General features: G+C 70.0%; 45 protein-coding genes and 13 pseudogenes (1 of these 58 only partly in view). 25 read left to right on the forward strand and 33 right to left on the reverse strand.

What is annotated here, in order from left to right:
* Positions 1-82 precede the first annotated feature (82 nt).
* Positions 83-1,762, reverse strand: a complete 1,680-nt coding sequence (locus F3T56_RS29465; protein WP_149828416.1) for a peroxidase family protein — start codon at positions 1,760-1,762, stop codon at positions 83-85.
* A 249-nt stretch (positions 1,763-2,011) separates the two neighbouring features.
* Positions 2,012-2,413 (reverse strand): winged helix-turn-helix transcriptional regulator, encoded by a 402-nt coding sequence (locus tag F3T56_RS29470; RefSeq protein ID WP_149828417.1) that lies wholly within the window; start codon positions 2,411-2,413, stop codon positions 2,012-2,014.
* A 93-nt stretch (positions 2,414-2,506) separates the two neighbouring features.
* On the opposite strand from F3T56_RS29470, the gene F3T56_RS29475 reads away from it, so the two are divergent.
* The 4 genes and pseudogenes from F3T56_RS29475 to F3T56_RS29490 all read left to right on the forward strand — a co-directional run.
* A complete protein-coding gene (locus F3T56_RS29475; protein WP_149828418.1) occupies positions 2,507-4,027 on the forward strand; it encodes an MFS transporter in 1,521 nt (506 codons plus the stop codon).
* Between the two features lie 110 nt (positions 4,028-4,137).
* Positions 4,138-4,755, forward strand: a complete 618-nt coding sequence (locus tag F3T56_RS29480) for a 3'-5' exonuclease family protein (protein WP_246204001.1) — start codon at positions 4,138-4,140, stop codon at positions 4,753-4,755.
* Between the two features lie 140 nt (positions 4,756-4,895).
* Positions 4,896-7,109, forward strand: a complete 2,214-nt coding sequence (locus F3T56_RS29485) for an alpha-N-acetylglucosaminidase (RefSeq protein WP_149828419.1) — start codon at positions 4,896-4,898, stop codon at positions 7,107-7,109.
* A 97-nt stretch (positions 7,110-7,206) separates the two neighbouring features.
* Positions 7,207-7,636 (forward strand): annotated as a pseudogene (locus tag F3T56_RS29490) (chitosanase); the annotation flags it as partial.
* A gap of 375 nt (positions 7,637-8,011) precedes the next feature.
* On the opposite strand, the gene F3T56_RS29495 reads toward F3T56_RS29490, so the two are convergent.
* From F3T56_RS29495 to F3T56_RS29540, 10 genes and pseudogenes are all read right to left on the reverse strand, one after another.
* Positions 8,012-9,391, reverse strand: coding sequence for an 8-oxoguanine deaminase (locus F3T56_RS29495; RefSeq protein ID WP_149828420.1), 1,380 nt, complete (start codon positions 9,389-9,391; stop codon positions 8,012-8,014).
* A gap of 22 nt (positions 9,392-9,413) precedes the next feature.
* Positions 9,414-10,307: a factor-independent urate hydroxylase gene (pucL, locus tag F3T56_RS29500; protein WP_149828421.1), complete on the reverse strand. Its 894-nt coding sequence runs from the start codon at positions 10,305-10,307 to the stop codon at positions 9,414-9,416.
* 5 nt (positions 10,308-10,312) lie between these two features.
* Positions 10,313-10,663 (reverse strand): hydroxyisourate hydrolase, encoded by a 351-nt coding sequence (uraH, locus tag F3T56_RS29505; protein WP_149828422.1) that lies wholly within the window; start codon positions 10,661-10,663, stop codon positions 10,313-10,315.
* The gene (gene uraD, locus F3T56_RS29510; RefSeq protein ID WP_149828423.1) at positions 10,660-11,178 is read right to left on the reverse strand and encodes a 2-oxo-4-hydroxy-4-carboxy-5-ureidoimidazoline decarboxylase; all 519 of its coding nucleotides are present in this window, start codon (positions 11,176-11,178) and stop codon (positions 10,660-10,662) included. The genes uraH and uraD overlap by 4 nt, the downstream gene beginning before the upstream one ends.
* Positions 11,179-11,274: 96 nt before the next feature.
* Positions 11,275-11,655: a helix-turn-helix domain-containing protein gene (locus tag F3T56_RS29515; RefSeq protein WP_149828424.1), complete on the reverse strand. Its 381-nt coding sequence runs from the start codon at positions 11,653-11,655 to the stop codon at positions 11,275-11,277.
* Positions 11,652-11,903: a YkoF family thiamine-binding protein gene (locus F3T56_RS29520; RefSeq protein ID WP_149828425.1), complete on the reverse strand. Its 252-nt coding sequence runs from the start codon at positions 11,901-11,903 to the stop codon at positions 11,652-11,654. The genes F3T56_RS29515 and F3T56_RS29520 overlap by 4 nt, the downstream gene beginning before the upstream one ends.
* 38 nt (positions 11,904-11,941) lie before the next feature.
* Positions 11,942-12,151: pseudogene (locus tag F3T56_RS29525) on the reverse strand (ATP-binding protein); the annotation flags it as partial.
* Between the two features lies 1 nt (position 12,152).
* Positions 12,153-14,018: pseudogene (locus F3T56_RS29530) on the reverse strand (hypothetical protein); the annotation flags it as partial.
* A gap of 2 nt (positions 14,019-14,020) precedes the next feature.
* Positions 14,021-14,404, reverse strand: a pseudogene (locus tag F3T56_RS29535) (HSP90 family protein); the annotation flags it as partial.
* Positions 14,405-14,610: 206 nt separating this feature from the next.
* Positions 14,611-15,598 (reverse strand): annotated as a pseudogene (locus tag F3T56_RS29540) (hypothetical protein).
* A gap of 211 nt (positions 15,599-15,809) precedes the next feature.
* Here F3T56_RS29540 and F3T56_RS29545 point away from each other — a divergent pair.
* On the forward strand, positions 15,810-16,667 hold the full coding sequence (locus tag F3T56_RS29545; RefSeq protein WP_425473648.1) for a TIM barrel protein: 858 nt from the start codon (positions 15,810-15,812) through the stop codon (positions 16,665-16,667).
* A gap of 70 nt (positions 16,668-16,737) precedes the next feature.
* A complete protein-coding gene (locus F3T56_RS29550) occupies positions 16,738-17,631 on the forward strand; it encodes a 2-hydroxy-3-oxopropionate reductase (protein WP_149828427.1) in 894 nt (297 codons plus the stop codon).
* A gap of 294 nt (positions 17,632-17,925) precedes the next feature.
* Here F3T56_RS29550 and F3T56_RS29555 read toward each other — a convergent pair whose 3' ends face one another.
* Entirely contained in the window at positions 17,926-18,126 is a 201-nt protein-coding gene (locus F3T56_RS29555) for a hypothetical protein (protein WP_149828428.1), read from the reverse strand.
* Between F3T56_RS29555 and F3T56_RS29560 the strand changes: the two are divergent.
* Positions 18,118-18,377: pseudogene (locus F3T56_RS29560) on the forward strand (SAM-dependent methyltransferase); the annotation flags it as partial. The gene F3T56_RS29555 and the pseudogene F3T56_RS29560 overlap by 9 nt on opposite strands.
* Positions 18,378-18,463: 86 nt before the next feature.
* On the opposite strand, the pseudogene F3T56_RS29565 reads toward F3T56_RS29560, so the two are convergent.
* A pseudogene (locus tag F3T56_RS29565) lies at positions 18,464-19,702 on the reverse strand (RNA-guided endonuclease InsQ/TnpB family protein).
* A 300-nt stretch (positions 19,703-20,002) separates the two neighbouring features.
* Complete coding sequence (gene gcl, locus F3T56_RS29570; protein WP_149828429.1) at positions 20,003-21,787, reverse strand: glyoxylate carboligase; 1,785 nt, start codon at positions 21,785-21,787, stop codon at positions 20,003-20,005.
* Between the two features lie 152 nt (positions 21,788-21,939).
* Between gcl and F3T56_RS29575 the strand changes: the two genes are divergently transcribed.
* A complete protein-coding gene (locus F3T56_RS29575; protein ID WP_425473650.1) occupies positions 21,940-22,641 on the forward strand; it encodes a hypothetical protein in 702 nt (233 codons plus the stop codon).
* Between the two features lie 24 nt (positions 22,642-22,665).
* On the opposite strand, the gene F3T56_RS29580 is transcribed toward F3T56_RS29575, so the two are convergent.
* Together F3T56_RS29580 and F3T56_RS29585 are read right to left on the reverse strand one after the other, a co-directional pair.
* Positions 22,666-24,258: an AMP-binding protein gene (locus F3T56_RS29580; protein ID WP_149828471.1), complete on the reverse strand. Its 1,593-nt coding sequence runs from the start codon at positions 24,256-24,258 to the stop codon at positions 22,666-22,668.
* 2 nt (positions 24,259-24,260) lie between these two features.
* Positions 24,261-25,940: an AMP-binding protein gene (locus tag F3T56_RS29585; RefSeq protein WP_149828431.1), complete on the reverse strand. Its 1,680-nt coding sequence runs from the start codon at positions 25,938-25,940 to the stop codon at positions 24,261-24,263.
* Positions 25,941-26,095: 155 nt separating this feature from the next.
* Here F3T56_RS29585 and F3T56_RS29590 point away from each other — a divergent pair, with 155 nt between their 5' ends.
* From F3T56_RS29590 to F3T56_RS29600, 3 genes are all read left to right on the forward strand, one after another.
* Positions 26,096-26,920, forward strand: a complete 825-nt coding sequence (locus F3T56_RS29590; RefSeq protein WP_149828432.1) for a helix-turn-helix transcriptional regulator — start codon at positions 26,096-26,098, stop codon at positions 26,918-26,920.
* Positions 26,921-27,172: 252 nt separating this feature from the next.
* Positions 27,173-30,040 (forward strand): helix-turn-helix transcriptional regulator, encoded by a 2,868-nt coding sequence (locus tag F3T56_RS29595; RefSeq protein ID WP_149828433.1) that lies wholly within the window; start codon positions 27,173-27,175, stop codon positions 30,038-30,040.
* Between the two features lie 329 nt (positions 30,041-30,369).
* On the forward strand, positions 30,370-31,167 hold the full coding sequence (locus F3T56_RS29600) for a S1 family peptidase (RefSeq protein WP_149828434.1): 798 nt from the start codon (positions 30,370-30,372) through the stop codon (positions 31,165-31,167).
* A gap of 82 nt (positions 31,168-31,249) precedes the next feature.
* Here F3T56_RS29600 and F3T56_RS29605 read toward each other — a convergent pair whose 3' ends face one another.
* The gene (locus F3T56_RS29605) at positions 31,250-32,371 is read right to left on the reverse strand and encodes a winged helix DNA-binding domain-containing protein (RefSeq protein ID WP_149828435.1); all 1,122 of its coding nucleotides are present in this window, start codon (positions 32,369-32,371) and stop codon (positions 31,250-31,252) included.
* A gap of 258 nt (positions 32,372-32,629) precedes the next feature.
* Between F3T56_RS29605 and F3T56_RS29610 the strand changes: the two are divergent.
* From F3T56_RS29610 to F3T56_RS29620, 3 pseudogenes are all read left to right on the forward strand, one after another.
* Positions 32,630-33,352 (forward strand): annotated as a pseudogene (locus F3T56_RS29610) (magnesium and cobalt transport protein CorA); the annotation flags it as partial.
* 577 nt (positions 33,353-33,929) lie between these two features.
* Positions 33,930-34,322, forward strand: a pseudogene (locus F3T56_RS29615) (hypothetical protein).
* 5 nt (positions 34,323-34,327) lie between these two features.
* Positions 34,328-34,995 (forward strand): annotated as a pseudogene (locus F3T56_RS29620) (nucleotidyl transferase AbiEii/AbiGii toxin family protein).
* 72 nt (positions 34,996-35,067) lie between these two features.
* Here F3T56_RS29620 and F3T56_RS29625 read toward each other — a convergent pair.
* Both F3T56_RS29625 and F3T56_RS29635 read right to left on the reverse strand, forming a co-directional pair.
* Positions 35,068-35,454 (reverse strand): ATP-binding domain-containing protein, encoded by a 387-nt coding sequence (locus F3T56_RS29625; protein WP_149828436.1) that lies wholly within the window; start codon positions 35,452-35,454, stop codon positions 35,068-35,070.
* Between the two features lie 1,109 nt (positions 35,455-36,563).
* Positions 36,564-37,685 (reverse strand): hypothetical protein, encoded by a 1,122-nt coding sequence (locus tag F3T56_RS29635; RefSeq protein ID WP_246204003.1) that lies wholly within the window; start codon positions 37,683-37,685, stop codon positions 36,564-36,566.
* Positions 37,686-37,723: 38 nt separating this feature from the next.
* Here F3T56_RS29635 and F3T56_RS29640 point away from each other — a divergent pair, with 38 nt between their 5' ends.
* Both F3T56_RS29640 and F3T56_RS29645 read left to right on the forward strand, forming a co-directional pair.
* Positions 37,724-38,092 (forward strand): ANTAR domain-containing protein, encoded by a 369-nt coding sequence (locus tag F3T56_RS29640; RefSeq protein ID WP_425473651.1) that lies wholly within the window; start codon positions 37,724-37,726, stop codon positions 38,090-38,092.
* A gap of 78 nt (positions 38,093-38,170) precedes the next feature.
* Positions 38,171-38,887 carry a GAF and ANTAR domain-containing protein gene (locus tag F3T56_RS29645; protein ID WP_149828437.1) on the forward strand — a complete coding sequence of 239 codons (717 nt, stop codon included), beginning with the start codon at positions 38,171-38,173 and terminating at the stop codon, positions 38,885-38,887.
* Between the two features lie 152 nt (positions 38,888-39,039).
* Here F3T56_RS29645 and F3T56_RS29650 read toward each other — a convergent pair whose 3' ends face one another.
* The 3 genes and pseudogenes from F3T56_RS29650 to F3T56_RS50185 all read right to left on the reverse strand — a co-directional run bounded on the left by F3T56_RS29650 (position 39,040) and on the right by F3T56_RS50185 (position 41,398).
* Positions 39,040-39,903, reverse strand: coding sequence for a YihY/virulence factor BrkB family protein (locus tag F3T56_RS29650; protein ID WP_149828438.1), 864 nt, complete (start codon positions 39,901-39,903; stop codon positions 39,040-39,042).
* Positions 39,904-40,113: 210 nt separating this feature from the next.
* Positions 40,114-40,548 (reverse strand): hypothetical protein, encoded by a 435-nt coding sequence (locus F3T56_RS29655; RefSeq protein WP_149828439.1) that lies wholly within the window; start codon positions 40,546-40,548, stop codon positions 40,114-40,116.
* A 140-nt stretch (positions 40,549-40,688) separates the two neighbouring features.
* A pseudogene (locus F3T56_RS50185) lies at positions 40,689-41,398 on the reverse strand (DUF1206 domain-containing protein).
* A gap of 743 nt (positions 41,399-42,141) precedes the next feature.
* Here F3T56_RS50185 and F3T56_RS29670 point away from each other — a divergent pair.
* Genes F3T56_RS29670 through F3T56_RS29680 form a run of 3 tightly spaced genes read left to right on the forward strand, consistent with a single transcriptional unit; the run spans position 42,142 to position 43,849 of the window.
* On the forward strand, positions 42,142-42,669 hold the full coding sequence (locus F3T56_RS29670; protein WP_149828440.1) for a YceI family protein: 528 nt from the start codon (positions 42,142-42,144) through the stop codon (positions 42,667-42,669).
* Positions 42,666-42,881 carry a hypothetical protein gene (locus F3T56_RS29675; RefSeq protein WP_149828441.1) on the forward strand — a complete coding sequence of 72 codons (216 nt, stop codon included), beginning with the start codon at positions 42,666-42,668 and terminating at the stop codon, positions 42,879-42,881. The genes F3T56_RS29670 and F3T56_RS29675 overlap by 4 nt, the downstream gene beginning before the upstream one ends.
* A gap of 38 nt (positions 42,882-42,919) precedes the next feature.
* Positions 42,920-43,849, forward strand: coding sequence for a UTP--glucose-1-phosphate uridylyltransferase (locus tag F3T56_RS29680; protein WP_149828442.1), 930 nt, complete (start codon positions 42,920-42,922; stop codon positions 43,847-43,849).
* Between the two features lie 26 nt (positions 43,850-43,875).
* Here F3T56_RS29680 and F3T56_RS29685 read toward each other — a convergent pair whose 3' ends face one another.
* The 4 genes and pseudogenes from F3T56_RS29685 to F3T56_RS29700 all read right to left on the reverse strand — a co-directional run bounded on the left by F3T56_RS29685 (position 43,876) and on the right by F3T56_RS29700 (position 46,756).
* Entirely contained in the window at positions 43,876-44,526 is a 651-nt protein-coding gene (locus tag F3T56_RS29685; RefSeq protein ID WP_246204007.1) for a hypothetical protein, read from the reverse strand.
* Entirely contained in the window at positions 44,527-44,739 is a 213-nt protein-coding gene (locus F3T56_RS29690; protein WP_149828443.1) for a hypothetical protein, read from the reverse strand.
* A 181-nt stretch (positions 44,740-44,920) separates the two neighbouring features.
* A pseudogene (locus F3T56_RS29695) lies at positions 44,921-45,175 on the reverse strand (protein kinase domain-containing protein); the annotation flags it as partial.
* 174 nt (positions 45,176-45,349) lie between these two features.
* Positions 45,350-46,756: a pyridoxal phosphate-dependent decarboxylase family protein gene (locus F3T56_RS29700; protein ID WP_149828444.1), complete on the reverse strand. Its 1,407-nt coding sequence runs from the start codon at positions 46,754-46,756 to the stop codon at positions 45,350-45,352.
* A gap of 101 nt (positions 46,757-46,857) precedes the next feature.
* Between F3T56_RS29700 and F3T56_RS29705 the strand changes: the two genes are divergently transcribed.
* The 6 genes from F3T56_RS29705 (at position 46,858) to F3T56_RS29735 (ending at position 50,923) form a co-directional block, all read left to right on the forward strand.
* Positions 46,858-47,328 carry an Lrp/AsnC family transcriptional regulator gene (locus F3T56_RS29705; protein WP_172639201.1) on the forward strand — a complete coding sequence of 157 codons (471 nt, stop codon included), beginning with the start codon at positions 46,858-46,860 and terminating at the stop codon, positions 47,326-47,328.
* 138 nt (positions 47,329-47,466) lie between these two features.
* Positions 47,467-47,961: a MarR family winged helix-turn-helix transcriptional regulator gene (locus F3T56_RS29710; protein WP_149828473.1), complete on the forward strand. Its 495-nt coding sequence runs from the start codon at positions 47,467-47,469 to the stop codon at positions 47,959-47,961.
* Between the two features lie 178 nt (positions 47,962-48,139).
* Positions 48,140-48,754, forward strand: coding sequence for a DsbA family protein (locus tag F3T56_RS29715; protein WP_149828446.1), 615 nt, complete (start codon positions 48,140-48,142; stop codon positions 48,752-48,754).
* A gap of 44 nt (positions 48,755-48,798) precedes the next feature.
* The gene (locus tag F3T56_RS29720) at positions 48,799-49,605 is read left to right on the forward strand and encodes an MBL fold metallo-hydrolase (RefSeq protein WP_149828447.1); all 807 of its coding nucleotides are present in this window, start codon (positions 48,799-48,801) and stop codon (positions 49,603-49,605) included.
* 5 nt (positions 49,606-49,610) lie between these two features.
* The gene (locus F3T56_RS29725) at positions 49,611-50,033 is read left to right on the forward strand and encodes a nuclear transport factor 2 family protein (protein ID WP_149828448.1); all 423 of its coding nucleotides are present in this window, start codon (positions 49,611-49,613) and stop codon (positions 50,031-50,033) included.
* 269 nt (positions 50,034-50,302) lie between these two features.
* Positions 50,303-50,923, forward strand: coding sequence for a dihydrofolate reductase family protein (locus tag F3T56_RS29735; protein ID WP_149828449.1), 621 nt, complete (start codon positions 50,303-50,305; stop codon positions 50,921-50,923).
* 18 nt (positions 50,924-50,941) lie between these two features.
* Here F3T56_RS29735 and F3T56_RS50190 read toward each other — a convergent pair.
* From F3T56_RS50190 to F3T56_RS29760, 6 genes and pseudogenes are all read right to left on the reverse strand, one after another.
* Positions 50,942-51,121 (reverse strand): annotated as a pseudogene (locus F3T56_RS50190) (hypothetical protein); the annotation flags it as partial.
* A 12-nt stretch (positions 51,122-51,133) separates the two neighbouring features.
* Complete coding sequence (locus tag F3T56_RS29740) at positions 51,134-51,895, reverse strand: class I SAM-dependent methyltransferase (protein WP_149828450.1); 762 nt, start codon at positions 51,893-51,895, stop codon at positions 51,134-51,136.
* 99 nt (positions 51,896-51,994) lie between these two features.
* The gene (locus F3T56_RS29745; RefSeq protein ID WP_149828451.1) at positions 51,995-53,188 is read right to left on the reverse strand and encodes an aminotransferase class V-fold PLP-dependent enzyme; all 1,194 of its coding nucleotides are present in this window, start codon (positions 53,186-53,188) and stop codon (positions 51,995-51,997) included.
* A gap of 2 nt (positions 53,189-53,190) precedes the next feature.
* Positions 53,191-54,519 (reverse strand): pyridoxal-phosphate dependent enzyme, encoded by a 1,329-nt coding sequence (locus F3T56_RS29750; protein WP_149828452.1) that lies wholly within the window; start codon positions 54,517-54,519, stop codon positions 53,191-53,193.
* Positions 54,516-56,054, reverse strand: a complete 1,539-nt coding sequence (locus F3T56_RS29755; protein ID WP_149828453.1) for a Y4yA family PLP-dependent enzyme — start codon at positions 56,052-56,054, stop codon at positions 54,516-54,518. The genes F3T56_RS29750 and F3T56_RS29755 overlap by 4 nt, the downstream gene beginning before the upstream one ends.
* Positions 56,055-56,268: 214 nt before the next feature.
* Positions 56,269-56,535, reverse strand: partial view of a hypothetical protein gene (locus F3T56_RS29760; protein ID WP_149828454.1) — the 3' portion only. The gene runs 114 nt beyond the window's last position; only the last 267 of its 381 coding nucleotides appear in the window; the start codon falls outside the window, past its right edge; it ends in the stop codon at positions 56,269-56,271.

Consider the following 56,535-nt stretch of genomic DNA (forward strand, 5'->3'; position numbering starts at 1 on the left):
GGGCTGTGAGCATCAGCTCACAGCCCGAACGACGCGGGGTGACGCTCCGACCGACTTCAGCGGAGGAGGGTGACGCCGTGGACTAACCCAGCGGGTTCAGCAGCTGCGCGTCGTTCTCGAAGGCGAACAGGAGCAGGTCCGTCATCGTGAACTTGCCCTTCTGGTGGGCCGGGAGGCTCGGGTGCCAGCCCGGGTGCTTCACGATCGACCTCCGGCTGCCCTCCATCGCGCGGTGGAAGACCTCGGCGACGAGCGTGCCGCCGACGCCGGTGAGGCTGCCGGGGTGCGCCTCGTTCACCTCGGCCTCGCGCAGGACGTAGAACCACAGCGGGGTGTGCTCCACGAGCTGCGCGCGCTCGGTGTCGGACAGGCCCTCCAGGACGGCGCCGCCGTTGCCCCGGAGGATCTGGTCCTCCGTCAGCGGCTTGAAGCCCATCTGGGCGGCCAGTTGCGGACCGGTGGCCAGCTCGACCATCGCGGCCCGCGTGAGGTTGCGGAACGCGAGGTTGCGCTGGATCGGCGGCGGCTCCGGGAGCCCTCGGCCACCGAAGGTGCCGAGCGGCAGCGTGGCCAGCGGGTCGACGAGCAGGGTGTCGAGCCGCTTGGCGACGTTGAACTCGGCCTCGGGCACGACCAGGTCGTCGCGTCCCGCCTCACCGAAGTCGAACAGCCTGCGGAAGTCGGCGATCCAGTTGCTCGGCAGCCGCAGGCCCACCCCCGAGTTCGGGTCGTCCAGTTCGCCGTCCGGGTTGAGGTTGCCCGCCGTGCCGCTGAACCGGAACAACAGGTCCAGCGAGGCGATCGGGCCGGGTCCGCCCGCGCGGAACACGGTGTTCCACTGGTAGGCCCCGCGGACCATGCTGTGCCCGAGCCGGTAGGCGGCTATGGAGAACTCGATGGGCATCGTCGGCAGGTCGCCGGGACGGCCGTACCCCGGCACCTCGAAGTGCCGGCGCCCGCGGGTGAAGACCCGCTCGACGATGTCCGGGTCGACGATGCGCGGCAGGAAGTCCGTGCGCAGCATCCACTGGTAGTGCTTGACGACGATGTCCCGGGCCGCCTCGAACAGCCGGTGCTCGGGCACTCCCCGCTCGGCGAGCTGGTCGACGACGCGGTTGTGGAAGCGGATGAAGGCCAGGTGGAGCTGGCCGACCGCCAGGTTCTCGTCGTTGCGCGCGTCCGGGATGAGCGGGGCGCGCTTGTCCGCCTGGGTGCCACCGGCCGCCTCGCCGGCCCTCGGCAGGTCGAAGCCCTCCTGGTCGATGTTGGCGGGCGGGAAGTCGGGCGGGAACCCCACGCCGAGCGTCGTGCCCATCTTCAGGCGGCCGTCCGGCTCGTAGAAGCGGGCGCTGCCGGCGTGCTTCGGGCCGAGCCCGTAGAGCGAGTCGAGGTCGAGTGCGGGGCTGCGCCCCTGCACCAGGTCCTCGACCGGGACCGGCTCACCCAGCCCCACCTGGGTGCGGTCCAGTGTCAGATCGTGGTCGACGAACTGCCCGAGGTACGTGAACCCCGCCGGTATCGCCGTCCCGGGCTCCCCCGAGTCGGGGTCGCCGCCGCCGGTGCCCGTGGTCATGGCTTCGGCGAGCTTGCCCCGCAGTGTCTCGTCGAGCTGGACTCCCTTCTCCCCGAACCTGGAGAAGCGGAAGGCCATCTGCTGCTCGGTCGCGCTCGGTACGCGCGCGACCGCGTCCCCCTTCTCGAACTCCAGGATCCGACCCTCGTTGACGACGTAGTAGGTCTCGCGATGGTGTCGATGCACCATGTGTATCCCCGTTCTGTCCCCCGCACCCCACGAACGGTCACAACCGGATTTATCGGTTCCTTCCGGGCCTACCGGCCCCCACCGGACGCAGAGTGATCTTTTCGGATGAACCTCTGATTACCGACAACGTGTCGCGTACGAGGAGGGGTTCCCGACTCCGGACATCTACGCACATCAACGTAGAAAGAGTCGCGCACGACCGGTTGTACCGAGACTGGTCGCACCGGGGCAAGTCGCGCCCAGCCCTCGTCACACGTCGACGAGCTCGGGCCGGTGTTCGTCGTCGTAGGACGCGCGCGACTCGGCGATGTAGACACGGTTGCGCTCCGCCCACTCCGTGAGCGACAGCAAGGTGCAGTGCAACTCCCGGGCGGGCTCCGTGAGTTCGTATTCGACCTTGGGCGGGACCGTCGGATGGACGGTGCGCGTGACGAGGCCGTCGCGTTCGAGGTTGCGCAGAGTCAGAGTGAGCATGCGGCGGCTGATGCCCTCGACGCCGCGCTCCAACTCGGTGAAGCGGATGGGGCCGTGGGCGGCGGCCACGATGATCTGAACGCTCCATTTGCCGGTCACCCTGTCAAGAACTTCCTTGACCGGACAGGCCTCCGCGTTCACGACCTGCGAGGTAACACCAGTGTTCCTCTGGGACATTGAAGTTCCTCCTTATGCCGGACCTCCATCGTTATCCACGATGTCCCCCGTTACAAGTCGTGCACCTTTGGAGAACTCGGAGGCAGTGCAGCCATGTCGTCCTCGACCACGTCACCGGCGTCGGCGCCGGTGCAGAGCCCGGCGCAGCGAACGTACTCCCGTTGGGCGGCCCTCGTCGTGCTGTGCGCGGGGGCCCTGATGACGATCCTGGACGGCAACATCGTCACTGTGGCGATGCCCGCGATCCAGCGTGACCTCGGGTTCTCGGGGCCGGGGCTGGCCTGGGTGGTGAACGCGTATCTCATCCCGTTCGGCGGGCTCCTTCTGCTGGTCGGCCGACTGGGCGATCTGGTCGGCCGGAAGCGGATGTTCACCGCCGGGCTCGCGGTGTTCACAGTGGCGTCGGTGCTGTGCGGGGTGGCCACCAGCCAGGAGGTGCTGGTCGTCGCGCGGGCCCTGCAGGGGGTGGGCGGCGCGATGACCTCCGCGGTGGTCCTCGGCATGCTGGTCGCGCTGTTCCCCGAGCCGCGTGAACAGGCCCGTGCCATCGCGGTGTTCAGCGCGGTCGGTGCGGCGGGCGGCGCGCTCGGCACGTTCCTCGGCGGAGCGCTGACCCAAGCCCTGAACTGGCACTGGATCTTCCTCATCAACCTCCCTGTCGGCGTCGTGGCCCTCGTGGCCGCACTGCGGATCCTCGCCCCCGACCGATCCGCCGACAGCGGCACCGGCCCGGGCGAGGGCGCCGACTACCTCGGCGCGGCGCTCATCACCGGCGCGCTGATGCTCACGGTGTACGTCATCGTCGGCGCCGGCGAACGCGGCACCGGCGGGACGCTCGCCCTGGCCGCCGTGGCGGTGGCCCTCTTCGCCGCCTTCACCGCCCGCCAGGCACGGGCCGCCCGCCCCCTGCTCCGTCTCCGGCTGTTCCGCTCCCGCGTGCTGACCGGCGCGAACGCCGTCCAGATCCTGATGATCGCGGGCATGTACGGCTTCCAGTACATCGGCGCGCTTTACCTGCAACGCGTGCTGGGCTACGGCGAGTTGCTGACCGGCACGGCGTTCCTGCCGGCCCCGGTCGTCATCGGGATCCTGATGCTGGGCCTGTCCGCGCGAACCATCGCCCGCTTCGGCGCGTACCGCGTGCTGCTCGCCGGGCTCGTCCTCATCACCGCCGGGACGGCGCTGCTGACCCGGGCCCCGGCCGACGGCTCCTACGCCGTCGACTTCCTGCCCGCGATGCTCCTGCTGGCCCTCGGTTTCGCCGCCGCGATGCCCGCCGTCACCGGTCTGGCCATGTCGGACGCCCGCGAGGAGGACGCCGGCCTCGCCTCCGGCCTCTTCAACACCACCCAGGTCGTGGGCGGCTCCCTCGGCCTGGCGATCCTGACGACCCTGGCGGCCGCCCGCACGGACGACCTGCTCGCGGGCGGCCGCTCCCTCGTCCCGGCCACCGCGGACGGCTACCGCCTCGCGTTCACCGTGGCCACGGGGGTCACGGCAGCGGCCCTGGTCCTGGCGGCCGGGGTGCTCCGGCCGGGTCGGGTGCGAACGGACGCGAATGGCAGCGGGGCCCGGCCGCGGGCGACTCAGGCCGAGGCGAACGCCCCGCGATGATCCTCCGCCCACTCCCGATACGTCCGGGCCCGCCGCCCAGCCCTGCCAGGCGTTCGCGCGCGTCTGAAATACGGATGCGTCATGCGCACCCCGGAAGCCATCCTCGCGGCATGACACAACGCAGGATCAGGCCGAGCCTGTACATCTCCGTCGACGTCGAGGCCGACGGGCCGATCCCCGGGCCGTATTCCATGCTCAGCTTCGACGCGGCCGTCGCGGGCAGGCAGGATGCGGACGGTTTCACGGCGGCCGATCCGGAGGAGCGCACCTTCTACCGCGAACTGCGGCCGATCAGCGAGGAGTTCGTGCCGGAGGCGCTGGCCGTGAGCGGGCTCGACAGGGCGAAGCTGATGAAGGAGGGTGCCGTACCGGAGGCCGCGCTCAGGGAGTTCGGTCGCTGGGTGCGGCAGGTGAGTGGCGACGCGCAGCCCGTGATGTGCGGGTACCCGGCGTCGTACGACTGGACGTTCCTGTACTGGTATCTGATCCGCTTCACCGGCGAGAGCCCCTTCGGGCACTCCGGGTGTCTGGACATGAAGACGCTGTACGCCACGAAGGCCGGGGTACCGCTGCGGTCGGTCGCCAAGAGGGCCATGCCCCAGCACCTCCTCTCCCGTCGCCGACACACCCTCCCCCATCACCCTCGACGACGCCATCGAGCAGACGGAGCTGCTGGCGAACCTGATGGCCTGGGACGGAAGCGGGGAATGATAGGAACCATGGAATGATCACGCGAGCAGGGAACGGTCGGGCGGAGGACAGTCGTTCACGCCAGGTTCTCCCCCTTGTGACCGCGTGTCTGCGCACGAGTGAGGTTTGGGCGGGTAATCCTCCCAGGGCGTACCCCCACCCTCCCTCCGGAGATACCATGCCGCTCGCCCGCCGTGCCCTGCTCGCCGCCCTCGCCGCCAGTTCGGCGGTCGCCTGCTCCTCGGCCCGCGCGACCCCCACGGACGACGCGCCCCGGGCGGACAAGCCGAGGGCCGGGGCGGCATCGGCGGCGGCGCGGCGGCTGTTGCCGGAGCACTGGCGGCAGATCACGTTCGTCGAAGGGAAGGAGCGGGGCACCTTCCGGGTCGCGGGCCGCGCCGGCCGTATCACCGTGACCGGCGACACACCGGCCACCCAGCTCACCGGGCTCAACTGGTACCTGCGGCACATCGCGTACGCCGAGATCAACTGGGCCGGCGAGCAGACGAACCTCCTCCCGCGCGACCTCCCGGGCCTCGACGGCACCGTCACCCGCCGCGCGAACGTCCCCCACCGCTTCGCCCTCAACGACACCAACGACGGCTACACGGGCGCGTACCTGGACTGGTCGTACTGGGAGCGCGAGCTGGACGTCCTGGCCCTGCACGGCTACAACGAGATCCTCGTCTACACGGGCGCGGACGCGCTCTACCACCGGGTCTTCCAGGAGTTCGGGTACGGGGAGGAGGAGCTGCGGAAGTGGATCCCGGGCCCGGCCCACCAGCCGTGGTGGCTGCTGCAGAACATGTCGGCACATCCGGAGTTCCCCTCCCCCGTCTCCCGGCAGTTGCTGGACGCCCGCGCCGCGCTTGGGCGCCGTATCGCCGATCGGGTGCGCGAGCTGGGCATGACGCCGGTGCTCCCGGGCTATTTCGGTACGGTTCCGCCCGGTTTCACCCAGCGCAATCCGGGGGTGCGTACCGTGCCGCAGGGCGACTGGATGGGCTTCGCGCGCCCCGACTGGCTGGATCCGCGCACGGACCGGTTCGCCCGGGTGGCGGCGGCCTTCTACCGGGTGCAGGACGAGATGTTCGGCGGCGCGTCGACCCTGTACAAGATGGACCTGCTGCACGAGGGCGGCGACCCGGGTGACGTGCCCGTCGCCGACGCGGCGAAGGGCGTCGAGCGGGCGCTCCAGCGGGCCCACCCGGGCGCCACCTGGGTGATCCTCGGCTGGCAGCACAACCCCCCGCGCGCGATCGTCGACGCCGTCGACAAGAAGCACATGCTCGTCGTCGACGGCCTCTCCGACCGCTTCCCCACGGTCACCGACCGCGAGGCCGACTGGAACGACACCCCGTACGCCTTCGGCTCGATCTGGAACTTCGGCGGCCACACCACGCTCGGGGCCAACACCCCCGACTGGGCGGAGCTGTACGAGAAGTGGCGCACCAAGGCCGGCAGCAAGCTGCACGGCATCGCGCTGATGCCGGAGGCCGCCGACAACAACCCGGCAGCCTTCGCCCTATTCTCCGAACTGGCCTGGCGCGAGGGCGAGTTGGACCTCAAGGCGTGGTTCGCCGAGTGGGCGCACGCCCGGTACGGCGCCCGTGACGCGCACGCCGAGGCCGCCTGGGACATCCTGCGCCGCACCGCGTACGGCACCACCCGCGCCGACCGCTGGAGCGAAGGCGCCGACGGCCTCTTCGCCGCCCGGCCCGCACTGGACGTCGTACGGGCGGGACGCTGGTCGCCGAAGCAACTCCGGTACAGCGCTGCGTCTTTCGAGCCCGCGCTCGGTGAACTGCTAGGCGTACGCGCGGAGTTGCGGAAGTCGTCCGCGTATCGCCGGGATCTTCTCGACGTGGCCCGCCAGGCCCTCGCCAACCGCAGCCGTGTACTGCTGCCGCAGCTCAAGAAGGCGTATGACGCCCGCGACACCGCCCGATTCGACGAGCTGACCGGGACCTGGCTGTCCCTGATGGATCTGCTCGACCGGCTGATGGCCACCGACTCCCGTCATCTGCTGGGGCGTTGGGTGGCCGATGCGCGGTCCTGGGGGGCGGGCGCCGCCGAGCGCGAGCGGTTGGCGTACGACAATCTCTCGCTGCTGACCGTGTGGGGGACGCGCGAGGGCACGGACGCGGGGCTGCGGGACTACGCCAACCGGGAGTGGGCGGGGCTGGTGGGCGGGCTGTACCGGCTGCGCTGGTCGACGTACTTCGAGGAGCTGCGCGCCGCGCTGAGCGCGGGCCGGGCGCCCAAGGCCATCGACTGGTTCGCCCTTGAGGACCGCTGGACGCGGAACCCGGGGCAGCTCGCGACCGAGCCGGTCGGGGACACGTACGCGGTCGCCGCACAGGTTCGGGACCGGCTCAAAGCGCTCTCCTGACCTGTCACAGCCCACTGCCACGGCACCCTCACGCCGTTCCAAGTCGATCACGCGACCCTCAACCACCCCCTTCGGATCGCCCACTTGGAGAAGACACGTGCCGCTGCTGCCCGCCAAAGCCGCATCCCGCCGTCTACTGCTGACCACCCTCGGCGCCTCTCTGCTCGCCGTCCCCGCCCTGGTGGACCAGGCGGCGGACACGGCGACCACCACCACCGCGAGCACCGGGCTCGACGACGCGGCGAAGAAGGACATCGCCATGCGGCTGGTGTCCAGCGCGGAGAACTCCTCGCTGAGCTGGGAGGAGCAGTACACCTACATCGAGGACATCGGCGACGGCCGCGGCTACACCGGCGGCATACTCGCACGAGGGGCTGGACCCCGGTTACCCGGCCGCCTGACGCAAGGCCGCCCGTACCGCCTCCTTCCGCAAGGCCCAGCGCGACGAACGGGACCGTGTCCACTTCGACCCGGCGGTCACGCGCGCCAAGAAGGACGACCTCGGCACCCTCGGCCAGTTCGAGTACCCGCGGTGCGGAGCACGACCGCATCACTCCGTAATGGGTCTGGTACCCCCAGCGCACAGTCGGGGGCGACAGCCAAGTCCCCAACAACCCGGGCGAGTCCCGTACTTGCTCCGGCGGCCGGAAGGGTCGTCGTCGGACAGGCATGGCCTGTCAAACTCTCCGGAGCGATCCAGGGGAGAATCTCCCGGGTTCGTCCGGGAGAGAACTTCAATACGACGCGATGGTGATGCACGGCGTCGGCATCGAGTGATCGACCGTTTTCCGGGGCGCACATGAGCGTACGCCCCGGATACGGCCGTCATCGACCCGCTGCTCCGGGCCCACGGCTCCCGACCGAGTACCGCCCCCCTCGGCCGGAGTTCATATGGGCCCCGCTCAGTCACCGGCGGCGATCCGCGCCAGCCGCCGGGCCTCTTCCCGTGTGGAGCGGGCGATCGCGTCCTCGTCGGCGTGCAGCAGGCGGTTGTTCTCGACGATCTGCCGGCCGTTCACGAAGGAGGCGGTGACGGGGGCTGCCGCGCCGAAGACGAGGGCGGTCACCGGGTCGGCGATGGAGGCGTGGGCGAGGGTGTCGAGCTTCCAGAGCACCAGGTCGGCGAGCTTGCCCGGCTCCAGGGAGCCGATCTCGCCTGCCCGGCCCAGGACCTGGGCACCGCCGTAGGTGCCGAGGCGCAGCGCCTGGCAGGCGTTGAGGGCCGCTTCGCGGTGGGCGCCGAGGCGGTTGATGAGGAGCGCGTTGCGCAACTCGGTGTGGAGTTCGCCCGACTCGTTCGACGCGGTGCCGTCGACGCCGAGGCCGACCGGGACGCCGGCCGCCAGCATGTCCGGGACGCGGGCGATACCGGCCGCCAGGCGGGCGTTGGAGGACGGGCAGTGGGCGACCCCCGTCCTCGTACGGGCGAAGGCGTCGATGTCGGAGTCGTTCATGTGGACGCAGTGCGCCATCCACACGTCCTCGCCGAGCCAGCCGGTCGACTCGAAGTAGTCGGTCGGGCCCATGCCGAACAGCTCGTGGCAGAACTTCTCCTCCTCAACCGTCTCCGAGCCGTGGGTGTGCAGACGTACGCCGAGGCGGCGGGCCAACCCAGCGCCCTCACACATGAGTTCGGTGGAGACGGAGAACGGGGAGCAGGGGGCCACGGCCACCTGGGTCATCGCGTCGAAGGAGGCGTCGTGGTGTTCGCGGACGGTCGCCTCGGTGGCGGCGAGCGCGCCGTCGAGGGTCTCGACGGCGAAGTCCGGCGGCAGACCGCCGTCCTTCTCGCTGCGGTCCATGGAGCCGCGGGCGAGGGTGAAGCGGACGCCCATCTCGCGCGCCGCCCGGATGATCGAGCCCGACAGGTCGCCGGAACCCTTCGGGAAGACGTAGTGATGGTCCATGGCGGTCGTCACGCCACCGCGGGCCATCATGCCGAGCGAGCCCTGGGCCGCCGCGTACGTCATGCGCTCGTCGATGCGCGCCCAGGTCGGGTAGAGCGCGACGAGCCAGTTGAAGAGGTTGTGGTCCGTGGCGAGGCCGCGGGTGATCCACTGGTAGAAGTGGTGGTGGGTGTTGACCAGGCCGGGGGTCACCAGGTGACCGGTCGCGTCGATGCGGCGTACGACGTCAGTCAGCCCCTCGGGGGCCTTGCCTTCGCCAACCGACTCGATGATGTTGTCCGCCACGACCACGTGACCCGACGTGTACTCGGTGTCCTTCGCGTCCACGGTCGCGATCGCCGCGTTCTCGATGACGATGCGCTGGGTTGCTGCCATGGGGTTCGTCCTTCAGAGGTCTTCAGAGGTTGGTGAGGTCCGCCGGGATCTTCGCTTCGCACCCGTCCCGCAGGACGGTGGCCTCGATCAGGCCGTAGGGGCGGTCGGCGGCGAAGTACACCTCGTTGTCGTTCTTCAGGCCGAACGGGGTCAGGTCCACCAGGAAGTGATGCTTGTTCGGGAGGGAGAAGCGGACCTCGTCGATCTCGCCGCTGTTGTCGATGATCCGGGCGCCCATGGCGTAGAGGGTCTGCTGGAGCGACAGCGAGTACGTCTCCGCGAACGCGGCGAGCATGTGCTTCTTCACCTGCTCGTAAGACTGGTTCCAGTCGGGCGCCGGCTGCTCTCCGTCCGTCCAGTTGAAGCGCCAGCGGCCGGAGACCTCGGTGGCGAGGATGCGGTCGTACGCCTCGGGGAGGGTCGTGTACTTGTCCTTGACGTAGCCCCAGAACTCGGAGTTGGTCGAGTTCATGACGGTGAGGTCCTTGAGGCCGGAGACGACCTCCCACGACGAGCCGTCGTACGTGATCTGGGTGAGCCGGGTCTCCTGGCCCTTGCGGACGAAGGAGTGCTCGCCCTCGCCGGAGTGCTCGATGCGCTCCCAGGCGTATTCCTCGATGCGGATGCGGGCCCGGTGGATGGGCTCCTGCGAGGTCACGAAGTGGCGGGCGAGATGAATGCCGAACTGTTCGGCGGACTCGATGCCCTTCTCCTTGGCGAAGGCGTACACCGTGTTCTTGGTGGTGTCCGTCGGCAGGACGTTGGCGTTCGAGCCGGAGAGGTGGACCTCGTCCATGTCGCCGCTCAGCGACACGGACACGTTCAGGTCCTTGATGTGGTGGGTGGCGCCGTCCCGCGTGATCTTCACGACTCGGTTCTCGGCCTTGCCGTACTGGTTCTGTCCAAGGATGGGCATGGGTGCTAGCTCCCTCGGTATACGGAGTAGCCGAACGGGTTGAGCAGCAGCGGTACGTGATAGTGCTCGCCCGGTACGACGGCGAAGGTGACCGTCACCTCCGGGAAGAACGCTCCGCTGTCGCGGTGCGCGGAGAGGTACGCCTCGGTGTCGAAGCCGAGCCGTACGTGGGTGGTCCCCTCCGGCGGCGCCGGGAGGTCCTTGCAGCGTCCGTCGGCGTCCGTGGCGGAGGTGCCGAGCTCCGCCCACCCGGCTCCTCCGTGTGCCGACAGCGAGACGGGCACGCCCTGTGCGGGGCGGCCGATGCTGGTGTCCAGGATGTGCGTGGACACGGAGGCGGTGCTGCTGGTGCTCATGCTGGTGCGTCCTGTCCGAGGAGTCGGGTGAGCCGGATGCGGTTGATCTTTCCCAGCTCGATCCGCACGATCTCGCGTTCCCGCTCGGGCGGGTTGCCGATCCGTTCCCTGAGCGCGTCGCGCATCTGCTCGCCGGAGCGGCCGGTGGCGCAGATCAGGAAGACGTGGCCGAACTTCTCCTGGTAGGCCAGGTTGAGTTCAAGCATCTCGGCCCTGAGCTCCTCGGAGGCGTCCGCCATGCCCCGCTGCTCCCGGGCCGACGCCGGATCGCCGGGCTTCGGGCGGCCGATCGGCGGGTGTGCCGCCATGGCCTCCTCCAGGTCGCCCGCGCTCAGCCAGGCCATGGCAGCGTCACTGGCGGCGAGGAGGTCGTCGACCGCGGCGTACGGCCGTCCCATGAGCAGCCTGCGCCCCCACTCCACCGAGGCGCACACCTCGCGGAGCGCCGCGACGCCCGCATGCTCCTCCAGGGCGTTGAACCGGGCAAGGCCCGGCGTCGGGAAACTCGAAGTCACGCGACCAGCTAACGCCCTACGACAACACCACGTCAACAGTTTGTTGAAAAAATCGCGGTTACGGCGACCCGCTCGGCGGCACCGGCCGCTCAGTTGTCAGTTGCCCTTGGCCGCGCTTTCCCTGTTCAGGTAGTTGTAGACGGTGAAGCGGCTGACGCCGAGCGCGCTCGCGACGGTCTCCACACCATGCCGCACCGAGAAGGCGCCGCGCGCCTCCAACATCCGTACTACCTCCTGCTTGGCCTTGCGGTCGAGGTCGGCGAGCGGCTTGCCGTGCTTGCGCTCCAGCGCGACGAGGATGTGGTCCAGCGACTCGGCGAGCTGCGGCAGCCGTACGGCGACGACCTCGGCGCCCTCCCAGGAGAGCACGACGTCGTCCGGGCCGGCCTCGTCCGGCGGCAGCATGACCCCGCCCATGGCGTCGACCAGCGGCTTGACGGCCGCGACGAAGGGGTCGTCGTCGCCGGTGCCGCTCACTCGGCACCCTCCCCGATCACATTGACCTGGAGCGAGATACGGGTGGCGCCCGACTCCAGGGTCTTGCGCAGCAGCGCGTCCACGGCGGTGAGCACGGCGTCGGCACCCCCCTCCACCGTGTTCCCGAACGGCCCGACATCCACCGCGTCCAGCTCGGCCGCCTCGACGACCTCGCGGGCCACGAGCGCGTGCGCCGGGGCCTCGTCGAGGTCGAAGGGCTCGGTCGTGAACTCCACTCTCAATCGCACGACGCGACCCTAACCGACGGAGGCATGGCCACTGACAGTCACGCGAGGATGACTTCGCACCAGACCGTCTTCGTGTACGGGTCGCCGCAGGTCGTTCCCCAGTGGGTGGACAGGGCTTCGACGAGAAGAAGGCCTCGGCCGGAGTCCGGATCGGGGGACGGCGGAGGGAGCGTGCCGGGGGTGGGTGGGCGACGGTCGGGGCGGGCGTCGGTCACTTCGATACGGAGGGCTGGGTCATCCGGGTAGAGAGGCGGGGCCGTGCTCCTTGAGCCGGTCGAGGAGGGCGTCGATCTCGGTGACCGCGGCGGGCAGGTCGCCGGAGACGGCGTGGGTGCTGGCCCGCAGGTGCAGGGCGCCGGAGATCTGGCCGATGACGTCGGGCCGGGTGGCGAACGCGTGCAGCAGGTCCACCTCGGCGAAGACCGGCGCGACGTGCTCCTCGCTGCCCGTGGTCTGCAGGCGCAGGCCGAGCGCGGTCGCCCGCAGCCGCAGCAGGCGGGCCTCCTGGTACGGGGCGAGGCCGGGTGTCTCCTCGTGCAGGCGGACCATGGACGCGTGGGCGGCGGTCAGCGCGGCGGCCTTCGCCTCGGCTCCGTCGGCGCCCTCCGTGGGGATCTCGGCGGCGGCGAGCAGCGCGCAGGCGCGGGCGAGCGCCGCGTCACCCGGCAGTCCGGCGTCCTCGTACAGGGCTGCGGCCTCCTCGTGGAGGGCGGCGGCGTCGGAGTACTCGTCCCTCTGGCCCGCCCGGCTCGCCTCGTCGGCCAGCAGGTTCGCGCGCAGCTGGACGAGCGGGCCGACGGCCGGGTCGTCGGGGTGGGTGTAGTCGCGGACGGCGGCGAGCGTACGCAGCCGCGCCCAGCAGGCCTGTGCGTCCGGGTGCCCCTGCTCTTCCAACGCCCTTGCCTGGAGGATGAGTTCGGGCAGCGCGTCGGGGACGGCGGCTGCCGTACGGGACGCGGGCGCGGTGACCGGGGCGGCCGGGGCGACCTCGTCGAGACTGCGGGTGCGCAGGGTCAGTTCCAGCGCGTCGAGGAGCGGAGCCCGGTCGAGGCGGGCCCTGCGGCGGTCGGTGTGGGCCGTGGTTCCGTTGCGGGCGTCGAAGCGGGCGGCGAGGTCGTCGGCGCGGCCCCCCACCTCGGCGCGCAGGCCGGCCGCCGTCCAGGTGCGGCCCGCGTATCCGGCGGCGGGCAGTTCGCCGTGGCCGAGGAACTCGACCCGCTGGAGGAGGACCTCCACGCCGGTGAGGAAGTCGAGCAGGTCCAGCGGGGAGTCCACCTCGTCGAACAGGTTCCGGTTCTCGGCGAGCAGTTCCAGACCGCGTGCCTCGTTGCCGGTCAGCGCGCAGAACTCCAGGTGGCGGCCGACCTCCCCGGACATCGAGGGGTTGCGGCGGCAGCCGCGGTAGCCGGCGAGGTGCAGTTCGCGTGCCCGGTCGGCGCTGCCGGTGCGCAGCAGGGGCAGCAGCGCGTACGAGAGGGAGCGGGCCGGCTCCTCCTGGCAAAACTCCTTCCCGGCCAGGACGGGTTCCCAGGTGCGCAGCGCCCGCTCGTCGTCGCCCGCCATGAGGTGGTACAGGGCGCGCTCGCAGGTCTCGCAGGCCTCGCAGTCGCTGAGCCGGGTGCGGGTGCGGCCCGCCCACAGCTCGTAGGCGAGGGTGGTGTCCTCGCCCACGTGGGCGGCGAGTTGGTACGACTGCCCGTAATAGGGCTGGAGGCCGAGGCCGGCCTTCTCGTACCGGTCGCGCATCTCCGTCAGCCACTGGCGCATGCTGGCCAGCGGTATCTCGGGCAGCTGGCGCAGGGCGTTGGCCACCCACTTGAACCGCCAGAACAGCATGTGGCGCAGGCGCTCGTCGAAGACGTCGGGCTGCTCGTCGAAGAGGGTGAGCAGGCGGGCGAAGACGACGGGCGACTTCCGGGGTTCGGAGCCGTAGGTGTACGCCTCCTGCAGTTCGAGGAGGGCGTGGACGAGCGGGACGGGCTCCGCGAACTGCTCGGCGGCGTCGACGAGTTCCTCGGCGGTGACGGTGCGGGTGCGGCCGTAGGGACGCTGGTCGTTCTCCTTCAGCGCCTGGTACAGCTCGTCCGTGCTCTGGGGATGGGGTGCGGTGGGCATCGTCAGCTGTCCTTGCGGAGGGCGTGGGCGAGAAGGTCGAGGAAGGAGCGGTTGATGAGGCTCGATTCGGCGGGCCTGAGCGGGCGACGGGACAGCATCGCGGCCTGCCCGTAGAGGGCTTCGGCGCTGGTGCGGGCCAGCTCGGGCTCGTCGATGGTGACGGCGGTGCGGACCAGCGGGTTGAGCTGGTTGAGGATCAGCTGGGCCCGCGGGGCCTCCTGGCGCAGGGCGCCGAGGATGTCGCCCCACAGGCCGCCCTCCTGCTCGCGGGCGAGCTGGGAGCGGGTGCGCTCGTGCCGGGCCTCGCGGCTGTCGACGAGGAGGGCGGGGGCGGAGGCCGGCTGGAAGGTGCGCAGCGCGACATCGCAGTCGAAGACGGCGAGGGCGAGTAGAGGTGGTGGGAGAGGAGATCGACGAGACCGCGCAGATCGACCTGGAAGGTGCGGTCGGCGCCGGCCGGGTTCGCGGCGGCGTCGGTGTCGGTGTCGGTGTCGGGGAGAGTCATCGGCAGTCCGGGGTGGGAGGGGCGACGGGTAACGGGTTACCCGTGACGGGTGACGGGTGGCGATCGGGACCGGAGGGCGGCGTGCGCTCAGGCGCGCCGGTGCCCGCGTGCGAACTGCTTCTCGGGCTCCGCGAAGTACGTCCAGGGCCACTTGGTGTAGGCGCCGTCCAGCGCCTGGAAGACGCGCCGGACCGTGTGGCGCTCACCGGCCAGCGACAGGGCCATGGCGAACATGTTGAAGTCCTGCTGCCAGCCCGGGCGCCGCACGTAGGCGGGGTGGAGGATGCTGTGGTCCGCCGCCTCCCGCAACTGCGCCTGGATCTCGTCGGTTTCGAGGTAGTCCCCGCGCTCCGACTCGACCCACTCCTCGATGTACGCCATGGCGATCACGCAGCCGAGGCGGTGGCCCTCCGGGGCGCGGGCGGCCGCGTCCTGGGCGAACGCCAGGGCCTGCCCCGGCTCGCCGCCCCAACGCGGCTGCAACTGCGACACCCACTCCAGATGGGTCTCCAGGTCCAGCGGGTCGCGGCGCAGGGCGGCGTCGCGTCGGGTCTCGTTGACGGCGGAGCCCAGCGACATACCGCGACCGGAGGTGAGGAGGCGGCGCCACGGCGTGCCCCATTCCGGCCGCAACTCGGCGGCCTCGAACAACTGCTCCTCGGCGATGCGGAGCCGCTCGTGGAAGACCCGCCACTGCTCCGGTGTGACGTTCACGGCACGTTCGGCGGTGCGCGCCTCCCAGCCCCAGTTGATGTAGCGCGTCCCGGATATCAGCAGGGCCGTCGCCCGGTGCTCCTTGTCCTCCTCGACAGCCTGGCCGATCCAGTCCTGCACACCGTCCAGGTCGGCGAGTTCGCCCAGGACCTGGTGGTCGTGGCCGAGGTCGAAGGGTGCCAGCGCCGCCTTGACCGCCTCCCAGTCACCCGCGTCGGCCGCTTCCACCAGCGCGAGTACCCGCGTGTCCCCGAGCGCGCGCAGCGTGTACATCCCGTTCTTCTGCCTGCGCGGGACAGGGAGGGCGTGCGGGTCCGCCACCGGTCTCTCCGCCCCCCCTGTCGAACAGCTTGCCGAACATGCCGCGCCCTCCCCTGGTCCCGCGTGATCGTCCGGTGCAGCTTAAGCGGACCCACCGACAGATCTCCGTTGGGTTTTCCCGGCACGGCTTCGGCGCCTCACCCGCTTCCACTGAGGCCTCTTGACAGCCCCGAGAGACAGCGGCAGTCTTCCATTAAGCAGAAGTAAACTTCCGTAAAGCGGAATTACAGACGGAAGGGAAGCCCGGTCCCATGCCAGGTTCTCAATTGGGCACAGCCGCAGCGCAGCGCTTCACCCTCAACCTGTCGATCCTCTTCACGGAGCTCCCGCTCCTGGAGCGCCCCGCGGCCGCCGCCGCGGCCGGCTTCACCGCGGTCGAGCTGTGGTGGCCCTGGGTCGACTCCCCCACCCCCGAGCCCGCCGAACTCGACGCCCTGAAGCGCGCGATCGAGGACGCCGGTGTCCAGTTGACCGGGCTGAACTTCTACGCCGGGCGGTTGCCGGGCCCCGACCGGGGCGCGCTGTCGATCCCCGGCGCGGAGTCGGAGAGGTTCCGGGCCAACGTCGAGGTGGTCGCGGACTTCGCCGAGTCCCTGGGCTGCAAGGCCCTCAACGCCCTGTACGGCAACCGCGTCGAGGGGGTGGACCCGGCCGAGCAGGACGCGCTCGCGCTGGAGAACCTGGTGTTCGCGGCCCGGGCCGCCGATCGGATCGGCGCGATCCTGCTGATCGAGGCCCTGAACAAGCCGGAGTCCCCGCTGTACCCGCTGGTCTCCGCCCCGGCCGCCGTCGGCATCGTCGACAAGGTCAACCAGGCTGCCGGCCTCGGCAACGCGCGCTTCCTGATGGACCTCTACCACCTGTCCATGAGCGGCGAGGACCTGCCGTCGGTGATCGAGCGGTACACCGACAGGACCGGTCATGTGCAGATCGCCGACAACCCCGGCCGCGGCGCCCCGGGCACCGGCACGCTCCCGCTGGCGGACCTCCTCGACCAGCTGTGGAAGGCCGGTTACGAGGGCTTCGTCGGCCTGGAGTTCAAGCCGGGCGACCGGCCGAGCGAGGAGGCACTGGCGTGGCTGCCGCGTGCGGCACGCGCGGCCCGCTGAGCCCGGCTCATCGACGTACGAGACGTACGAGGCATCCGAGACGTACGAACGCTTTCAGGGAGGCACCCTCATGAGCGGCACTCTTCCCAAGGTCACCTGGATAGGCCTCGGCATCATGGGCTCGCCCATGTCCGAGAACCTGATCAAGGCGGGCTACGACGTCACCGGTTACACCCTGGAGCAGGACAAGCTCGACCGGCTGACGGCCGCCGGCGGCACGGCGGCGGCCTCGATCGCCGAGGCGGTGCGCGACGCCGACGTGATCATCACGATGGTGCCCGCGTCGCCGCAGGTCGAGGCCGTCTCGTACGGCCCCGACGGCATCCTGGAGAACGCGCGGCCCGGCGCCCTGCTGATCGACATGTCCTCCATCACCCCGCAGACCTCGATCGACCTGGCCAGGGCGGCGAAGGAGAAGGGCATCCGCGTCCTGGACGCGCCCGTCTCCGGCGGCGAGGCCGGTGCCGTCGAGGCCGTGCTGTCCATCATGGTCGGCGGCGAGCAGGCCGACTTCGACGCTGCCCAGCCGATCTTCCAGGTACTCGGCAGGACGATCGTGCTGTGCGGACCGCACGGCTCGGGTCAGACCGTGAAGGCGGCCAACCAGCTGATCGTCGCCGTGAACATCCAGGCGTGCGCCGAGGCCGTGGTCTTCCTGGAGAAGTCGGGGGTGGACCTCAAGGCGGCCCTCGACGTACTGGGCGGCGGCCTCGCGGGCTCGACCGTGCTGACCCGCAAGAAGGACAACTTCCTGAACCGGGACTTCAAGCCGGGCTTCCGCATCGATCTGCACCACAAGGACATGGGCATCGTCACGGACGCCGCCCGCACCGTCGGCGCCGCCCTGCCCCTCGGCGCGGTCGTGGCCCAACTGGTCGCCTCCCTGCGCGCCCAGGGCGACGGCGGCCTGGACCACTCGGCGCTGCTGCGGGCCGTGGAGCGCCTCTCCGGATCAAAGGCCTGATCCCTCACCGGACTTCACGAGACTTCCGGGTCGCGGCGGCGCTGACATCTGTCCTGTCGCGCCCAGGCGCCGCTGTAGCTCGGAACCAACGACGTCCCGACCGTCTCGTTCCGTACTCAACTGGGTGTATGCAGCCTACGGAACCCTCAAATCTACCTCTGGAGACGGCTTTGAGGGCTTCAACTCCCCCTGTCCATAGGTGCATTCTGAGCACATGAGGCCCGTCGGCACGGGGGCGGCGGGCCTTATACCGGGGAGACACGGCGGGGGCAGTACGCGCTACCGGAGGGCCATTCATTTGGTGTCGAGCGCAGCATCCATCTCACGGCGGACATCCAGCCCTCTACGCCCGAGGTGAGGTAGGTAGGCCTGCCGTGCGCGGCTGATCACGCCATGCGCATCCATACCATAGACGGCGGATTCCCGGAGCGTCCTCCACACGTGCATGTAGATGAAAATGCTCTCGGAGTCGTCCAGCCAGAGTTCGTGGTCCACGAACGCCTCAACCCCCGTGGCATCTTCGTCTTCTCCCAGCCTTCCGCCATTCCCGGCGCCTACGGTCCCCAAGGCATGCACAAGGGCGGTTCGCGGGGAAGGCCATGTTCACCTACCGCTACAGCTACCGCCCGGCCGTGTGGAAGCGGCTGCTCACCCGGCCCGGTTTCGCCAAGGCCCAGGCGTACGTTGTCGAAGCCCCAACACCTGGTCACATCCGGACGCTGATCGTCCGCGCCGGGGCCGACTGAACCGTCCTCTCCCGATCCCGTTCATCCGCCAACCGACGGTACGTGGACAACGGAACCCTCAAATCAACCTGTCAACTACTCGGCGCTCAAAGCCCCGGGCTTGCACAACGGGCGCCACTGGCTGTGGCGCTGCGTTTGCGTCCTGTCCCACTCGCCCGTTGCGGAGATGGGCCTGGGGCCGTTGACGGGGCCCCGCATCGCCACAACTCTTCCGCGCGAGCACGGATGTTGCGGGAGCCGTTCCGATCCGCGTGATCAACGAATCCGCAGGACCGGCACGCGAACCACGCCTGAGAGACTCGGTTCGCCCTGTCGATGTGGCCGCACTCGGCGCAGGTACGGGAGGTGTATGCCGGATCGACGTATACCACCGGCACCCCGGCCTTACGGGCCTTGTACGCGATGAACTGCCCCAGCTGGGCAAATACCCAGGAATGGAGGGTGGCCCGTTGGGGTTTGCGAAGCCGTACCCGCTCGCGGATTCAGCCCAGGTCCTCCAGGGCGATCCCACGACCGGTGCGTTCTGCCTCGGCCACCAGATGTTTCGCGATCTTGTGGTTGATATCCTTCGCCCGCCGGGCCTCCATGCGCCGCCGCTTCTTCAACCGGCGTTTCCCCGACGGGGTGTTCTTCTTCTGCAGCTTGGTCCGCAGGCCACGTTCGCGCACCCGGACTCGGTTGAGTTCCCGTCCCGCCATGACCTCGCCATCGGAGGTGGTGGCAATGTTCACGATGCCGAGGTCTACGCCGAGGAACCCATCCGGGCTGGTGTTTAGCTCCCCCTCGGGGACCTCGCAGGTGGCGTTCAGAAACCACATGCCATCCCGGTGGAGCAAGTCGGATTCGCCCTTGCGGTGCAATGTCAGGCGGGCCAGTTGCTCGGGCGAGGCGGTGAACGCCACGTCCTTCATCCGCCCCGACACAGTCCAGATTGACACCCGCCGCTCCGGGAGCCGCCACGACAGCATCCGGTCGTCATACGGCTGGGCGCCGTCCGGGCGGAATGCCACCGGCTCCGCGGTCGCCTTCCGGTAGCGCTTGGAGTCGGGGCGTCCCAGGTTTCCGGCCCTCAGATTCGCCTTTAGCACGGCATATGCGTCGCAGGTCTTCTTGATCACATGCTGCGCGGCCTGCGCACCCAGTCCCCAACGCTGCTTCACCTCTCCGTAAACCAACTCGCGCAGAGCGAAGTTCCGCTTCACGTCCCGGCTGAACGCAACTTCACTGGCCCAAGTCGCCGCCTCGTTGCAGGCGCGCAGTGTTGCCTGCAAAGCCGCCGCCTGGTCAGGCGTCGGCAGGAGCTTGACCTGCACCACGAGTTTCACGATCACCGATCGTAGGCAGCCGTTCGAGAAGCCATTACACGTTCGCGATCATTCACTACATCGAGTGATTTCATTGGCGCGATGTCCCGTTGCGTAGCCTCGCTCCAACACAAACAACATCCAGCCGCTCCGTAGCCGACCACATCACGGTTATGCGCCGCGGGGCTCGGCTCGGGATGCGACCTCACGGGCGTGCGTGAACCCCCTGCATTACCCAGGTGTTCGTAATGCACACCGTCCTGTCCCATCCTCAGGTGGGCCGCCCCTCGCCGAAACGTGCCGTGTCGCACGTGCCGCGCGTCAGACCTTCAGCGCCTTGATGGACGTGGGCGCGTGCCCCGGCTCCGTGGCGACCTCCTCGAACTCCTCCACCTTGCTGATGTCGTTCGTCGTCGACATCGAGATGTTGGTGACGCGTTCCAGGATCGCCTCGACGACGACCGGCACCCGGTGTTCGGCGGCCAGCTTCAGGGCATGGTCGAAGGCGGCGCCCAGTTCGCCGGGGTCGGTGACGCGGAGTGCCCGACAGCCCAGTCCCTCGGCGACCTTGACGTGGTCGACGCCGTAGACGCCCAGCTCGGGCGAGTTGATGTTCTCGAACTCCAGGTTGACCTGGAAGTCGATGTCGAAGGCCCGCTGCGCCTGGCGGATGAGGCCCAGGTACGAGTTGTTGACGAGGACATGGACGTACGGGATCTTGTGCTGCGCCCCGACCGCCAGCTCCTCGATCATGAACTGGAAGTCGTAGTCACCGGAGAGCGCGACCACCGACGCCTCCGGGTCGGCCTTCGCCACGCCCAGCGCGGCCGGGACGGTCCAGCCCAACGGGCCCGCCTGGCCGCAGTTGATCCAGTGGCGCGGGCGGTAGACGTGGAGCATCTGGGCGCCGGCGATCTGTGAGAGGCCGATGGCCGAGACGTACCGGGTCTCGGGGCCGAAGGCCTTGTTCATCTCCTCATAGACGCGCTGCGGCTTGATCGGGATGTCGTCGAAGTGCGTACGGCGCTGGAGGCGGGCCTTGCGGTCCTGCGCGGCCGCCGCCCACTCCGCCCGAGAGGGCAGCGCACCCTCCGACTTCAACTCCCGCGCCACCGCGACGAACAGCTCCAGCGCGGCCTTGGCGTCGGACGTGATGCCATAGTCGGGCGCGAAGATCCTGCCGATCTGGGTGGGCTCGATGTCGACGTGGACGAACTTCCGCCCGGCCGTGTAGACGTCCAGTTTCCCGGTGTGCCGGTTGGCCCAGCGGTTGCCGATGCCGAGGACGAAGTCGGACTCCAGGAAGGTCGCGTTGCCGTAGCGGTGCGAGGTCTGCAGGCCGACCATGCCGGCGTTCAGCTCGTGGTCGTCGGGCAGGACGCCCCAGCCCATGAGGGTGGGGACGACCGGGACACCCGTCAACTCGGCGAATTCGACGAGGAGTTCTGAAGCATCCGCGTTGATGATCCCGCCGCCCGCGACGATCAGCGGGCGCTCCGAGGCATTCAGCAGCCCGAACGCCTTCTCGATCTGGGCGCGGGTCGCGGCCGGCTTGTAGACCGGGAGCGGCTCGTACGTGTCCGGGTCGAACTCGATCTCGGTGAGCTGGACGTCGATGGGCAGGTCGATGAGGACGGGTCCGGGGCGGCCGGAGCGCATGAGGTGGAAGGCCTGCTGGAAGACGCCGGGGACCTGCGCGGCCTCCAGCACGGTCACCGCCATCTTGGTGACCGGCCTGGCGATGGCGGCGATGTCGACCGCCTGGAAGTCCTCCTTGTGGATCACCGCGGTGGGGGCCTGGCCGGTGATGCAGAGGATCGGAATGGAGTCACCGGTGGCGGAGTAGAGCCCGGTGATCATGTCGGTCCCGGCGGGGCCGGAGGTGCCGACGCAGACACCGATGTTGCCGGGGCGGGTGCGGGTGTAGCCCTCGGCCATGTGCGAGGCGCCCTCGACGTGCCGGGCGAGGGTGTGCTGGATACCGCCGGAGGCCTTCAGGGCCGCGTAGAAGGGATTGATCGCCGCGCCAGGGACACCGAACGCGTCGCGGACGCCCTCACGCTTGAGGATCTCGACTGCCGCGCGGGCAGCGGTCATACGAGCCATTGCGTACTCCTGCTTCAGCTGCCGAATGCTCCACATCAGCGGTATTCCGCAATACGGAAACTATTTTCTACTATCTGGAATCAACGTAGGGGGTGGGGTGAACAGCGTCAAGTCCCTGCCGGAACAGCCCCTGTTGAAGCACGATGAAAGGCATGAGCGAGAGCATGGCGGTGCGGTGCCCGGACTGCGGGCGGGAACATCAGTACGCCGCCCCGGCCTATCCGTGCGCGTGCGGCACCCCGGTCGCCCCGCGCCTGAACCGTCGCGCCGCCGCCGTCTCCGTCACCCACCGCACCTGGGACGAGGACTGGGTCACCGTCCGGTGCGGGAGCTGCGGCCGTGCCGGCCAGTGGCCGCACCCGGAGCTGGGCTGTTCGTGCGGAACCTTGTTGCGCGTCCCCGTGGCCGGTGCGCTGCGGCCGCTGAGTGAGGACGGCTCGGAGACGGGCGAGCCGCCCTCGAACCCCCGCGCCACCTTCCGGCCCGCCACCATCCGCACCGCCCACGACGCGGTCATCGCCGTCGCCCTCTATCTGCGCTGGCTGGGCTACCGGGACATACGCCGGGCCGACCAACGCCAGCCCAACGGGATCGGGCTGGCCGCGCGGGGCGTCCTGACCCAGGTGGACCCGTCGGTCAGCCCGGCCTCACTGCGCGATGTCGAGTGCCTGTGGCTGACCGCCATGGCGGAGTCCACCGATTGCGTCTACTTCTCCCTCGCCGGATACACGAACGACGCCCGCGACCGCGCCGACGGCCTGGGCGTCTCCCTGTTCGTGCTGGACCTCACGGGCACCCCGCAGCCGGTGAACGGCGCGGCGACCGAGCTCGCCGCGACCGGTTCGGGGGCCTGACACAACCAACACCACCATCGGCGGCTACTGGCCGGCGTACCGCTCCCGCAGCTCGATCTTGCGCACCTTCCCCGACACCGTCATCGGAAAGGCGTCCAGGATCCGCAGCGCGCTCGGGATCTTGTAGTGCGCCAACTGGCCGTCACAGAAGGCGCGCAGCTCCTCCAGCGTGAGCGGATCGGCCGGGTCGCGCGGGATGACGCAGGCGAGGACCTCCTCGCCGTACCGCTCGTGCGGTACGCCCACGACCTGGACGTCGGCGATCTTCGCGTGCTCGTACAGGAACTCCTCGATCTCGCGCGGGTAGATGTTCTCCCCGCCCCGGATGATCATGTCCTTGATGCGGCCGACGATCTCGACGTATCCGTCCTCGCGCATCGTCGCGAGGTCCCCGGTGTGCATCCACCGCCCGGCGTCGACTGCCTCGGCGGTCTTCTCGGGCTCGTTCCAGTAGCCGAGCATCACACTGTAGCCGCGGGTGCACAACTCCCCTGCCGTGCCGCGTGGTTGGGTCACCCCGGTGGCCGGGTCGACGACCTTGACCTCGATGTGCGGCAGGACGCGGCCGACGGTGCCGGTGCGGTGCTCCAGGTCGTCGTCGCGCCGGGTCTGGGTGGAGACGGGCGAGGTCTCCGTCATGCCGTAGCAGATCGAGACCTCGGCCATGTTCATCTCGCTGACCACCCGCTTCATCACCTCCACCGGGCAGGGCGAGCCCGCCATGATGCCGGTGCGCAGGGAGGAGAGGTCGTACGAGGCGAAGTCGGGGAGGTTCAACTCCGCGATGAACATGGTCGGGACGCCGTAGAGGGAGGTGCAGCGCTCCTGCTGGACGGCCTCCAGCGTGGCCTTCGGGTCGAAGGAGGGAGCCGGGATCACCATGCAGGCGCCGTGGGAGGTGGCGGCGAGGTTGCCCATGACCATGCCGAAGCAGTGGTAGAAGGGCACGGGGATGCAGATCCGGTCCTGCTCGCTGTACGCGATCAACTCCCCTACGGAATAACCATTGTTGAGGACGTTGTGGTGGGAGAGGGTCGCCCCCTTGGGAAAGCCCGTCGTACCCGACGTGTACTGGATATTGATCGGGTCGTCGCAGGACAGGTCCGGGAACGGAGCCGGCGTCGCCCGCGCGATCAGGGCCTCCCAGCTCGGGTCCCCGATGAACACGGTCTCCCTCAACTGCGGGCACCTGCCCCGCACTTGCTCGACCATCGCCCGGTAGTCGCTCGTCCTGTGGCTGAGGGAGGCGAACAACAACGAGATCCCGGCCTGGTTGAGGACGTACTCGACCTCGTGGGTGCGGTAGGCCGGGTTGATGTTCACCATGATCGCGCCGATGCGGGCGGTGGCGTACTGGACCAGGACCCACTCGGGGCAGTTGATCGCCCAGATGCCGACGCGGTCGCCCTTGGCGACACCGCTCGCGAGCAGCGCATACGCCAACTCGTCGACGTCAGCGGCGAATTGGGCGTACGTCCAGCGCCGCCCCGAGGGTACGTCGACCAGCGCCTCCCGGTCCGGCCAGGTGGCGACCGCCCGGTCCAGGTTGGCCCCGATCGTGTCGCCGAGCAGAACCGTGTCGCCCGTCCCGTGGGTGTACGACAGCGGAGAAGTCACCGTCACCGGAAGTCCTCCTCGCGGAACTCGGCGTCCGAGCCCTCGGCCGTGGCCTCGCGGAGCTCGATGCGGCGGATCTTGCCCGACACGGTCTTCGGCAAGTCGGCGAATTCCAGGCGGCGGACGCGCTTGTAGGGCGCGAGCACGGTCCGGGAGTGCTCGAAGAGCACCTTCGCGGTGTCGGGGCCCGGCTCCCAGCCCGCCGCCAGCACGATGTACGCCTTCGGCACGGAGAGCCGGACCTCGTCCGGCGCGGGCACGACGGCCGCCTCGGCCACCGCCTCGTGCTCCAGGAGGGAACTTTCCAGCTCGAACGGGCTGATCTTGTAGTCGCTCGCCTTGAAGACGTCGTCCGCGCGGCCCACGTACGTGATGTAGCCGTCCTCGTCCCGCGAGCCGATGTCGCCGGTGCGGTAGTAGCCGCCGGCCATCGACTCCGCCGTACGGTCGGGGTCGCCGTGGTAGCCGGTCATCACGCCGACGGGGCGGTTGGACAGGTCGAGCGCGATCTCGCCCTCGTCGGCGTGGGGCGCGCCCGTGACCGGGTCGAGGAGTACGACCTTGTAGCCGGGGCTCGGCCTGCCCATCGAGCCCGTCTTCAGCTCCTGGCCAGGGCTGTTGGAGACCTGCACGGCCGTCTCGGTCTGCCCGAAGCCGTCGCGGATGGTGACGCCCCAGGCGCGTCGCACCTGCTCGATGACCTCGGGGTTCAGCGGCTCGCCGGCGGCGACGACCTCGCGGGGCGGGGTGCGCAGCCGGCCGAGGTCGGACTGGATCAGCATGCGCCACACGGTGGGCGGGGCGCAGAAGCTGGTGACGCCCGCGCGTTCCATCTCCGCGAGCAGGCGGTCCGCGTCGAAGCGGGTGTAGTTGTGGATGAAGACGGTCGCCTCCGCGTTCCACGGGGCGAAGAGATTGGACCAGGCGTGCTTGGCCCAGCCGGGCGAGGAGATGTTGAGGTGGACGTCGCCGGGCTTCAGACCGATCCAGTACATCGTCGCCAAGTGGCCGATGGGGTACGACACATGGGTGTGCTCGACCAGTTTGGGCCGGGCGGTCGTACCCGAGGTGAAGTACAGCATCAGCGGATCGGTGGCGTTGGTCCTGCCGTTCGGCTGGAAGGTGGCGGGGGCCGCGTAGACGTCCGCGTACGACTTCCAGCCGTCCACCGCGCCGCCGACGGCGATACGGGTGTAGCGGCCGGGCACCTCGTCGAACTTGGCGGCCTCCTCGGCCCGTGCGATCACATGCCTCACCCGGCCGCGCTCGACGCGGTCGCGCAGGTCGGCGGGGCCGAGCAGCGGGGTGGCGGGGATGACGACGGCGCGCAGCTTCATCGCGGCGAGGGCGGTCTCCCACAGCTCCGCCTGGTTGCCCAGCATGACGAGGACGCGGTCGTCGGCGCGGACGCCCCGGTCCCGCAGCCAGTTCGCCGCGCGGGCCGAGCGTTCGGACATCTCGGCGAAGGAGAGCCTGGTCTCGGTGCCGTCCTCCTCGACGATGTGCAGGGCCGTGCGGTCGTTCCCACGTGCGATGACGTCGAACCAGTCGAGCGCCCAGTTGAAGTACTCGGGGCGCGGCCAGGTGAAGCCCTTGTACGCCGTGGCGTAGTCCTCACGGTGTGCCAACAGGAAGTCCCGGGCCGCCCGGAACTCGTCCGTGGCGCTCGTCCTCGCCGACATGTGTCCTCCTCATTGCCGGACTCTTGCCTGACATCGTGTAATGCGTGGTACACGTCTCACTACCCCCGAACGGGGGTGCGCCGCGCGGAAGGGACGAGTTCGTGGCATTGGACCCCTTGAGTTCCGTCGATGCGGCTTTAGGCGGTACGGCGGACATGCGCGGTGCTCTGATACGACTGCGCCAGTCGACCGGGCTGCCGCTCGCCTTCGCCGGACTGGTCGAACCGGGCCCCGGGCAACTGCGCATCAGCGAACTCCAGGGCAACAGGACCACCGCGCTCAGCGGTCTGTCCGTGCACTCCGGGAACGGTCTCGGTGGCAAGACGGTGGCCCTCGCCCGGCCGTGCTGGGTCACCGACTACTCGTCCTCGCGCCAGATCAGCCACGAGTACGACGCTGCGGTCGCCGCCGAGGGCATCCGCTCCGTGCTCGCCGTCCCCGTCGTCGTACGGCGGCGGGTGCGCGGTGTGCTCTACGGCGCCCTGCGTACGGCACTGCCGCTGGGCGACCGCACGGTGGGCGCCGCCCTGGAGGCCGCGCGCGACGTGGAGCAGGCGCTCGTCGTACGCGACGAGGCGCGCAGTCTGCTGGCCACGACCCGCGCGCCGGAGCACGGGGCGCCGGGAGCATGGGAGGAGGTCCGGGAGGCGCACGGAGCGCTGCGCGCGCTGGCGCCGCGGATCGAGGACCCGGAGTTGCGGGAGGAGCTGCTGCGGGTGTGCGGGCGGCTGGCCGGCGGTGAGGGCACGGGGCCGGAGTCCCCCACGCCGGGCGGCGGCAGCCGGGTTGCTCTCACCCCGCGTGAGGTGGACGTGCTGGCCTGTGTCGCCACGGGTGCCACCAATGCGGTCGCCGCCGAGCGTCTGGGGGTGCGCCCCGAGACGGTGAAGGCGTATCTGCGGTCGGCCATGCGGAAGCTGGGGGCTCATACGCGGTTGGAGGCGGTTGTGGCTGCGCGACGGGTGGGGCTGTTGCCGTAGCGGGTGGAGACGAGTCGCGCCGTTCGAATACAGGTTCGTTCCGGGGTGCGAGTCCGTCGTGGCTGGTCGCGCAGTTCCCCGCGCCCCTTACGGGGCACGGTGCAGAGCTCCCAGGCCATTCATGTAACCAGCGTGTGAAATTTCCTATGCCGTACCCTTCCTGTTATTTGGCTCACCAGGGTTCCGTTCCGGAATTCAAAGGCTGGACGCCTAATATTGGCCCGGACACGACACAGAGGGGAGCGGTGGCCCGTGCGACGGGACTTCAAGGAGCCTGGGAGACCCCGCCCCGACCTGGTCATAGGCAGGGAGGAACTGTTCGCGGGAGCGCGTGAGCAGCTTGCGCGTGGCGGGAGCGTGCTGGTGCACGGTTCCGCCGGGATCGGTAAATCGACCGTGCTGCGTGCGCTGGCCGCGGAGTACGAGGAAACGGCACGCACCGTACTGCGCTGCTCGGCCACCGAGTCCGAGTCCCACCTGCCGTTCCTCGCGCTGACGGACCTGCTCGGGCTGGTCGTGGACGAGGTGTCCGATCAGTTGCCCGCCCCGCAGCGCACGGCCCTGGAGTCCGCGCTCACCGGTCGCGGTGAGTCGACCCTTCAGCGGGACGGGCTCGCCCTGCGGCTCGCGGTGCTGTCGACCCTGCGGACCCTGGCCGCCAAGGGTCCGGTACTGATCGTCGCGGACGACCTCCAGTGGCTGGATCCGGCCAGTGTCGAGCTGCTCGGGTTCGCCGCGCGGCGGCTCGGTGAGATGCCGGTGCGCATGCTGTGCGCCGTACGTACGTCCACGGATCCGCACGGCCATGAGCAGGACAGGTATCTACGCGCGTCCCCGCCCGACACTCTCGCCCTCAGGGTCGCTCCGCTGTCTCGGACACATGTCGCCGAGCTGCTCGAGAACCGTGGTTACACCGGTCTGCCCCGCTCGACCGTGCGGGACATCCACCGCACCAGCGGCGGCAACCCGCTGTTCGCGCTGGAGCTGGGCCGCGCCCTGGCCGACAGCCCGACCCCGCCGCAGCCGGGCGAGCCGCTGCCGGTGCCGACCTCGCTGCGGACCCTGGTCCTGAACCGGCTGGACATGCTCTCGGCGGAGGCCCGCCGCACCCTGCTCGTCGCCAGCGCCGGTGCCCGGCCCACGCTTGCCCTGCTGCACGCAGCCGGCCGGGAGAACGCCGAGGCGGAGACCGCGCAGGCCGCCGCGCTCGGGCTGCTGGCACCGGAGCGGGAGGGCCCGGGCGTACGGTTCGCGCACCCCCTGGTATCGGCCGCGCTGTACGCCGAGGCCACCGCCCAGGAGCGGCGGGCGGCCCACGCCGCGCTGTCCACCGCCGCCGGGGACCCCATCGAGCGGGCCCGGCATCTGGCGCTGTCCACCACCGGCGCCGACCCGGAGGTCGCCGCCCGGCTCGGTGAGGCCGCCGCCGTGGCCCGGGACCGGGGCGCGCCCTCGGTCGCCGCCGAGCTGGGGCTGCTCTCCGCCCGGCACACCCCGGCGGGCGCGACGCCCGGCCCGGACGAGCGGCGGCTGCAGGCCGCCGAGGACGCGCTGACCGCCGGGGAGAACGATCTCGGGAGGGACATCGCCCGCGAGGTACTGAGCCGGGCCACCGAGCCCGCCGAGCGGGTGCGGGCCTGGATGGTGGTGATCGACGCGGCCGGCCAGTCCATCGCCGAGGTCGACGCCGTCTACCCGCAGGCGCTCGCCGACGCGGGCGACGACCCACGGCTGCTCGCCCTGGTCCGCTACCAGTTGGCCTGGCGCGCGCTGGTCATCGACGGCGACTTCGCGGAGGGCCGAGACGAGGCCGCGCACGCGGCGGAGCTGGCCGCGAAGGCCGGCGAACGCCGCACCGAACTGCTCGCGCTCGCCCTCCAGGCACAGATCGAGACCCTGATGGGGCACCCGGATGCTCCTACGACCATCAAGCGGGCGCTGAAGGAGCCGCAGGACCCGCAGCTCGCGTGCCACCACAACGGGGCGGGAGCGACGCGCTTCCGCTGGCTGATGATGAGCGACCAGTTCGGCGAGGCCCGGGCCACGGCCACCTCGCTGCTGCGTGAGGTGCGCCGGCGCGGGATGGTCGAGAGCGAGGTGCACTATGTGCGCTTCCTCGCCGAGATCGAACTGCGCTCCGGGCACTGCGGCCGGGCCCTCGGCCTGGCCCGCGAGGGCTATGTCCTCGCCCGGGACTCCGGCATCGGCGAGGGCGCCTCCGCCATGCTCACCTCGTTCGCGGAGGCGGCGGGCGGCGATGTGGAGCGGGCCCAGGCGCTCGCCCGGGAGGCCGCCGAGCACGCGGAGCAGGACGGCGACCTGATGTACCTCTCCCGCGCCCTGGGCGCCCTCGGGCACGCCCAGCTGGTGGCCGGGGACGCGTCCGGCACGGTGCAGTCGCTGCGCCGGGTACGGGAGTTGGAGAAGGGCCTCGGGGTCACCGACCCGGCGCGCGGCCGCTGGCACGGCGATCTCGCCGAAGCCCTGGTTCGGGTCGGGGAGTTGGCCGAGGCGCAGGACGTCATCGACGTCACCCGGCAGCAGGCGCTGCGGCTCGGCCGCGAGAGCGTGCTCGCCGTCCTCGACCGGGCGGAGGCGCTGGTGCGCGCGGCCCGTGGTGAACAGGACGCCGCCGTACGGCAGTTGACATCGGCGCAGGACCGGCTGGCCAAGCTGGGCTATGGCCTGGAGGAGGCCCGGGCCGCGTTCGCCCTCGCTTCGCTGCGCACCCTTCCGCAGGCTCTCGGCGCCCGGCCAGGGGGGACGCCCGGGACGCCCGGGACGCCCGCGCCGGCGTCGTACGACGAGGCGGCCCGGCTGTTCCGCCGCTGCCGCGCTCTGCCGTGGCTGCGGCAGGTGGAGCAGGCCACGGTCGCCCCGGCGCCCCCGCCACAGGCGGCCCTCGCCCCGTCGGCCCTCGACGCCCTCGCCGTGCTCGCGACGACGGAACGTCAGGTCGCCGAGCTGGTCATGGAGGGAGCGACCAACCGGGAGATCGCCGGTCGGCTCTACATCAGCGTGAAGACGGTCGAGGCGACACTCACACGGGTCTACCGGAAGCTGGGAATCCGGTCGCGTGTGGACATCGTGCGTCTGGCGGCGGGACACCGTACGAACTGACCTCCCCGGGACCGGCGTTTCGCACCCCTCCCGGGGACCGGTGCGCCCCCTCCCGGAGGGCCGGCACACGCGAAGCGACCTTGCGGCTCCAGCGTAGGCTCAAACCCCTGCCCGGGCCATCGAGGGTTTTCCCTCCCCAACTCCCCTAGGGGGATCCCCCATTGGGAGGGGATCACTCCCCCTCTTAGTTTTTGTGCCGTGCCGCACGCCAGGGCACACAGACCGGCCCACCGCCCCGCTCGGCTCCCCCGAGCGGGGCGGTACCGCAGGCTCTGTGCACCACCCCCCACCCGCGCGTCCCCCACCGGCAATCCCCCATGAGGAGAACCATGTTCGGGTTCAACCGCGCCAAGAAGACGCTCGTCGCCGCCGCGGCGACCGCCGCCGCCTCCGCGGCCGCGCTTCTTGCCGCCCCCGGCGCCGTCGCCGCTCCCCAGCCCATCGTCGGCGGTACGACCACCACCGCGAGCGCGTACCCGTACGTCATGCAGATCACGAACGCCTCGCAGAGCCAGTTCTGCGGCGGCACGCTGGTCTCCGCGACCAAGGTGATCACGGCGGCCCACTGTGTCGACGGCAGAACGACCTCCAACACCCGTGTGGTGGGCGGCCGTACGTACCGCAACGGCACCAACGGCACCGTCAGCCGGGTCAGCCGCATCTGGATCCACCCCGACTACACGTCCGCCGAGCAGGGCAGCGACGTGGCCGTGCTGACCCTGTCGACGTCGATGCCGTACACCCCGGTCTCGTACGTCACCTCGTCGCAGACCGGCGTCTACGCGGCCGGCACCACCGCCCGCATCCTCGGCTGGGGCACCACCTCCTCCGGCGGTTCCTCCTCCAACCAGCTGCGCACCGCGACCGTGCCGATCGTCGCGAACTCGACCTGCGGCAGCTCCAGCTCCTACGGCTCCGAGTTCATCGCGAGCGACATGGTGTGCGCCGGTTACACCTCCGGCGGCGTGGACACCTGCCAGGGCGACAGCGGCGGTCCCCTGATGATCGGGGGCGTCCTGGCAGGTATTACTTCCTGGGGTTACGGCTGCGCCGACGCGCAGTACCCCGGCATCTACACCCGGCTGACCACCTTCTCCAGCGCGGTGGCCGCGCAGGTCAACTCGTAACCAGGCTCCTGAGGCGCGTCCTCAGGTGATATCAGGGGGCGTTGCGAACCTGCCACGAGCGGTTCGCAGCGCCCCCTTCCAGCTACTGGGCGACGGTACCGAAGCGGATGTCGTACGTGCCGTCGCCGTGCAGGACGGTGAGGGTGCGTCCGGCCTCCTCGACGAGTTCCTCCCGCTGTCCCCTGGTGAGCCGTCCGAACGGCTGGAGGGTGAGGACGTCGTCGTCGAGCTTCCAGAGGCCCGCCAGGAAGCCGTCGACGAGGAAGGTGCGGTAGGCCTGATTGCCCTGCCAGTTACGGCCCTTGGTGTCCGGCAGCACCACCCGTGTGCGGTCGGCGTGGGAGAGGAGCAGGTTGTCGAACTCGGGCAGCAGGCGGGGCGGGGCCGGGGTGTCCGGGTCGGGGCGGGGAGCGTCGGGGAGGTCGAAGAGTTCGACGCCGCTGTCGTCGCGGAAGGTGAGCAGCTCCGGGCGCAGCCGTTCGAAGGCCTCGCGCAGCCGGGTCAGTCCGGCCCAGGTCTGCATGTCCTTGACGGAGGCGGGCCCGAAGGCGGCGAGATAGCGCCGGACCACGGTCTCCGGCGCGGGGGCAGGTTCGGCGGAGCGGCCGAGCCAGTGCTCGGCGGTGGTCAGCGCGACCTGTCCGCTACGGCCCCACAGACCGCGCGGGGTGACCTGGACGAGCGGCAGCCTGCAGCGCGCGGCGAGCCCGAGGGCGAACGGGTCGGCGTCCGGCCACTCGACGAGGAGGGCCTCGCGCAACTGCTTCAGGGTGCGCGGCTCGGCCTCGACGAGCTCCCGCGCGAGGGCCGCGAGCCGGTCGAGGTCGACGCCGACGAGCCCCTTGCGGAACTGGTTCAGCTCCCTCTCCCGGGCCGGCTGCACCAGGGGCCGCAGGGTCAGGCAGTCCTCGGCGGTGTGGGTGTGGATCGTGGAGCGCAGGGTGACGATGCGTACGACGGCACGGTCGGCCATGAGCGTCGACAGCTGCTCGGACGCGAAGCCCTCCAGGCGGGCGGCGAGGGCGTAGTACGGCGGTTTGACGTTCTGCGCCTGAAGCCCGAGGAGGTGCTGGACGGCGTCGTACGCGGATGTGGTGGGCGCGGGCGCTCGGTGCAGGAGGAGCTGGCGGGCCAGGGTGGCGCGGTTGAGGGCTCGGGGGCCGAGCCGGGGGGCCGGTGCCGTGCGGGTGGCCGTGTTCGTCATGCCTCGCACGCTAGCGGCCAAAGAGGACAGATTCTGTCCGCTTCTGCCCGCAACAGACGCCTCCCCGGTGCCCCCCTCCCCACCCCTCGCGGCGTTTGCCCCGTATATCCTGCTCACGTCCTACTCACGTCCTGTTTGGTGATCACAAAGTCGTACGCGCACCTCGGGAGGTATCCGCGATGGCCGATCGACGCGCCCGCCCGGCCTCGAAGAGCGCCAGGAAATCCGTCTGGCGCCGCGCCCTGACCCCGCCGACGGGGCGAGCTGCACGTCTTCGTGGGCCCAGACTTCGTGATCACGGTCCGGCACGGCGCGGCCCTCGACCTCTCGGCCGTCCGCCGCCGCATGGAGGAGACGCCGGAACTGCTGAAGCTCGGCCCGGAGGCGGTTCTCTACGCCATCCTCGACGCCGTGGTCGACGGCTACGTGCCGGTCGTCGCCGGGGTCCAGAACGACATCGACGAGATCGAGACGGAAGTGTTCCGCGGCGACCCCGAGGTCTCCCGCCGCATCTACGAACTCTCCCGCGAGATGGTCGAGTTCCAGCGCGCCACCCGCCCCCTCGTCGGCATGCTCCACGGCCTCATGGCCGGCTTCACCAAGTACGAGACGGACGAGGAACTCCAGCGCTACCTCCGCGACGTCGCCGACCACGTCACCCACACCAGCGAACGCGTCGACACCTTCCGCCAGGCCCTCACCGACATCCTCACGGTCAACGCCACCCTCGTCGCCCAGCAACAGAACGCCGAGATGCGCGCGCTGGCGGAGGCGGGCTTCGAACAGAACGAGGAGATCAAGAAGATCTCGTCGTGGGCGGCGATTCTGTTTGCTCCGACACTCGTAGGAACTATTTACGGGATGAACTTCGAGGATATGCCTGAGTTGGGCTGGAGCTTCGGATACCCCTTCGCGATCGGCTTGATGGGGATAGTTTGCGTCAGTTTGTACGTGATTTTTAAGCGGCGCGACTGGCTCTAGAAACCTGACACCGCGCTCAGCCCTTCTTCGCGCTTTGCTCTCGCATCTCTTACGGATCGAGCCAGAAACGGCCGTGGGGAGTCTCTGGGGAGAAGTGATGCGGGTGATCTCCTCGCTCTACCTCCAAAGAGCCCCTGACCAGGTCTTTTGCGCATTGGCTGCCAGTGGGGAGAATCCGGGGAGAAACGAATGGCAGCCCCCGTGGATTTTCGGCAACTGGCCCGCATGGCTTTCTGTTCGGCACCCCCGCGCGACGTCGCCGCCGCTGCAGCCACATCACAGACAGTGAGAATTTCGGCTGCCCCTGTTCGCCGACGATCCTGTGTAGTCCACCTTCGATGACGGCCAGCCTGTACTGCTGCAGGTCTTTCCCTTCGGAAGGTACGGTGCCGGCCGTGTCCTGCGACTGAGAGTCCGTCCGTTCCCGCACTGCCCGTTCCCGGGCATCAGTACACACAACACGCACCCACGAAAGAGCAGGTCCAACCAGCTCACCTGGGTATCCGCCCCCGCTCCCTCCGGACGCCAGCTCGCACCGCATCGCCCTCGCACTGTCTCCGGCCGCCATAATGGAGTCATGCCCCCCAGCACACAGCACCCCACCCGCACTCCGACGGACGTCTCGGGCGCGGACGCCGAGGACCTCGCGCTGTACCGGGAGAAGTTCCGCCGCCGTCTGCCGAAGTCGCTGGACGAGTTGCGCGGGCCGAACCACGGCGTCGTGGATCTGCCGCTGCACATGGCCTGGTCCGGGATGACCTCATACGACCTGGGCAAGCCGCGCCAGCGTATGGGCCTGTACCGCACCGTCCTGCACGAGGGCCTGCACGACGACCTGCCCCGCTACCTCGACTAGGACCTGCTCCTCCAGCTGTGGCCGGTGCTGCGCACCCTCGTCGGACGCACCGTGCGCGCCGTATGGGAAGACGCCTTCCCCCAGCTCGCCTCCCGCCACCGGGCAGCCGCGTGACGGACATGCCGGAGCTGCACACGCGGCTCCTGGCGGATGTGATCGCGCTCGGTTCCCCGTATCCACTGGTTCTCACCGGTGGATACGCCGTGCGGGCACACCGCCTCGTGAACCGCCCCAGCCAGGACCTCGACGTCGCCACCGAGAACCCGGCGCCCATGGCCGACATCGCCGCCACGCTCCGCGCCGGCTTGGAAGCCCGCGGCTGGAAGGTGCACGCGCTGGAGACCGCCCCGCTGTCCGCCCGCTTCACCGTGGCCGACCCGGCCACCGGGCAAGAATGCGAAGTCGACATCCTCAAGGAGATCTTCTGGCGGCCGGTCGCCCAGAGCCCGTACGGGCCCGTCCTCGCGGAGGAGGACGTGATCGGGACCAAGGTCCGCGCCCTCGCCGACCGCGGAGCGCCCCGCGACCTGATCGACGTGTTCGCAGCCTCCGCCGCTGGACCAATGCCGAGTTCGAAGAGTTCGGCCGCCGCCACGCCCGCGGCCGCTTCGAGCGCGAGGATCTGCAGGCGAATCTCACGGGCGCCGAGTGGACCGACGACGAAGCCTTTTCCGCCTACGGGCTCGAGGACGCCACGATCATCGCTCTCCGCGCTTGGGCCGTGGAGTGGGCCGACGACCTCGCGACCCGTCTCCTCGAAGAGGCCGATGATCCGGACATCGACTGATCACGTCCGGATGAGATCACATCTGCAATCGATCACCGCAAGAACCAGGAAATGACTAGGTAGCAAAGGTTCTCACACCGCGAGACTGAGGTGGCGTGCCCTGGTGAGCGCGACGTAGAGCGCGCGGTGGGACTCTTCGGTAGGGTCGAGACCTCTCCGGAGCGCGGCCGCGTCAGCCGCCTCCAGCCTGCCCCCGACCCGGTCCCACTCCCGCCCCTTCGCCTGGTGGCAGGTCATGCCGGGGATCAGCCCCTCGTGGGCGATCTCCAGCCTCGTCCGCAGATTGGCGAGGGCGGCCCGCGGCGTTCGCTTGTGGCCCTCCGGCGGCTCGACGAGCGTCATGGTGACCATCGTGGCTACCAAGTCGGCCCAGATCGTGGCTGGATCACCCCGGCACACCAGGCGCTCAAGGGCGCTGCGCAGATACGGGCGCAGCTCCGCGAGAGTGTCGCTTTCCATGATGCCCAAGCTGCCCTCTCTGTCAGCCTTGGGTGAGACGTCCCGTTCTGCGGGGTTAGCCTGAGAGCCACGAGGTTCCGGGTGCCGCTCAGGCGCTGCTGTTCGGCACGGAGCAGTTCCACGAGGATCCGTGCCTCGCGGCGGGCCAGCTCGTCAAGGGGATGACGCCAGGCCGGCAGGTAGATGAGTTTGTACGGATCCAAGTCCAGAGACCTGCCGTGCGCCGCATTGACCTTCGTGGCGACGCTGCCGAGCCTGCGGCTCAATGTGACACCCCAGCTCTGGGCGACCGCACCGAGCCGTTGGTGGCCGACAGCGTGCAGCTGCCGTCCGAGGCGCCCTTCCTCGGCGAGACTGTCGCCCAGCCTGTACGCCACCTCGATGGCACGGCTGGAGCCTTCGGGCGCGAGCGTGGCGGATCCGTACCTCGGCAGAACCGGGAAGCGGGAACTGGGATGAGCGAGGTAGAGCGCATCCGTGAGCGTCGTCTTTCCGGCGCCGTTGGCCCCGACCAGAACACTGAAACGGCCGGGCAGGTGGCAGACCATCTCGCCCTCCGTGCTCGGCCGGAACCCGCTCACCGCGATGCGACTCAGGTGCACCATGCCCCCATGGACAAGAAGTAAGTCGATAGTCATCATCGCCCCCAACACTGACAACTCACGGCTCTGTGCGCTCACTTGCGGTCTGAAAGTTGCCCGGACTCCCCTCGGGTGGGCTGCTGGTCGGCGCCAGTCCCGGCCCCTGTGTGTCGCGGTCGTCCGGTCTGCCTACCAGTCAGCCCCCTAAACGGGGCACTTGGACGCTTGAGTATCGGGAGAGTTCCCATGATCTGGGTGGTAGTGCTCGGGCTTGTTCACTACGGACGCTGCCCTCTGTGGTCAACGAGCACCTCGTATCCGCCTTCTCGGCCATCGGCGGCAGACGGGCCGGGAGCGAATGGGCAGGATGCTGGAGACGAACAGGTTGACGGCGTGGCTGATGTGGAGGTGTAAGGCACAGACACTGCCAGGAACAGGCAGTCGGTAGCGGACCGTGAGTGTGGAAGCAGCAGGCGAGACGGCACGGGACCCGAGCCCTAGGGAGGCTCGGGTCCCTTCACGGAAGTGTCAGGTGGTAGGGCTGTGGGCCAGCGCGCGGGCCTTGGCCGCCCACTCCCCCATCCTCGTCATGGCGGAGGTCAGTTGCTTCACCGCAGCGGAGATCTCCTTCACCGGTTTGCGGAGGTGCCGGCTCACCCGGACCATGGCGCCCGCCAAGGTGCCGAACGAGCCCATCTGTGCCAGACCGTGCTGCGCGGCTTCGTCCAGGGACATGAGCTGCTCCAGGAACTCGTCCGCCTCGTCGCCTCGTTCGTCGGGCGGCGTCATTTCGATGAGGCCCAGCGCGGCCCGTACCCCGCTGTCCAGCGTCGTCATGCGCTCCGCGAACGCCGCGGCGACGGCGTTCAGTTCGCCAGCCGGCGCGCTGATCGTCCCCGCGTACCGGGCGACGGCAGCGAGCCGCGCGCTCATGGGCGCGTTCGCCTGGGCCAGATCGAGCATCTCGGTGCCGGACTGCTCGGTCAGCATTCCGATCGTCTCGACCGTCTTCGTGATCGCCTCCATGTCGGCGGCCATCTCGTCGAGCCCGTCCTCGATCACGGCGAAGTCGTCGAGCAGCCCGGGCGAATCCTCGTCCTCGGCCTGACCGCCGTCGCCGGCCTCCGAAGCGGAGGCCAATCCGTCACCGGTGTGGAGTCCGCGCAGCACCCGTGCCGACGTGAGGAGTTCGAAGCCGTCGCGGAGCCCGGCCTCCAAGGCGCTCTCGATCTCCTTGCGGGCTCCGGCCAGATGACTGCGCGTCCGCTGGTAGCGGATCGTCCTGATCGACGCGATATCGAAGGGCAGTTGGCCGGCCTCCCCGATGTGGATCGTCGGCTTTCCGGTGATGTGCCGCAGCCCCAGCTCGTACATCACGTTGGGGTTGCCACCGCTGACGTCGGCGACGACCAGGTCGGACTCGACGACGTATCGGCAGATCTGCTCGTTGATGTCACCGGCGTGCGTGATGCCGTCCGCGCGCACGGCGCTGATGCCGTGCTTCTCGCAAGCGGGGGCGATCACCTGCTCGAAGACGCTGAGATGGTGCTCGTACGCTTCACGCTCGGGGCTGCCGTGCGCGGCGTACGGGTCACCGATGGGGCCGACGACGAAGCACTTCCGGGGCTGGTCGGGCTCCTCTCGGAGCATCTGTGACGTGATCACTTGTGAACCTCCGGTGCGCGGGTGTGCGTGTCGGGGGGGCTGCGCCGCCGGCGCCGCGCCGTCCTCCAACGCTGGCCGACGCGCTGGCGTTCGCCGATCTCGCAACGCTGCTCCTGCTCGATACTCGGATCGAGGAGACGGGCGCGCCGACCGGCGGACCGTTGCCAGACCGCGGCTTCGAGGACCTGGGCGGATACCGGCCGGAGATCGACCAGGCCACCGGCATCCTCACCGTCCAACTGGGCGTCGGCATCGACGAAGCCTTCGTCAGGCTCCGCGCTTACGCCTATACGCAGGGACGCCGACTCGCCGAGGTGGCCGCCGACGTGGTGGCCCACCGGCTCCGCTTCTCCCCGGACGCGGAACCGAGACGGACCGACGAGGAAACCTGACGCACCGGTGCCGACCGACGAACGTGCTCCACTTCCCGCCCCCTCCCGGCGGGACCAGTCTCAAGCGAGGGTGTCACGATGAATCAGCAGCTCCTGGCCAAGACCTTCGTCGAGCTGGCGGACAACCTGGTCGCCGACTTCGACCTGATCGACTTCCTGCGCCTGCTCACCGACCGCTGCGTGGGCATGCTCGGCGCCAGTGCGGCCGGGGTGCTGCTCGCGGACCGCGACGGCGAACTCCGCGTCATGGCCGCCTCCGACGAACAGGTACGCCTGCTGGAGCTCTTCCAGCTCCAGAACGACGAAGGCCCCTGCCTGGAGTGCTTCCGCACCGGCACACAGGTGATCGTCCCCGACCTGACCCGCGAGGTCGACCGCTGGCCACGCTTCGTCACAGCAGCCCACCGCAGCGGCTTCGGCGCGGTCCAGGCCCTGCCCATGCGTCTGCGCGACGAGGTCGTCGGCGCCCTGAACCTCTTCCGCGCCACCCCCGGCCCCTTCGACCCGGCCTCCACCCTCATCGCCCAGGCACTCGCCGACGTCGCCACCATCAGCCTCCTGCAACAACGCACCACCCACCGCAGCACCGTCCTCAACGAACAGCTGCAGACCGCGCTCAACAGCCGGGTACTGATCGAGCAGGCCAAGGGAAAACTCGCCGAACGCCAGAACATCGACATGGAGCAGGCCTTCACCGCACTGCGCGGCTACGCCCGCGCCCACAACCGACGCCTGTCCGACGTCGCCCGCGCCTTCATCGACGACTCCGAACCCCTCCCCGGCCTGGTGGCCTGACACCGTCGCCAAGGCGGTGCCGCACGCAGCTGCGAGCACGAGGAATCACGCTCGGGTCACGGGCCGTGCTTCTGGAGGCGCGGTGCCGCTGGTGCGCGGCTGCCGACTGGCGCACGCTGTGGTGCGGCGTCGGCTGCGGGGCTGATCCCGGGCTACGGGCTCTCGCCCTCGGCTGCCTCGCCGGACTGCACCTCCGTCCCCGCTGCTGTCGCTGTCCAAGCGGCGCAGTACAGCAGCAGCCTTGCTATGAGGTTGATCCACAGCACGACGGCGACCGGCACGGCGAAGGCGCCGTACATGCTCTTCGCCGCAACGCCCTGCAGGTAGCCGGTCAGCAACCACTTGAGCAGTTCGAAGCCCACCGCACCGATCAGCCCGGCGACCACGACCGCACGTCGACCGGGATGCACCCGCGGCAGCCGCGTGAGCAGGTAGACCAGCAGGAGAAAGTCGACGGCCAGGGCGATGGCCAGGCCGGTGAAGAACAGCAGAGCGCGTCCCGCCCCGCCCTCGATACCGGCCTTGGCGGCGGCACTGTTGGCGAACACCGAACCACCGATCGCGACCAGCCCGACCGTGCCGAGGCCGACCAGCACCGCGGAGTCCTTGAGCCTGAGCAGGAACGGATTGCCCGGGTCCTGCTCCTTCTCCCACACCGCGCGCAGGCACCCGCGCAGAGCGCCGACCCAGTTGATGCCGATCACAAGCAGCAGCGCGCCCGCGATCAGCCCGACGGATCCGGCATGCTCGACGAGACTGTCCAGGTCCAGGAGGTCGGAGAGGCCTGGCGCCTGGGCGGCGATCTTGTCCTGGAGTTTCCCCAGCTGTTCGTCGCTCAGCAGCTTGGCGCCGATCGCCGCGCCCACGGTGATCAGCGGAAAGAGCGCGACGAAGCTGGTGAAGGTGATGGCCGCGGCGAGCCGGGCCCAGTGGACGGCATCCAGCCGTTCGTACGCCCGCCAAGCGTGCGTACGCATCAGCTTTCCGATCACAGGCAGCCGTGTCGGCCATTTCATGAGCAACACACGCTCACTGGGTACCCACGGTCGAGGAGATAGGCATCCGGCGGGGAGACCGGCACCGCCTTCCGGCGTATGAGAGCCGCGACGCTTGCCGAGGCCTGCGCCGGAGCAAGCCGATGACGACCGCTGCGGTGCGACGTCGTCCGGTGCGGTAAAGCCGTCTGTGGGGCGCGCGGCACGTCGCCAGGCGGCCGACCGGGATCGTCAGTGAGCGGCCCGGTGCCGGTGGCGGAACCAGTGGTCCTTGTGACGGGGGCGATCGACCGGTCCGGCAGGATCTTCGCCATCCCTCTCCGCCTGCGCCGTCTGCGCGCGGGCGGAGTCGCGTTCGTTGATCAGAACGTCCCGTTCCTGTTCGGCTGCGGCTGTCTCGCGCCGAGACTGCATGGGCCCGCGACGTGCGGTGCGGCCTCGACGAGCGGCGCGGCGTGTGCCGGTCAGGAGCAGGCTCAGCCCGAGCAGAGCCGCCGCCCCGACGACGATGCCGTAGAGGAAGAGGGTGCCGGTGGAGCCGGTGACGTCGACTCCGAAGACGGAGAATTCGCCGGTGAACTCGTGGGCGCTGCCGCTGTTGGAAAGAACGCCGGCGACGCCGATGACTACCGCGGCGACGAGAATGACGAGTCCGAGGATGATCATGACGTACTCCTGGGATCTGCTTCCTGTACCCACGGTAGAGCCGTGCTGCCCGGCACGCCACCGCCACCAGTGCGTGGTGACGGCCCGGCCCAAGGGCGCGCCTGCGCGAAGAGCCGGCAGATCCGGCTTGGGTCAAGCGCTCACAGGCGGCGCCAGCGAGCCGAGGCGAAGGAGAAGACACCGAAGAGAACCAGCCCGATCGCGACGCCAACCAGGAGCCATGGCCCCACCGGTGTCTGCGTGAAGCTACGGAGCGTCGCGTCCACGCCCTTGGCCTCGTCCGGGTCGAAGCGGACGGCTGCCACCAGGATGAAGATCCCAGCCGCGGCGAACACCACACCACGTGCCACGCCTCCGCCCACACCCAGAGCGGTGACGATCTGCTTCGTACGATGGCTCATGGTGCCGGTGTCCAGCTGCCGCAGGAAGCGCCGCATGGCCGCACGGACGGCAAGTACCGCGCCGATACCGATCAGGAGGCAGCCCGCGGCACCCGGCCGTACGGCAGTTGGAGCGCCGATGCCGTCCAGTCCTGCGACTGCGCGTTGCCACTGGAGCCGTGCCCGCCTCCGGCGGCATACGCCGCCGTGGCCCAGCAGATGGCGGCGTAGAAGACCGCCCGCCCGCCGTCAAGGACTCGCGAGGCGGCCTTGTACCGGGGCCCCCTGCCAAGCGCGCGGGCGCCCCGCCACAACGCCATGCAGCCGAAGCCGACGACCAGCGCCCACAGCATCGCCTTCCCGAAGGGCTGCGCCGCGACCTGGGCCAGAGCACCCTGGCGGTCCGCCGGCTCGCCGCCGCTGCCGAGTGCGATCCGGACGGCCAGTACACCGATGAGGACGTACACCACGCCTCGTGCGGCAAAGCCTGCCCGGCCGGCGCCGCCGGCCGAGCCGCTCGAAGCCTCCGCCGAGGCTCCGTTTGTCCCAGCGGCCCCTGCCCAGCTCGCAGAACTCCCCGTGTCGACACTGGATTGACAAGGGAAGTCGTCGGGCGTTGACTGACGGCACGGCGTAGGGCTATGCCATGCAGACCCTTTGGTGGGTCACCGCCGTACTCCTGGTCGTCTGGATCGTCGGCTTCGCGATGCGCGGGCGCAGCAGTGGCGGGCGCAGCAGTGGCGGGCGCGGCGGTGGCAGGCGTGGCAGTGGCGGCCGTCGATATGGCCGCAGTCGCGGATAGCCCACACCAGTCCACCTGAACCAAGATCACCGGACTCTACGAAACTCGGGCAGCTCAGGTGGAGCTGCTCGGCCTCCAGCAGACTCCGTGCTCCGAGCACGATCGCCACAGCCAGCTGGACCAGTACCCCGCTCCGCTCCCGCCACCCGGCCGCCGTACTCGACGGCAGCACCCGGGCCGGTCCACCCGTCAGCCCCAGGCGGTCGGCCAGTCCCGCAGCAGCACCGCCCCCGCGTGCCCTACCAGCTTCTTCCCGTCAGCAGCCACGGACAGCCGACGGTCCCACCCTGTACTCTCGACCACCAGAAAGGTGCCTTGCTCTCTGCAGCGGATACGACGTAGACACTCGCATCCTCACAGGTCAACAGCACCTTTCTGCTGTCAGGCTGTCAGCTCAACCAATTCCGCTGAATAGCCAGGGTTGACCCGGCCCATAGCACGATCGGGTTTTCCGTCCGGCATGCCATGATCACCAATGTACGCGGAAAATTCACCGCATTCGAAGGACTGCTCAGGCTCGACGGGACCCATCCCACGCGGTCCGAGGCCCACGTCAGTGTCCAGACCGGCAGTCTCGACACGGGCATCGCGCAGCGGGACACCCATGTCACCGGCCCCGACTTTCTCGACTCGGCGACGTTCCCGCTCATGAGCTTTCGCTCCACCGGGGTCGTGGAGGTCGGCGACGGCCGGTTCCGCATGGTCGGCGGCCTTCGGATCAAGGACGTCGAACTGCCCCTTCCCATCGATCTCGAGTTCGGCGGGGCAGGCCAGGACGCCAACGGGCAGAACCGTGTCGGCTTCGAGGGCACAACCACCCTGAAGCGCTCCGACTGGGGGATCGACTGGAACTCGGCGCCGGCCACAGGCGGAGTGCTGATCAGCGACAAGGTGAAGCTGAGCTTCGACATCTCGGCCGTACGTCTGGACACGCGATGACTCAAGCTGCCGAGAACCGGATCGGCACGGCAGCCACAGTCGAGTCGCTGACCGCCGAAGCCGCGGAGCTCGCAACCCGCGTCAAGGAACTGCGCCAGGACATCGTGGACCTCGATGAGCGGATCGAAGCTGCTTCCGACGCTCTGCGCCGGCTCTCCGCCCGACCGGCCAAGGTCAGCCGAACAGGCGACCTGCGTGGCAGGATCAGCTGAGCTTCACTGACCTGGCCGTCTCGACCGAGAGAGACCTGATGTCTCCGATGATCCGCAGGGCCGTGATCCCCGCCGCCGGACTCGGCTCCCGTCTGCTGCCCCTGACGAAGGCGACACCGAAGGAGATGCTCCCGGTCGGCGACAAGCCGGTCATCGAGCACACCGTGCGCGAGCTGGTGGACTCCGGCATCACCGACATCACCATCGTCGTCTCCAGCGGCAAGAGCCTCATCCAGGACCACTTCCGCCCCAACCCCGCTCTCGTCGAACAACTCCGCGCGGACCGCAAGACGGCCTACGCGGACGCGGTGGAGGAGGTCGCGGAGCTGGCCCGCCGGGGCCACATCACCTACCTCGACCAGTACGGCCCGTACGGCAACGGCACCCCGGTGCTGAACGCCGCACGGGCCTTCGGCGACGAGCCGGTGCTGGTGCTGTGGCCCGACGACGTCTTCGTGGCCGAGGTCCCCCGCGCCCAGCAGCTGATCCGCGCGTACGAGCAGACCGGCTGCCCGGTGCTCGCGCTCCTGCCGATGGACCCCGCCGAGTCCCAGCGCTACGGCGTTCCCCTCGTCAAGGAGGACCTGGGAGACGGCCAGCTGCGGATCACCGGCCTGGTCGAGAAACCCGAGCCCGCCGCCGCCCCGTCGGCGTACGCGGCCATCGGCGGCTATGTCGTCACCCCCGGCATCATCGACGAACTCCGTGAGCAGACCCGCCGCTGGTACGAGCATCAGACCGGCGAGATCTACCTCACCGACGCCATCAACGCGTACGCCGCCACCCGCGCGGTGTACGGCCAGGTCATCAGGGGCCGCTGGTACGACACCGGCAACCCGGCCGACTATCTGGTCGCCCAGATGGCGTTCGCCCTCGCCCACCCGGAGTACGGCCCCCTCCTGCGCGGCCTGGTCACCGGCCTCGACGCCGGCCATACCGCCGTCGGCTCAGGGGACACCGACACCTGATCGCCCTCCGCGTCCGGGCGGGAGCCTCATGGCAGCGGTTCGTCCGTCACCGCGGTCGCGCCGGAGTGGGCGCGGACGAGCGCGATCACGGTGTCGGTGGTGTGGTCGAGGTGGCTTCGGCCGTCGGGCAGCATGCCCTCCGGGCTGATGTAGCTGTGCGGCCCGAGGTGGGTGGCCGGGTCGAGGCGATGCACGGTGATCTTCCCGGCTCGGCGGGCGCGATTCCATCCGCTGCGGCGGAACAGGCGCCAGTGCTGAGGAAAGATCCACGTGCCGACGCGCTCGATCCGGTCGCCCGCGCTGGTGAGTTGATGCACGTGCTCGGCGTGGGTGAGGTCGTTGGCGCCGTTGTGGAATCCGCCGAGCGTGATCACCACGACTGGGGAGCGCAGCTGGGAGTGCAGTTCCTCGACCACGCCGGTGGCGACCTGGGCGCCGCCGCTGTAGCTGAGCAGCACCACGGGGACACCGCTGTCGGGCCGGTAGCCGGCGAGCCGGAGCTGCGTGGCGATCTGGTAGCCGACGGCCCGGTTGTACAGGGGGCGGTACCGGTGGTCGGCGGCGACGAAGACCTGCATGACGTTGTGCAGGAACAGCAGCAGCCCGATGCGCCGACGCAGCCACGCCCACACCGGTCGGTCGGCCAGCGGGTCGGCCAGGGGCGAGTACGGCTGCACCTACGCGACCGCGACGCGGTGTCCGGCCCGCTCCGGCTTCGCTAGCACGTAGGGCAGGTCGATCAGGAGCCGACCCTGGCGGATACGCAAGGTCGGCGCGCACAGGGCGGCGGTGGCGGGCACGTGGGGCGGCAGCCGGAAGCGGATACGCACCGGATGCCAGTCGGCCCGGCAGGCGGGATCGGGCCGCACGGGCAGGCGCAGGGTGAGCACCGCGTAGTGGAACGGGTCGCGTGGACGTCGAAGACCAAGCGGCAGATCCTGGCCGTCCCCCGTCCCCCGTCCCCCGTCCCCCGTCCTCCGTTCCCCGTCCTCCGTTCCCCGTTCCCCGTCCTCCGTTCCCCGTCCTCCGTCCTCCGTCCTCCGCCCGCCAAGGCGGTTGGCGCTCGCGGAACGGCGGGTGTCCCACGAGGGGTTCGTACAGGACGCACCCGAGCGCATAGACATCGGAGGCCGGTACGGCCGACCGGCCGAGCGCGCGTTCCGGTGCCGGGTAGCTGCTGGTACCGAGGACCTGGCCGGTACGGGTGAGCCCGGCGGCGGCTTCGTCGGCGGCGCGGGCGATGCCGAAGTCGGCAGCCTTGACGGTGCCGTCGGCGGCGAGCATCAAGTTGCCCGGCTTGATGTCCCGATGGACGACGCCCGGCATCCGCTACGCCGGCGCCGCCTGCACCGGTCTTGCCGACGCGCCGTACAGCGCCGCCAGGTCGGCAGCGCTGTACGGCCGGCGATGGTGTCGCCGTGCCGCCCCCATCCGCAGCGAGAAAGGCGTCCCGGTGAGGCGGATGCCCCTCGCGCCCGCAGCCTCATCAATCCGGCGGACCTATGTGGTCACGCACCGGCGGAGCGTGCGGAGCATGTCGATGACGTCGTCGGCACGGGTGTCCGGGTTGACGAAGGCCATGCGCAGAACCGTCGCGCCGTTCCACTGTGTCGGCACGCAGAGCATGGCGCCCGTTTCGGCGGCCCGGGCGGACCAGGAGGCGTAGTCCTGCGGGCCCCACCCAGGGCGTTCGAGGAGGAGGACGGACAGTTCGGGATCGGTCGTCAGGCGCAGATGGTCGCTGGCGCGTATGGCGTCGGCTACCAGTCGGCTCGTGGTCAGGGTCTGTTCCACGGCACGCGAGTACCGCTCGGTTCCGTGGACGGCCAGGCTGAACCAGAACGGCAGCCCGCGGGCACGGCGGCTGAGGTGGAGGGCCAGGTCCGCCGGATTGTGGACGTCGCGGTCGATGGCGTCGAGATAGTGCGCCGACTGGCTGTGCGCGGCCCGTGCCGGTGCGGGGTCCCGGTAGAGCAGTGCGCAGCAGTCGTAGGGGGCGAAGAGCCACTTGTGAGGGTCGACGATGAAACTGTCAGCGCGTTCGATGCCGGTGTAGAGGTGGCGCACGCTGGGTGCGGCCAGGCCGGCTCCGCCGTAGGCGCCGTCGACGTGCAGCCACACGTGGTGGCGCTCGCACGCGTCGGCGATGTCGTCGAGGTCGTCGATCAGACCGGCGTTGGTGGTCCCGGCGGTCGCCACCACGGCGAACACGCCGGCCGTGGAGTCGAGGACCGTGTTCACGGCGGCTCCGGTGAGGTGTCCCCGCTGGTCGACGGGCGCGGTGACCACCTCGACGTCCATCGCGCGTGCCGCGGAGCTGATCGAGGAGTGGGCGGTGTCGGCGCAGACGATCTTCCAGCCGTCCGTCGGCCGGGGCCGGGACGCGGCGGCAGCGGCGCGGGCCGTGATGAGAGCAGAGAGGTTGCCCATGGTGCCGCCGCTGACGAAGCATCCTGCTGCGGTGCCGGGCCAGCCGAGCAGTTGGGTGAGCCAGGCCAGTGCTTCGTTCTCGGCGTGGATGGCACCGGCTCCGGCCTCCCAGGTGCCCGCGAAGATGTTCGCCGCGCCGGTGACCGCGTCGAAGGCGAGTGCGGCACGGGTGGGAGCCGCGGGGATGTAGGCGAGGTTCATCGCCCCGTTCTGGGCGCGGGTGGCGGGTGCCAGGACTCGGTCGAACAACTTCAGGGCCGCGGCGCCGCTGATTCCCCAGGGGGTGATGGCCGTACCGGCCGCGAGGGCGAGGTCGGCGGCGGAGCGGGCGCCTGTCACCGGATCCGGAGCCTGCGTTATGCGCCGCCGTGCGTAGTCCAGGGCGGCTGCCACGATCCCGTCCTCGTCGCCCCAGACCCGGTTGTCGGCGTGGGGCGGCCTGCTTGCTGACGTGTTGTTGCATTGCGCATTTTGCATAGCAAGAAGCTAGAAATTGTCATCAGAATGCGCAATAGGTGCCATTAATTTTAAGCATAATGCTCAATCGAGAACGTCCACGCCCTGCCATACTGCGCACCATGCGAAACCTCGACGCCCTCGACGCCCGGATCCTCCTGGCGCTCGACGCGGACCCGCGGGCCACGACGGTTGCCCTGGCCGATCGACTCGGCCTGGCCCGCAACACCGTGCAGGCACGCCTGAAACGACTCGAAGAAGACGGTCAGCTGAGGGAGCCCAGCCGGCGCGTGGACCCCGCCGCCCTCGGCTATCCGCTGCTGGCCCTGATCACGCTGTCGATCAGCCAGCGCGTAGGGCAGTCCACCCGGGAGCCGATCCTGCGCATTCCGGAGGTGATCGAACTGCTCGTCACCACCGGCGACGGCGATCTGCTCGCCCGCGTCGTCGCCAAGGACACCGAGGACCTGCACCGCATCACGAACCTGCTGCTGGAAGTACCCGGCGTCGTTCGCTCCAACACCACCATCGTCCTGCTCGAGGTGCAGCCGTTCAGCGTCCGGTCCCTGCTCGAGGGACACGCCGGCTCCTGACCTCGCGGAGCGGGTGGCCTCACTCTTTCACGTCGCGGAGCGTGCGCAGGATGCGCTCGAGGTGGCGGCGATCTTCGACTGAGAGTGTTCAATGCACGAGGCGTGCGACAACCTGATCAGAAGGGCGGCGGGTACGACGTGGACGGGCAGGCGGAGATCTCCACGGCCGAGGAGGCCGCGAACAACGCGCTGGTGCTGGCCTTCGGGCGGCTGCAGGGGGCCGCGAACCGGCTGGAGTACATCCTGGGCCGGGCACTGGAGCAGGAGTGCGGCGTCAGCCATCTGATGTTCGAGGTGCTGCTGATTCTGGGCCGGGCCGGTGACCCGGGGCTGTCGATGCGAGCCGTCGCGCAGGAGCAGGTGTTGACCACCGGGGGTGCGACGCGCCTGGTGGACCGTATGGAGGCGGCCGGGCTGGTCGAGCGCGCGGAGGACCCCGACGACCGCCGGGGGCGGTTGGTGCGCCTCACTCCCAAGGGAGCGGAGACGGCGGTCGCCGCCTCCCGGGTGCATGTCGAGAACATCAGGCGCTATTTTCTGGACCCCCTCCCGGCCGATCACCGCGCGCGGTTCGCCGAGGATCTGCGCATCCTGAGTCACAGCGCGCGGGAGCTGCTGCCGCGCCTGCCCTGATGCGATTCCTGGGGATGCGGCCGTACATCGACCGGCATTCACCAGTCGCAGTCCACTGAAGCAAGCCAAGAGCGTGATGACCATCACAGGAGCAGGGAAATATCTGACTGAGCAGATACTGTTCTGTCAGATGAATCGCTCACGTCAGGTGAGCGCCCCACTGTGCCGAGGTCATGAGATGAAACTCGTCTACGTCTTCGATGCCTACTGCGGCTGGTCGCACGGGTTCTCCGCGACCCTGCGCGAGGTTGTCTCCCGCCACCCCGACCTGCCCGTGGAGGTCGTCTCCGGCGGTCTGTTCACCGGCCCGCGCCGGGTACCGATCCGCGAGTTCGGCCATGTCCTGGGGTCCAACGCCAAGATCGCCGAGCTGACCGGCGCGGAGTTCGGCGAAGCGTACGAACGGCTGATCGCGGACGGCTCGTTCGTCATGGACTCGGAAGCCGCAGCGCGCGGGGTGGCCGCCCTGCGCAAGGCAGCCCCCGACCGGGCGGCCGAGCCGGCCACCGTGCTGCAGCACGCCTTCTACGTCGACGGCCTCAGCCTCTCCGAGCCGGACACGTACCGGAAGGTCGCTGAGCAGGCGGGCCTGGACGCCGCTGCCGTCGTGACCGCCTTCCAGGCGCCCGAGACGCAGGCGACGGCCGCCGCCGACTTCCGCCGCGCCGCCGAGCTGGGCGTCACCGGCTTCCCCACCCTCCTCGCCGCCGAGGGCGACCGTGTCACCGCCCTGGCCCACGGCCACGCCACCGCCGACGACATCGACCACCGCCTCGCGGCCCTCACCGCCTGACTTCCGTCCCCATCTGTCCCGACCCCTTTCTCCAGGAGCCCACCATGAGCACCCTCTCCTTCAAGGTCCTCGACCTCGACTTCCCCGCCGGGTCCAAGAACAAGACCGCCACCCTCGTCACCGGCGAACACGAGGCCCTGCTGGTCGACGCCGCGTTCACGCGGGCCGACGGCCACCGCCTGACAGCGGAGATCCTCGACTCCGGCAAGAAGCTCACCACCGTGTTCGTCAGCCACGGCGACCCGGACTTCTACTTCGGCGCCGAAGTCCTCGCCGACGCCTTCCCCGACGCGCAGTTCGTCGCCACCCCGCTCGTCATCGAGCACATCAAGCACTCCTACGAAGGCAAGCTCAAGGCGTGGGCGGCCCTGGGCGCGAACCTGCCCACCCGCCTGGTCGACATCGAGCCGCTGACCGGCGACCTGGCCCTGGAGGGCCACCGCTTCGAGCTCAAGGGCGGCCCGGCCGGCCTGCCCGACCGCCACTACCTGTGGCAGGCCGAGCAGAAGGCGATCCTCGGCGGCGTCCTGCTCTTCCAGCAGGAGCACGTCTGGGTCGCCGACACCCCCACCCCCGAGGACCGTTCCGTCTGGGTGAACCTGCTGGACGAGATGGCCGCGCTCCAGCCCGAGCTGGTCGTACCCGGCCACCGCCTGCCCGGCACGCCCGCCGACGCCTCCGCCATCACCGCCACCCACGACTACCTGATCGCCTTCGAGGAGGAGCTGGGCAAGGCCGCCGACGGCGCCGCGCTGACCGACGCCCTCGTCAAGCGCTACCCGGACAACGGCATGCTCATCGCCGCCCGGATCGGCGCCAAGGTCGCCAAGGGCGAGATGAAGTGGGGCTGACCGCCATGGCACACGACAGCACCGACTTCACGACCTCGACCGCCCCCGCCGACGTCGTACGACGCCAGTACCTGGCGTCCGCGGCCGGTGACCTTCAGGCCCTGCGTGCCACCCTCGCCCCGGACGTGGAGTGGACGGAGATGGCGGGCTTCCCCCTCGCCGGCACCTACCGCACCCCCGAGGGCGTCACCTCCCAGGTGATGGAGAGGCTCGGCCGGGACTGGGACGACTGGATCGTCCACGACGACACCTACGTCGTCGACGGCGAGAACGTCGTCGTCCTCGCCCGCTACACCGCCGTCAACAAGGCCACCGGCAAACCCATCGACGTCCGCGTCGCCCACCACTTCACCGTCCGCGGCGGACTCATCGTCCGCTTCGAACAGTTCGTGGACACCGCCCTCGTACGCGAAGCGATGACCGACTGACCGGCAACGCCACCAGCCGTACGCCGCGACCACCGCTGTGTCGCCCCGCCAACGGCACCTTCAGCGCTGGGGACCGGCTGCCGATGAAAGGCAACCCGACCATCAGCCGCGCGGACGTGGCCGCCTTCATGCATCAGGCGGCCCACGGCAACGAGTGGATCCACCGCAGCCCCGTGATCACGGACTGACCTGCGTCGGGTCCGAACCTCGAGCGCGCTCGGCCCTCCCCGGGGAGAATCGGGGCTTGGGCATACTGAGAGGAGGGAGCGATGACCACACGTACGGGCAAGGTGGTCTGCGGCATCACGATCTCGGCCGACGGGTACTCGGCCGGGCTCAACCAGACCGAGGAACGGCCGTTCGGCGACGACGGCGGCGACGGCTGGGGCGACAAGCTGCACGCCTGGTTCGTCGAAACGCCCGAGGAGAACCGGGCGGAGATCGACGAGATACTCGCCGCCAAGGCATTCATCATGGGGCGCAACATGTTCGGCCCGGTGCGCGGTGAGTGGGACCGGCAGTGGAACGGCTGGTGGGGCGACGATCCGCCGTACCACGCCCCAGTGTTCGTGCTCACCCACCACGCGCGCGAGCCGCAGCCGATGGACGGCGGCACCACGTTCTACTTCGTCACCGACGGAATCGAGTCGGCACTGGCACAGGCACGCGCGGCGGCCGGCGACGGCGATGTCGCGATCATGGGCGGCGCGACCACCGTCAACCAGTACCTCACCGCCGGTCTCATCGAGGAACTGCGGCTGCACATTTCGCCGCTCACGCTCGGCGTCGGCACGCGGCTGTTCGAGGGCGTGCCGCCGCTGAAACTGGAGCAGGTGACGTCGCGGCCGGCAAGGCTGGTCACGCATGTGACCTACCGCGTGCTGTCCTGAGGGGCGTACGCCCAGGCCTCACCCCATGAACGGCATGGGAGAAGCACCGGGCGGCAGATTGAACGGCGTGACCACCTGGATCGCCGAGGGGAGAGTCGGTCCGTCGTCCGGCGGTGCCTTGTTGGCCCGCATGATGGTCTGGCAGGCGCGGCGCACGTCCTGGCGCAGATCACGGCCACTGAGGGAGCGTGACAGCCGTGGGCCCGCCCTTCACTCCCCCTTGATCGCGACGAGCACGTGGCTGTCGCCGAACTGCCAGACAGGGGTGACGTGGTGGAAGCCCGCTTCCCGCAGCAGTGCGATGTGGTCGGCGAGTGTCAGCGTGTTGTCGTTGCCGAGTGCCGCCTGTCGCTGCGCGCGCTGGGTGAACAGGTCGGCCAGTTCGGGGTCCTGGGCAGCCGCGGTCCACCAGGACTCCCAGTCCTCGTGGTCGTGGGTGCCGGAGCGTTCGGCATGGCGGTGTCCCACATGCCGGGTGAGGGTCGCGCAGAGCGGGATGTCGTGGGGGAAGTGGTCGCCGTTGACGAGGACGCCGCCGGGCCGCAGGAGACGCGCGAGTTGGCGGTAGGTCCGGCGCAGGGTCGGCACGGAGAGGTAGTGCAGGGCGGTGGTGGAGACGGCCGCGTCCAGGGGGCGGCCCAGACCGAGGGCGTCGGTCCAGCCGTCGTCGCCGATCACGGTGTCCACGTACCGGGCGGCGTACGGGTGGTGGGTGCGGCCCAGCTCCAGGAGCAGCGGGTCCATGTCGACGGCGACGATCTCGGCGTGCGGCATGCGCGCGGACAGCCGGGTCGCCAGGGAGCCGGGCCCGCAGCCGAGGTCGAGGAGCAGGGGCTCGGTGCCGTCGGCCGTGACGTGTTCGATGACATCGGCGATCACGGTGAAGCGCTCCTCACGGTCGAGGGCGTACCGCTCCTGCTGGCGCTCCCAGCGCTCCACCCACATCTTGGCCGTCGCCATGCTTACGCCCATCGGCCCGTGTCACCTCTGCCGTCTCGCTCATCCCACGGTACTCACGAACGACCCTACAGCTGAAAACGGTTCCCATTCACATCGTCGGGTCAACGAAAGTCAGGGGAGGACGGCCAGCAGGCGGTCGACCTCCTCAACCGTGTTGTACGCATGCAGGCTGACCCGGACCGACGCGTCCCGCTCGTCCGCGCCCGCCTGGCAGAGGCTGTCCGCGCGGACCATGAAGCCGTGGCTGAACAGGATGAAGCCGAGGTCGTCGGAGGGGATGTCGTGGTGCCGGAAGGAGACGATGCCGTGCCGGCGCTGCACGCGGGAGTCGGCGGCCAGACTGGCCTGGCAGCCCAGGATCTCGTACGGCGCGAGGTGGCGCAGTCCCTCGGTCAGCCGGGCCGCGAGGGCGGCGCTCCAGCGGGCGATCCGGTCGGTGCCCGCCGCGTCCAGCCAGTCGAGCGCGGCTTCGAGGGAGGCGATACCTGCGGTGTTGGGGGTGCCCTGCCAGCCTCCGGGCCGGAACTCCGGCCCGCGTGCAGGGTCGTTGCGGGCCCATACGGCTCCGGTGCCGGGTAGGGCGAGTGCCTTGTGTCCGGAGAAAACCACGAAATCCACGTCGAGTTCGGTCACGGAGACCGGCAGATGGCCGATGCTCTGGGCGGCGTCCAGGCAGATCGGCACGTCCGGACCGACGGCCGCCCGCAGACGGTGCACGTTCATGTCACCGCCGTAGACGTGGTGGATGTGTGTGGCGGCGACAAATCGGGTGCGCGGGCCGACGAGTTCGGGGAGCGCCCGGTGGTCGTAGTCACCGGACGCCTCCTGATACGGGAGCGCGCGCACACGTATGCGGACGCCCCGCTCGGCCAGCAGCCGCTGGGCCTCCAGCCAGGGGGCCAGGTTGGCCTGGTGGTCGGCGTACGGGACGAGGATCTCGTCGCCGTCGGTGAGATGGGTGGTGAGCCAGTCGCGGGCGACCGTCCGCAGCCCTTCCGTGGTCCCGCCGACGAAGTGGACGGTGGACCGGTCGGAGTCGGGCTCGGGATCGCCGAGGAACTCCTTGACACGTCGCCGGGTGCGCTCCACCAGCGCGGTCGTGCGGTTCGCCCACGGGTAGGTGCCCCGCCCGGCGTTGGCGTTCGTCGTCGTCAGGTACGTCTCTACGGCGTCCAGCACCGCCCGCGGCTTCTGTGCGGTGGCCGCGCTGTCGAGGTAGGCCAGTTCGGGGTGGTCGGTGAGGATGGGGAACTGGCCGCGTAGGTCCGCATGCCAGGCCGTCAGTTCGCTGAATTCATCGGTCATGGTCACTCCCGGACCAGAGGTGCGCCGGCGTCCCGCCAGGCGACGATGCCACCGGAGAGGCTGCGTACGTCCGGGTGGCCCATGCGGGTCAGCAGGGCGGCGTAGCGGGCGGACTTCTCGCCGACGGGGCAGGCCAGGAGCACCGGCCGCCGTTTGCTGAAGGGGAGCCCGCCGCGCAGGAGTTCGTCGAAGAGTTCGTCGGCGATGTTGACCGAGCCGTCGATGTGCAGCGCGGCGTACGCGTGTGGTCCGCGCAGGTCGATGACGAGGGGTGCCGGGTCTCCGTCGGTGATCCAGCGGCGGGCGGCGTCGGTGTCGACGACCGTGGCCTCGGCCCGTATCTCGGCGTCGGTGAGGGTGGCCGCCGAGTTCTTCCGGGGCGGCCTGCCGAGCAGTTCGGGGCGGCGCTGTCGTACGTAGCCGAGGTAGCTCTCGGCGCGGTCGCAGACGATGAACACGGCGGTTCGCCGTTCGGTCAACTCCTCGTCGACCGTGCGGAGATGACGTATCGCGCCCTGGTAGGCGGCCCCGCCCGTGGGCCCGGACAACAGTCCGCAGCGGCGGATCAGGGTCATCATGCCGTCGATGGCCTCGTCGGCGGTCACCGACTCGATGGTGTCGTAGGTCTCCGGGGCGAAGAGGCCGACCTGGTGCACCTCGTCGATGGTGCGGATGCCGGGGATGAAGTCCGACTTGTGGGCGACCAGGCCGAGAACCCGTACGTCCGGGTCGTGCTCGCGCAGCGCGCTGGCCACGCCGGTGGACGAACCGGCGGTGCCCACACAGGAGATGAACCAGTCCGGTGCCCGGCCGTCGAGGTCCTTGATGATCTCCGGGCCGGTGCCTGTCGCGTGCGCCTCGGTGTTGCGCGGGTTGAAGTACTGGTCGGTGTGCAGATAGGCGCCGCCGGGCTCGGCGAGCGCCTGGTGGAAGCGGGTCAACGGGTCGTCGGTGTCCGTCGGGTCGAGGCACTCGCTCTGGCCCGGCAGTTCCTCGATCTCGGCGCCGAGGAGCAGGAGCAGTTCCTTGATCTCCGGGATCCGCATCCGGTTGGTGACGCTCTTGAACCTCAGGCCGTGCATGCCCGCGAGCAGGGCCAGCGCCTTCGCCGTGTTCCCGCTGGAGAGTTCCACGACGGTCTCGCCGCGTTCGGCCGCGGCGGCGAGGTGCGGGCGGGCCATGTTCCACGCGGGCCGGTCCTTGACCGAGCCGAAGGGGTTGAGCATCTCCAGCTTGGCGTACAGGTCGATGTGGGTGAGGCCGTGCACGGCCGGGTCGATGCGCACCAGCGGGGTGTTGCCGATGGCGTCGGTGATGCTGTCGTATCTCATGCCGGTCCCCCCGGTCGCGTGATCGGCCAGTACTCCTCGTCCAGGCACCATCGCCAGGAGCCGCCGTCCCGCGTCACGGCGACCGTACGGGCGAGGGGCTGCCGCTGGGCGGAGTGGGCGTGGAAGTCCATCGCGTACCCCGCGGTGTTGGCGAAGGCGAGCAGGTCGCCGACGCGGGGGAGCCGGGGAAGGAACACGGTCCGTCGGGTGATCAGGTCGGCCTCCAGACACAGGTTTCCGAAAAGGTGGACCCCCACCGGCCCGTCGTCCGCGTCCTGCCCACCGCCACCGCCGCCGTGGGGAAGCAGTACGGGATCGACGATGACCCCGTGCTCCTCCAGGCTCATGTCCCCGGCGTTCATGCCGAGGCGCACCAGGTGGTCGCCCGAGCCGGTGGGCCGCACGTCGAGCACTCGTGCCAGTACGGCGCCGCACTGGTCGAGCAGGGCCCGGCCGGGCTGGACGGACAGGTCGTAGAGGTGCTCCAGGAGGAGCGTGGCCGGCGGGCGCCCCGAGGCGGGGGCGGGCGCGGAGAGGAGTTCGTCGAGGTAGCCGGGCCCCGCTGTCGGGCGGTGGGCGGGGTACAGGCCCAGTGCTCCGCGCAGCGTGCCGCCCTCGTTGCGCAGACCGTAGCCGTGCCCGCGCCAGGTCAGGGCGGGCCGGGTGCCCAGTACGGCGTTGGACAGCTCGGTCGTGTAGCGGTCCCACTGGGCTGCGTCCTGGACATAGCTGACGCCGAAGCCGCCGCCGATGTCCACGAACCGCGGGTCGAGCCCCCGGGCACGGAACTCGTCCATGACGCCGACGCAACTCTCCAGCGCGACGGCCTTCTCCGCCAGCCCGGTCGTGTCCAGGTGGTACGCCACGCCGACCGGCTCGACGGCGTCCCGGTGCCGTTCGAGCGTGTCCAGCAGCGCGCCCACCTCGCCCACGGGGATGCCGAAGCGGCTACGCCGGGAGAGCGTCTTCACTCCGGAGACACCGGAGCCGGTGGCGGTGTCGAGGCCGGTGCCAGTGCCGGTGCCAGTGCCGGTGGCGGTCTCGAACCCGGACAGCCGGGGCACGACGACGATGCGCGGCAGCGCGAACTTGCGTACCAGCTCGGCCAGTTGCTCCAGCTCCGTCACCGAGTCGGGGTGCACGGTCACTCCCATGCGGGCGGCGAGCCAGAGGAACCCGGGGTCCTTGGGGCCGGTGGCCGTGATGCGGTCGGGGGTGAAACCGCAGCCCAGGGCGTGCTGCAGCTCGTTCAGGGATGCCACGTCGACGCCGACCCCGGCCGGATCGGTGGCGGCCAGTCGCCGCAGCAGGGCGCTGGAGCGGTTCGCCTTGTGGGCGAAGGAGATCCGGCCGCCGAGGTGGTGCCTGCGGTAGACGGCGCGGAAACGCTCGGCGTTCTCGGCGATCCGGTCGGGCAGCACTACGTTGAGGGGGGAGCCGAGCGCGTCGACGAGCGTGTGCAGGAGGTCCGGGGCGGCCAGTAACGAGCTGAGCGGTGGTTCGAGCCGTGGTTGCAGGAACAGGGGCACACGCACGACAGGCTCCTCCCCGCGCACCGGAGCCGACTATGGCTCCCGGCGCTCAAGAGCCGCTGCCCGTCCTCGCACCGGCAGCGGCCCAGACATCCGTTCGGGGACATCATTTCCGAATACATGAGCCTTTAAGCCCGGAGTCCGCCCTGTACATATGCGTGCGCCGCGCCCGCATCGATCGCGGCGGCCGCGGTGCCAGTCGGCGCGGCGTGCGCCCTCAGTTGAGGTGGGCGACGTGCCGTGGCGCGGGTGCCGCGCGGAGGCGTCCGGGCAGCGTGCCGTCGTCCGGCAGCCCGGCCCGCAGCCATGCCCCGACCGCCTCGGCGTCCGCTTCGCCGACCAGCGGCCCGAGACGCACCACAGCTCCCGTGGGCCTGCGATCCGGAGCGCACGGCTGCACGGCGGCGTACAGCCCGCGATCAGGGCGGCAGTGCAGGAGTCTGCCCAGGCACCCGGTGACGACCATGACCCCGTGCGGGCACTC

Origin of the sequence: Streptomyces tailanensis, assembly GCF_008386495.1 — a bacterium.
GTDB classification, from domain to species: Bacteria; Actinomycetota; Actinomycetes; order Streptomycetales; family Streptomycetaceae; genus Streptomyces; species Streptomyces tailanensis.

What these genes read in the sequence shown, in the direction of transcription:
- F3T56_RS29465 (WP_149828416.1), bottom strand. Translation starts at nt 1,762, where the DNA reads ATGGTGCATCGACACCATCGCGAGACCTACTACGTCGTCAACGAGGGT.
- F3T56_RS29470 (WP_149828417.1), bottom strand. Translation starts at nt 2,413, where the DNA reads ATGTCCCAGAGGAACACTGGTGTTACCTCGCAGGTCGTGAACGCGGAG.
- F3T56_RS29475 (WP_149828418.1), top strand. Translation starts at nt 2,507, where the DNA reads ATGTCGTCCTCGACCACGTCACCGGCGTCGGCGCCGGTGCAGAGCCCG.
- F3T56_RS29480 (WP_246204001.1), top strand. Translation starts at nt 4,138, where the DNA reads ATGACACAACGCAGGATCAGGCCGAGCCTGTACATCTCCGTCGACGTC.
- F3T56_RS29485 (WP_149828419.1), top strand. Translation starts at nt 4,896, where the DNA reads ATGCCGCTCGCCCGCCGTGCCCTGCTCGCCGCCCTCGCCGCCAGTTCG.
- F3T56_RS29495 (WP_149828420.1), bottom strand. Translation starts at nt 9,391, where the DNA reads ATGGCAGCAACCCAGCGCATCGTCATCGAGAACGCGGCGATCGCGACC.
- pucL (WP_149828421.1), bottom strand. Translation starts at nt 10,307, where the DNA reads ATGCCCATCCTTGGACAGAACCAGTACGGCAAGGCCGAGAACCGAGTC.
- uraH (WP_149828422.1), bottom strand. Translation starts at nt 10,663, where the DNA reads ATGAGCACCAGCAGCACCGCCTCCGTGTCCACGCACATCCTGGACACC.
- F3T56_RS29545 (WP_425473648.1), top strand. Translation starts at nt 15,810, where the DNA reads ATGCCAGGTTCTCAATTGGGCACAGCCGCAGCGCAGCGCTTCACCCTC.
- F3T56_RS29550 (WP_149828427.1), top strand. Translation starts at nt 16,738, where the DNA reads ATGAGCGGCACTCTTCCCAAGGTCACCTGGATAGGCCTCGGCATCATG.
- gcl (WP_149828429.1), bottom strand. Translation starts at nt 21,787, where the DNA reads ATGGCTCGTATGACCGCTGCCCGCGCGGCAGTCGAGATCCTCAAGCGT.
- F3T56_RS29575 (WP_425473650.1), top strand. Translation starts at nt 21,940, where the DNA reads ATGAGCGAGAGCATGGCGGTGCGGTGCCCGGACTGCGGGCGGGAACAT.
- F3T56_RS29585 (WP_149828431.1), bottom strand. Translation starts at nt 25,940, where the DNA reads ATGTCGGCGAGGACGAGCGCCACGGACGAGTTCCGGGCGGCCCGGGAC.
- F3T56_RS29590 (WP_149828432.1), top strand. Translation starts at nt 26,096, where the DNA reads ATGCGCGGTGCTCTGATACGACTGCGCCAGTCGACCGGGCTGCCGCTC.
- F3T56_RS29600 (WP_149828434.1), top strand. Translation starts at nt 30,370, where the DNA reads ATGTTCGGGTTCAACCGCGCCAAGAAGACGCTCGTCGCCGCCGCGGCG.
- F3T56_RS29605 (WP_149828435.1), bottom strand. Translation starts at nt 32,371, where the DNA reads ATGACGAACACGGCCACCCGCACGGCACCGGCCCCCCGGCTCGGCCCC.
- F3T56_RS29625 (WP_149828436.1), bottom strand. Translation starts at nt 35,454, where the DNA reads ATGGAAAGCGACACTCTCGCGGAGCTGCGCCCGTATCTGCGCAGCGCC.
- F3T56_RS29635 (WP_246204003.1), bottom strand. Translation starts at nt 37,685, where the DNA reads ATGCTCCGAGAGGAGCCCGACCAGCCCCGGAAGTGCTTCGTCGTCGGC.
- F3T56_RS29645 (WP_149828437.1), top strand. Translation starts at nt 38,171, where the DNA reads ATGAATCAGCAGCTCCTGGCCAAGACCTTCGTCGAGCTGGCGGACAAC.
- F3T56_RS29650 (WP_149828438.1), bottom strand. Translation starts at nt 39,903, where the DNA reads ATGAAATGGCCGACACGGCTGCCTGTGATCGGAAAGCTGATGCGTACG.
- F3T56_RS29655 (WP_149828439.1), bottom strand. Translation starts at nt 40,548, where the DNA reads ATGATCATCCTCGGACTCGTCATTCTCGTCGCCGCGGTAGTCATCGGC.
- F3T56_RS29675 (WP_149828441.1), top strand. Translation starts at nt 42,666, where the DNA reads ATGACTCAAGCTGCCGAGAACCGGATCGGCACGGCAGCCACAGTCGAG.
- F3T56_RS29680 (WP_149828442.1), top strand. Translation starts at nt 42,920, where the DNA reads ATGTCTCCGATGATCCGCAGGGCCGTGATCCCCGCCGCCGGACTCGGC.
- F3T56_RS29700 (WP_149828444.1), bottom strand. Translation starts at nt 46,756, where the DNA reads ATGCAAAATGCGCAATGCAACAACACGTCAGCAAGCAGGCCGCCCCAC.
- F3T56_RS29705 (WP_172639201.1), top strand. Translation starts at nt 46,858, where the DNA reads ATGCGAAACCTCGACGCCCTCGACGCCCGGATCCTCCTGGCGCTCGAC.
- F3T56_RS29715 (WP_149828446.1), top strand. Translation starts at nt 48,140, where the DNA reads ATGAAACTCGTCTACGTCTTCGATGCCTACTGCGGCTGGTCGCACGGG.
- F3T56_RS29720 (WP_149828447.1), top strand. Translation starts at nt 48,799, where the DNA reads ATGAGCACCCTCTCCTTCAAGGTCCTCGACCTCGACTTCCCCGCCGGG.
- F3T56_RS29725 (WP_149828448.1), top strand. Translation starts at nt 49,611, where the DNA reads ATGGCACACGACAGCACCGACTTCACGACCTCGACCGCCCCCGCCGAC.
- F3T56_RS29735 (WP_149828449.1), top strand. Translation starts at nt 50,303, where the DNA reads ATGACCACACGTACGGGCAAGGTGGTCTGCGGCATCACGATCTCGGCC.
- F3T56_RS29740 (WP_149828450.1), bottom strand. Translation starts at nt 51,895, where the DNA reads ATGGGCGTAAGCATGGCGACGGCCAAGATGTGGGTGGAGCGCTGGGAG.
- F3T56_RS29745 (WP_149828451.1), bottom strand. Translation starts at nt 53,188, where the DNA reads ATGACCGATGAATTCAGCGAACTGACGGCCTGGCATGCGGACCTACGC.
- F3T56_RS29750 (WP_149828452.1), bottom strand. Translation starts at nt 54,519, where the DNA reads ATGAGATACGACAGCATCACCGACGCCATCGGCAACACCCCGCTGGTG.